General features: G+C 67.9%; 42 protein-coding genes and 2 pseudogenes (1 of these 44 cut by a window edge). 29 read left to right on the plus strand and 15 right to left on the minus strand.

Annotated features, from left to right (window positions below; translation table 11 throughout):
- A protein-coding gene (locus tag ABZS77_RS16385) for a UvrD-helicase domain-containing protein (RefSeq protein ID WP_354823248.1) crosses the window boundary here: on the plus strand, window positions 1-1,180 show its 3' portion. The gene continues 1,052 nt to the left of window position 1, outside the view; only the last 1,180 of its 2,232 coding nucleotides appear in the window; its start codon lies beyond the left edge, outside the window; its stop codon occupies window positions 1,178-1,180.
- Window positions 1,181-1,252: 72 nt separating this feature from the next.
- Here ABZS77_RS16385 and ABZS77_RS16390 read toward each other — a convergent pair whose 3' ends face one another.
- From ABZS77_RS16390 to ABZS77_RS16400, 3 genes are all read right to left on the minus strand, one after another.
- On the minus strand, window positions 1,253-1,585 hold the full coding sequence (locus ABZS77_RS16390; protein ID WP_354823250.1) for a hypothetical protein: 333 nt from the start codon (window positions 1,583-1,585) through the stop codon (window positions 1,253-1,255).
- A complete protein-coding gene (locus tag ABZS77_RS16395) occupies window positions 1,582-2,454 on the minus strand; it encodes an IS5 family transposase (RefSeq protein WP_354823252.1) in 873 nt (290 codons plus the stop codon). Before ABZS77_RS16395 ends, ABZS77_RS16390 begins: the two co-directional genes overlap by 4 nt.
- A 147-nt stretch (window positions 2,455-2,601) precedes the next feature.
- Window positions 2,602-3,654, minus strand: a complete 1,053-nt coding sequence (locus ABZS77_RS16400) for a DUF6615 family protein (RefSeq protein WP_354823254.1) — start codon at window positions 3,652-3,654, stop codon at window positions 2,602-2,604.
- Between the two features lie 428 nt (window positions 3,655-4,082).
- Between ABZS77_RS16400 and ABZS77_RS16405 the strand changes: the two genes are divergently transcribed.
- From ABZS77_RS16405 to ABZS77_RS16425, 5 genes are read left to right on the plus strand one after another with little or no spacing between them, the layout of a single operon-like run.
- Entirely contained in the window at window positions 4,083-6,197 is a 2,115-nt protein-coding gene (locus tag ABZS77_RS16405) for an ATP-binding protein (RefSeq protein ID WP_354823256.1), read from the plus strand.
- Window positions 6,198-6,231: 34 nt separating this feature from the next.
- The gene (locus ABZS77_RS16410) at window positions 6,232-6,996 is read left to right on the plus strand and encodes an alpha/beta fold hydrolase (RefSeq protein WP_354823258.1); all 765 of its coding nucleotides are present in this window, start codon (window positions 6,232-6,234) and stop codon (window positions 6,994-6,996) included.
- On the plus strand, window positions 6,975-8,693 hold the full coding sequence (locus ABZS77_RS16415) for an SUMF1/EgtB/PvdO family nonheme iron enzyme (RefSeq protein WP_354823260.1): 1,719 nt from the start codon (window positions 6,975-6,977) through the stop codon (window positions 8,691-8,693). Before ABZS77_RS16410 ends, ABZS77_RS16415 begins: the two co-directional genes overlap by 22 nt.
- Window positions 8,690-9,961 (plus strand): aspartate aminotransferase family protein, encoded by a 1,272-nt coding sequence (locus ABZS77_RS16420; protein ID WP_354823262.1) that lies wholly within the window; start codon window positions 8,690-8,692, stop codon window positions 9,959-9,961. Before ABZS77_RS16415 ends, ABZS77_RS16420 begins: the two co-directional genes overlap by 4 nt.
- Complete coding sequence (locus ABZS77_RS16425; protein WP_354823264.1) at window positions 9,958-10,968, plus strand: Gfo/Idh/MocA family oxidoreductase; 1,011 nt, start codon at window positions 9,958-9,960, stop codon at window positions 10,966-10,968. Before ABZS77_RS16420 ends, ABZS77_RS16425 begins: the two co-directional genes overlap by 4 nt.
- A gap of 61 nt (window positions 10,969-11,029) precedes the next feature.
- On the opposite strand, the gene ABZS77_RS16430 is transcribed toward ABZS77_RS16425, so the two are convergent.
- Window positions 11,030-11,551, minus strand: a complete 522-nt coding sequence (locus tag ABZS77_RS16430; protein ID WP_354823266.1) for a hypothetical protein — start codon at window positions 11,549-11,551, stop codon at window positions 11,030-11,032.
- Between ABZS77_RS16430 and ABZS77_RS16435 the strand changes: the two are divergent.
- Window positions 11,550-12,502, plus strand: a pseudogene (locus tag ABZS77_RS16435) (IS3 family transposase); the annotation flags it as partial. The gene ABZS77_RS16430 and the pseudogene ABZS77_RS16435 sit on opposite strands and share 2 nt — an antisense overlap.
- Window positions 12,503-12,657: 155 nt before the next feature.
- Here ABZS77_RS16435 and ABZS77_RS16440 read toward each other — a convergent pair.
- The 3 genes from ABZS77_RS16440 to ABZS77_RS16450 form a co-directional block, all read right to left on the minus strand.
- Window positions 12,658-13,434 (minus strand): hypothetical protein, encoded by a 777-nt coding sequence (locus ABZS77_RS16440; protein ID WP_028676824.1) that lies wholly within the window; start codon window positions 13,432-13,434, stop codon window positions 12,658-12,660.
- Window positions 13,427-14,002 (minus strand): NADAR family protein, encoded by a 576-nt coding sequence (locus tag ABZS77_RS16445; protein ID WP_354823268.1) that lies wholly within the window; start codon window positions 14,000-14,002, stop codon window positions 13,427-13,429. Before ABZS77_RS16445 ends, ABZS77_RS16440 begins: the two co-directional genes overlap by 8 nt.
- A 219-nt stretch (window positions 14,003-14,221) precedes the next feature.
- Window positions 14,222-14,623 carry a hypothetical protein gene (locus ABZS77_RS16450; protein WP_354823270.1) on the minus strand — a complete coding sequence of 134 codons (402 nt, stop codon included), beginning with the start codon at window positions 14,621-14,623 and terminating at the stop codon, window positions 14,222-14,224.
- Window positions 14,624-15,045: 422 nt separating this feature from the next.
- Between ABZS77_RS16450 and ABZS77_RS16455 the strand changes: the two genes are divergently transcribed.
- Window positions 15,046-16,614: a CBS domain-containing protein gene (locus ABZS77_RS16455; protein WP_354823272.1), complete on the plus strand. Its 1,569-nt coding sequence runs from the start codon at window positions 15,046-15,048 to the stop codon at window positions 16,612-16,614.
- Here ABZS77_RS16455 and ABZS77_RS16460 read toward each other — a convergent pair.
- Together ABZS77_RS16460 and ABZS77_RS16465 are read right to left on the minus strand one after the other, a co-directional pair.
- Window positions 16,576-17,106 (minus strand): hypothetical protein, encoded by a 531-nt coding sequence (locus ABZS77_RS16460; RefSeq protein ID WP_354823274.1) that lies wholly within the window; start codon window positions 17,104-17,106, stop codon window positions 16,576-16,578. The genes ABZS77_RS16455 and ABZS77_RS16460 overlap by 39 nt on opposite strands.
- 16 nt (window positions 17,107-17,122) lie before the next feature.
- Window positions 17,123-18,919 carry a helicase-associated domain-containing protein gene (locus tag ABZS77_RS16465; RefSeq protein ID WP_354823276.1) on the minus strand — a complete coding sequence of 599 codons (1,797 nt, stop codon included), beginning with the start codon at window positions 18,917-18,919 and terminating at the stop codon, window positions 17,123-17,125.
- A gap of 463 nt (window positions 18,920-19,382) precedes the next feature.
- Between ABZS77_RS16465 and ABZS77_RS16470 the strand changes: the two genes are divergently transcribed.
- The 9 genes from ABZS77_RS16470 (at window position 19,383) to ABZS77_RS16510 (ending at window position 33,416) form a co-directional block, all read left to right on the plus strand.
- Window positions 19,383-21,524 (plus strand): N-6 DNA methylase, encoded by a 2,142-nt coding sequence (locus ABZS77_RS16470; RefSeq protein WP_354823278.1) that lies wholly within the window; start codon window positions 19,383-19,385, stop codon window positions 21,522-21,524.
- Entirely contained in the window at window positions 21,521-21,721 is a 201-nt protein-coding gene (locus tag ABZS77_RS16475; protein ID WP_354823280.1) for a hypothetical protein, read from the plus strand. The genes ABZS77_RS16470 and ABZS77_RS16475 overlap by 4 nt, the downstream gene beginning before the upstream one ends.
- Window positions 21,722-21,824: 103 nt before the next feature.
- Window positions 21,825-23,042 (plus strand): hypothetical protein, encoded by a 1,218-nt coding sequence (locus tag ABZS77_RS16480; RefSeq protein ID WP_354823282.1) that lies wholly within the window; start codon window positions 21,825-21,827, stop codon window positions 23,040-23,042.
- On the plus strand, window positions 23,039-23,578 hold the full coding sequence (locus ABZS77_RS16485) for a hypothetical protein (protein ID WP_354823284.1): 540 nt from the start codon (window positions 23,039-23,041) through the stop codon (window positions 23,576-23,578). Before ABZS77_RS16480 ends, ABZS77_RS16485 begins: the two co-directional genes overlap by 4 nt.
- Window positions 23,575-24,228 carry a hypothetical protein gene (locus ABZS77_RS16490; protein ID WP_354823286.1) on the plus strand — a complete coding sequence of 218 codons (654 nt, stop codon included), beginning with the start codon at window positions 23,575-23,577 and terminating at the stop codon, window positions 24,226-24,228. The genes ABZS77_RS16485 and ABZS77_RS16490 overlap by 4 nt, the downstream gene beginning before the upstream one ends.
- Window positions 24,225-27,314, plus strand: a complete 3,090-nt coding sequence (locus ABZS77_RS16495) for a hypothetical protein (RefSeq protein ID WP_354823288.1) — start codon at window positions 24,225-24,227, stop codon at window positions 27,312-27,314. Before ABZS77_RS16490 ends, ABZS77_RS16495 begins: the two co-directional genes overlap by 4 nt.
- Window positions 27,311-28,603: a DUF2399 domain-containing protein gene (locus ABZS77_RS16500; protein WP_354823290.1), complete on the plus strand. Its 1,293-nt coding sequence runs from the start codon at window positions 27,311-27,313 to the stop codon at window positions 28,601-28,603. The genes ABZS77_RS16495 and ABZS77_RS16500 overlap by 4 nt, the downstream gene beginning before the upstream one ends.
- Before the next feature lie 280 nt (window positions 28,604-28,883).
- Entirely contained in the window at window positions 28,884-29,780 is an 897-nt protein-coding gene (locus tag ABZS77_RS16505; RefSeq protein WP_354823292.1) for an S-4TM family putative pore-forming effector, read from the plus strand.
- 114 nt (window positions 29,781-29,894) lie between these two features.
- A complete protein-coding gene (locus ABZS77_RS16510) occupies window positions 29,895-33,416 on the plus strand; it encodes a tetratricopeptide repeat protein (protein ID WP_354823294.1) in 3,522 nt (1,173 codons plus the stop codon).
- Here the strand turns inward: ABZS77_RS16510 and ABZS77_RS16515 are convergent.
- Window positions 33,382-33,987: a DNA-binding response regulator gene (locus tag ABZS77_RS16515; RefSeq protein WP_354823296.1), complete on the minus strand. Its 606-nt coding sequence runs from the start codon at window positions 33,985-33,987 to the stop codon at window positions 33,382-33,384. The genes ABZS77_RS16510 and ABZS77_RS16515 overlap by 35 nt on opposite strands.
- A 156-nt stretch (window positions 33,988-34,143) precedes the next feature.
- Between ABZS77_RS16515 and ABZS77_RS16520 the strand changes: the two genes are divergently transcribed.
- Window positions 34,144-34,428 (plus strand): hypothetical protein, encoded by a 285-nt coding sequence (locus tag ABZS77_RS16520; RefSeq protein ID WP_354823298.1) that lies wholly within the window; start codon window positions 34,144-34,146, stop codon window positions 34,426-34,428.
- Between the two features lie 912 nt (window positions 34,429-35,340).
- Here the strand turns inward: ABZS77_RS16520 and ABZS77_RS16525 are convergent.
- From ABZS77_RS16525 to ABZS77_RS16535, 3 genes are all read right to left on the minus strand, one after another.
- Window positions 35,341-35,478 (minus strand): hypothetical protein, encoded by a 138-nt coding sequence (locus ABZS77_RS16525; RefSeq protein WP_354823300.1) that lies wholly within the window; start codon window positions 35,476-35,478, stop codon window positions 35,341-35,343.
- 85 nt (window positions 35,479-35,563) lie between these two features.
- Window positions 35,564-36,010, minus strand: coding sequence for a hypothetical protein (locus ABZS77_RS16530; RefSeq protein ID WP_354823302.1), 447 nt, complete (start codon window positions 36,008-36,010; stop codon window positions 35,564-35,566).
- A 54-nt stretch (window positions 36,011-36,064) separates the two neighbouring features.
- Complete coding sequence (locus ABZS77_RS16535) at window positions 36,065-36,238, minus strand: hypothetical protein (RefSeq protein WP_354823304.1); 174 nt, start codon at window positions 36,236-36,238, stop codon at window positions 36,065-36,067.
- A gap of 509 nt (window positions 36,239-36,747) precedes the next feature.
- Here ABZS77_RS16535 and ABZS77_RS16540 point away from each other — a divergent pair.
- The 4 genes and pseudogenes from ABZS77_RS16540 to ABZS77_RS16555 all read left to right on the plus strand — a co-directional run bounded on the left by ABZS77_RS16540 (window position 36,748) and on the right by ABZS77_RS16555 (window position 39,055).
- Window positions 36,748-37,977 (plus strand): cytochrome P450, encoded by a 1,230-nt coding sequence (locus ABZS77_RS16540; protein WP_354823306.1) that lies wholly within the window; start codon window positions 36,748-36,750, stop codon window positions 37,975-37,977.
- The gene (locus ABZS77_RS16545; RefSeq protein ID WP_354823308.1) at window positions 37,974-38,201 is read left to right on the plus strand and encodes a ferredoxin; all 228 of its coding nucleotides are present in this window, start codon (window positions 37,974-37,976) and stop codon (window positions 38,199-38,201) included. The genes ABZS77_RS16540 and ABZS77_RS16545 overlap by 4 nt, the downstream gene beginning before the upstream one ends.
- Window positions 38,202-38,342: 141 nt before the next feature.
- Window positions 38,343-38,501 carry a hypothetical protein gene (locus ABZS77_RS16550; protein WP_354823310.1) on the plus strand — a complete coding sequence of 53 codons (159 nt, stop codon included), beginning with the start codon at window positions 38,343-38,345 and terminating at the stop codon, window positions 38,499-38,501.
- 39 nt (window positions 38,502-38,540) lie between these two features.
- Window positions 38,541-39,055 (plus strand): annotated as a pseudogene (locus tag ABZS77_RS16555) (LysR substrate-binding domain-containing protein).
- A gap of 76 nt (window positions 39,056-39,131) precedes the next feature.
- Here ABZS77_RS16555 and ABZS77_RS16560 read toward each other — a convergent pair.
- Window positions 39,132-40,391, minus strand: coding sequence for a glycoside hydrolase domain-containing protein (locus ABZS77_RS16560; RefSeq protein WP_354823312.1), 1,260 nt, complete (start codon window positions 40,389-40,391; stop codon window positions 39,132-39,134).
- Between the two features lie 728 nt (window positions 40,392-41,119).
- Here ABZS77_RS16560 and ABZS77_RS16565 point away from each other — a divergent pair.
- The 6 genes from ABZS77_RS16565 to ABZS77_RS16590 all read left to right on the plus strand — a co-directional run bounded on the left by ABZS77_RS16565 (window position 41,120) and on the right by ABZS77_RS16590 (window position 53,629).
- Window positions 41,120-44,059 (plus strand): M20/M25/M40 family metallo-hydrolase, encoded by a 2,940-nt coding sequence (locus ABZS77_RS16565; protein ID WP_354823314.1) that lies wholly within the window; start codon window positions 41,120-41,122, stop codon window positions 44,057-44,059.
- A 201-nt stretch (window positions 44,060-44,260) separates the two neighbouring features.
- Window positions 44,261-44,626: a VOC family protein gene (locus ABZS77_RS16570; protein WP_354823316.1), complete on the plus strand. Its 366-nt coding sequence runs from the start codon at window positions 44,261-44,263 to the stop codon at window positions 44,624-44,626.
- A gap of 202 nt (window positions 44,627-44,828) precedes the next feature.
- Window positions 44,829-45,602, plus strand: coding sequence for a hypothetical protein (locus tag ABZS77_RS16575; protein ID WP_354823318.1), 774 nt, complete (start codon window positions 44,829-44,831; stop codon window positions 45,600-45,602).
- On the plus strand, window positions 45,592-48,282 hold the full coding sequence (locus ABZS77_RS16580; protein WP_354823320.1) for a right-handed parallel beta-helix repeat-containing protein: 2,691 nt from the start codon (window positions 45,592-45,594) through the stop codon (window positions 48,280-48,282). The genes ABZS77_RS16575 and ABZS77_RS16580 overlap by 11 nt, the downstream gene beginning before the upstream one ends.
- 8 nt (window positions 48,283-48,290) lie before the next feature.
- Window positions 48,291-52,277: a type VII secretion protein EccCa gene (gene eccCa / locus ABZS77_RS16585; RefSeq protein ID WP_354823322.1), complete on the plus strand. Its 3,987-nt coding sequence runs from the start codon at window positions 48,291-48,293 to the stop codon at window positions 52,275-52,277.
- 11 nt (window positions 52,278-52,288) lie between these two features.
- On the plus strand, window positions 52,289-53,629 hold the full coding sequence (locus ABZS77_RS16590) for an EsaB/YukD family protein (RefSeq protein WP_354823324.1): 1,341 nt from the start codon (window positions 52,289-52,291) through the stop codon (window positions 53,627-53,629).
- Window positions 53,630-53,634: 5 nt separating this feature from the next.
- Here ABZS77_RS16590 and ABZS77_RS16595 read toward each other — a convergent pair whose 3' ends face one another.
- Window positions 53,635-54,240 (minus strand): response regulator transcription factor, encoded by a 606-nt coding sequence (locus tag ABZS77_RS16595; protein WP_354823326.1) that lies wholly within the window; start codon window positions 54,238-54,240, stop codon window positions 53,635-53,637.
- 195 nt (window positions 54,241-54,435) lie between these two features.
- Here ABZS77_RS16595 and ABZS77_RS16600 point away from each other — a divergent pair.
- Window positions 54,436-54,740, plus strand: a 305-nt coding sequence (locus ABZS77_RS16600; RefSeq protein ID WP_354823328.1) for a hypothetical protein, incomplete at its 3' end; no start/stop codon positions are given.

Consider the following 54,740-nt stretch of genomic DNA (forward strand, 5'->3'; position numbering starts at 1 on the left):
CAAACGCCGCGTCATCGACGAGACCGCCGCCCTCAAACGCTGGAACAGCTTCCTGCTCGAACTGGGCGAATGCCGCTTCGACGCCGAGTTCCTCAACGCGGAATGGGCGCACATCATCCTCGGCCAGGCCGCCACCACCCGCGACGAATACTTCCGCGTGCGGCGCGTCGGCCGCGGCAAGCCGATCACCCGCGACGACCGAGACACCATCTGGCAAATCACCGAGCGTTTTACCAAGGAACTCGACCGCGAAGGCGTCTGGACCTGGCGCCAGATCGCCGCCCGCGCGGCCCGACTCGAACTCGACCGCGAAGCCCGCATCCAAGCCGCCGGGGACACGGCAGGCCAAACCCTGCGCTACCGCTACCAGCACATCGTCGTGGACGAAGCCCAGGATCTGAGCCCCACCCACTGGCGCCTCTTGCGCGCCATGACCCCGGTCGGCCCGGACGACATGTTCATCACAGGTGACACCCACCAGCGGCTTTACGATAATCAGGTAGCGCTGTCGACCGTCGGTATCAATATCCGGGGCCGCAGATCCTCCCGGCTTACTATCAGTTACCGCACCACCCGCGAGATCCTGAAGGTCGCAACCCAACTGCTCACTGGGGAAACCTACGACGATCTGGACGGTGGAACCGACACCCTCAACGGCTATCGTTCCCTGTTGCACGGCGTAACCCCGACCTTCCGTGGCGCTCCGACCTGGGCTCAGGAACGCGGGTTGATCATCGGACAGCTTCGGGCCTGGGGCAACGCATCCGACGGCTCGGCCGCTGTCTGCGTACCCACGAGGGATTATGTCAACGACGTGATCCAGTGGCTCATCGACGAAGGCATCCAAGCCGTCGAAATTGGCCCCGATGGCCCGGTCCGCCCGGACGGCGTGCATGTGGGGACCATGCACCGCTTCAAGGGCCTCGAATACCAGCGGGTCATCATCGCCGGTGCCAGCGACGGTCTCGTTCCGCGGCGTGCGATCGACCGTTTCCGTAACGATGATCCCAAGCGTTATCGGCAGGAACGTGCCCGAGATCGATCCCGCCTGTTCGTCGCGGCCACCCGAGCACGCGACGACCTAGCCGTCTTCTGGCATGGGTCAAGAAGCCCATTTATTCCCGCAAGTTTGCTGCAGCAAGACGCTGTGCGGTCTCGAGAGGGTGGTTCGGAGTGTTAGGTCTCCGTATCTGGGCGAGGGTGAATACTCCGGGCTGGTCTTCGGTGAGGACCTGGCGGTTGACCATGCGTTTCAGCTTCGCGCGGGTGCCTTCGACATGTTTCGGCGAGGGCTCGACGCCGAGGGCGAGCCAGATGCCCTTGGCGCGCATGCCGGCGGGCTCGGCACCAAGGACAGCCAGGATCTGTTGGTAGGGGCGCTGGCGATTGTCGGGTCGTCGGCGGTGAACTCGGCGGCGGCGAGAATGCGCAGGGTGGCGCGGGTCGTGGCAGGTCGGCCCAGTTCGCCGTCGAGGCGGGCGAGTTCGCCGGTCAACGTGGTGATCTGCTCGCGTAGCCGGTCGGCGTCCTGGCGTGTGGTGGGTTCGCGGTCGGCGATCAGGTCGAGGACCGTGGGAAGGTTCACCGGTGCCGCCAGGAGGGTGTGCTGGTCCCGGTCAGCCGCCGCACGATGTTCGCCGTCGATGCCCACAGGGTTCGGGACACCGAGGACTCTGGTCGGCTTTCGTACTCGCGCGCGAAACGGCGGTGCAGCATCAACGTGCCGTTGACCTGCTCGACGATCCACCGTTTGCGGATCGGCACGAACCCGGGCTTGGTGTCGGATCGTTTGACGACCTCGACGTCGATGCCCAGGACGGCGCCGTGCAGCGCGAGGTCCTGCTTGAACCCGGCGTCGACCCAGGAGCGGCTCACCGTCGGGGTGTGCGCGACGACCTTGTCGAGCAGTCGGATGCCGATGGCGTTGTCAGTGGTCAAGCGGGTGGCGTTGGTCGCCGAGCGGGCGACGACCGACGCCGCGGTCACCACGACCGCGATGATCAGACCCAACGCGTCCACGGCCAGGCCTCGCTTACGCCCCGACACCTTCTTCGCCGCGTCTTTGCCGGTCGTGGTGGCCGGGATGTGGTTCGCCGCCCTGATCGACTGGGTGTCCAACACAACCGCGCTCGGATCCTCCCGACGGCCGACCTTTTCCCGGGCCTGGCAGCGCAGCAGATCGTGGATCACCAGGTCGGTGCCGTCGTCACGCCACAGGGCGAAGTAGTAGTAGGTGGCTGACTTCGGCGGCAGGTCGTGCGGCAGGTACGCCCACTGACAACCCGTCCGGTTCTGGTAGAAGATCGCGTTCACGATCTCCCGCACGTCGTAGTCGCCTGGCTGGCCCGACACCGAGACCGCAACCCGCTTGGCCTTCCACGCCTGCAGAAACGGTCCGATCAGCTCCCACTGCTCGTCGGTGACATCGCTGGGATACCGCTTTCGATCACCCATGACCGGGCTAACGCCCCATCCGCCCGACAGTCACGACCAAAACTCACATCCCGCAAATCGGCCAGTCACTATCCACAGCGAACCTAACGGAAGGCCTCCAACCGGACGCAACGCATAGATCAGATCAAGTAACTGCGGACCGCCCTCTCAGCGGCTGTCTTGGCGTCCGGCGTACTCCTGGTTGTTCAGACGGCCAGCATCGATGAGTACTACGCCTGCCAGCCGGGGCCGATGTTCGAGAGGCACCTCGTCACCAACCTCAAAGTGCCGCCGCACGTCGTCCGGTGGGGTAGACGCTCCATAGCTGTAGTGTGACTCCAGCGCAGCTTGACCTGCTGTGGCGAAGAACCGTCTCACTGCCGTAGCCACGTTTGCTGTTCCGGATTGGCAGACGAGCCGGTACCAGGGCCAGGCATCGGACAGCACGATATCCGAGCGTAGGGCGTGGCCAGCACGAACGTGCGTGAGCGCGGCGGAAACGGGCAGTAGAGCGCATCCCCACTGAGAATGATCTAGATGTCCGTGTGGGCATGCTCGGTTGTTTCCGATGGCAGGGAAACTTCCCGGCTGGCGGTCGCTGTAGAGGCAGTACAGCCCGGGGATGTTCTCCTTGCGGCAGGAATCTGCGAAGACTTCTATTTGTAGCTGACCTGGATGGCGAGCAGCTGCACGCTGGTCCAGCGCAAACCGATCGGAGTCCGGGCTCAGCCGCTTGGCCTGCATACGGAACCCGAAATAGCTGCCGTGATGGTGCACCCACCACTCCCAATCCGCGCCGGTGTCTGCTTCGCGATGGGATCCGAACCGTTCCACCCGGACCCGTCTGGGATGGGTGAGAGCGAGGTGCAACAGGAGGTTGTCGGTGAAGGTGGTCTCGACCGGTACCAAGCGGACTGTACGACCGCGGTCGTACATTGTGGCGACGTTGTTGGCCAGCGCGCGGAACGTCGGGCAGAGAGTCGTATCTGCTACAGGCCCGGGGGCGGCGTGCGTACGCCGGTAGTCCTCCAAGCCGTCGCTGGTCAGCGACCAAATTCCCCTACCAAACTTGCCCGGTGGATAGAGGACACCGTCGTCGACCAGCGCGCGACGCGCTACGGACATCTGGTTGCGCCATGCCAGCTCGCCGCCCCTGCTGGACAGCTGCGCGAGGTCTTCACTCGTGAAGCATGTGCTGTATAACCTTTCGATCTCCTTCAAGGCGACGGGCCGCGAGGCTTTGCCTCCAAGGTTTCCCAAGGCATGTACGAGCCACCTGCCGAGCTGGCGAGTGCCGGTCGCTGCCACTGAGGTCGCCTCCTTAACGCGCTATCGATCACGCTGCTTCAGCCTGTGTCGGCTGTCAACACCAGCCACGACGGGGGTGTTCTGCCGGCGGGGTAGTACGGCCGAAGTTCAGGCGGCGTGGACATCAAGGAGTTCCTGGTCGTGACGCTCCAGGAGGTCGATGAGCCCTGGATGCAGGGCAAGGTCGAGGCGTGGGCAGCGCCGAATTCACTGGCACTTTGCCGATGCAGTCGAGGCATTGCGTCCGACGTGGACGTCCGTAAGACTGGCGGGGGATGATCGTCATTCTGTGGTCGACAGATGACCGACCGTGATGGTGGCGTGCGAGTGAGGTCTGTTCTGTGGGTGGCTTCACCTCCGGCGTGAGCGAGTGGCTCGGCCTGATCTCCGGGCTGCTGGCGGTGGTCGCCGCTGTCCTGGGGTTGCCGCCCCTGATCGTGCGTCTCCGCGAAGCTGGCAGGAACCGGTCAGGAAAGCCGAAGGTGCTGCTGCCGTCTCGTACCCAACTCGTCGACCGCGGCAATGAGGTTGCCCAGGCTCTGCAGCATCTCGACCGCGGCGAGTACCTGATTTCCATCGAGGGCAGCATTGGTGTCGGCAAGAGCGCGCTGGCCACGGAGGTGGCGCATCGGCTCGCCGAGCGCCGGCCGGCGAGGAAGCCGGTCCATGGGTTCACGTCCCTGGTCTGGTTCGACGCTCATAACAGCGTGCTGAGTCTCGCGGACCTTGCCCGCACGCTTGGACTCGCCACCGGAAGTCCGGCGCTGTCAGCGGCTCCCGCCGAGCACAAGGCCGAGGCGCTACGCGCCCACCTGGCTGACCATCCAGCTGTCCTGGTTGTCGACAACCTGCGGCTGACCGCTGCCGATGCGCAGCACCTGATCGACTTCCTCAGGACCCTGCCGAGCGGCTCGCTGGCCATCGTTAGCGCCAACACTCCCGGTCGGCTGCCGGCACCGCGGGTGCTGCTGCAAGAGCTTCAGTTGCAGTACATGCAGGAGCTGCTACTTCGGGAGGCCCGGCGCCGTAGCGTTCCGGAGATCGTCGGCGCTGACGCAGCCACGTTCGAGCGTATCCATCGGTTGCTGGGCGGCAATCCGAGGGCGATTGAGCTGTTCGTGCTGGCCTGTTCGCGAGACGGCCGGAGTCTTTCGGACCGGCTTGGTCAGCTTGAGAGCGGGTCGACGCAGTTGGCTGACGCGCTATTCAGCGTGGTGTGGCAGGACGTGAACGACATGGGGCGCAGCCTGCTGCGTGTGTGCGCTTACCTGGGCGGCAGCGCCGACGCTGAGCAGCTGCGAGTGGCGCTCGCGGTCCCGGCGGCCGACGTGGGCGCCCTCGTCGAGCGGCTGTGGTCCGATGGGCTGCTCTCGTCGCGCCAGCAGCACGGCGTGACGGTGTACACATGCTCGGCTGCGCTGCGGCTATTCGTGCTCAACCACACAGCGTCCGGCGAGACTGTGTCATTCGCGGGAAGGCTGGCGGAGCACTTCATCGCCCGCTTCAGCCAGGACTGGGAGGACGCCGCCGGCGCCGGCGCGCACATCGAGGCGATTCGGCTGCTCGTCCGCGACCTTCACCGGCGTGAGGCGTACGAGCAGTGCGTGAAGCTGTTCGAGGTCACGCTCGACATCTTCTTCACGTTGGGTCTGTTCGACGACCGTATCGAACTCGGCTGGGTCGCGTACGAGGCAGCGACGGCGCTGGGGAACGATGAACAGCGTTCGCTGGCCTTGTCAGTGATCTCATCTACGCACGCGGTGCGCGGTGAGGCTGAGGAGGCGGCTCGCACGGCCCAGCTGGGGCTCGGTATCGCCCGGGACGCCGGCTCGGCACGGGAGATCGCCCGACAGCTCCGGTGCGTCGGCTTCGCACTGTTCCGAGCCGGCCAAGCGGCCGAAGCCCTCGCCGTGGTCAAGAACCCTCAGGAAGATGCCGAGGAGATCGCCCGGGCAGCTGGCGACCCGAACAACATGATCGACATACAGTCGCTGGTCGGAGCCGCCTACTGGCATCTGGGCGAGCTGGATTCGTGTGAGCAGACGGTGCGCCGGTTCCTGGAAGCCTGTGAGCAGTTGCCCTGGGAGCGGGGCAAGGCATACGCGATCAGGGATCTGGCGGAGGTGAGTCTGATGCGGCGGGCGTTCGCGGACTCGGGTCTGCTGCTTCGTCAGGCGCGGCAGATCGCTGAGGAGTACCGCGACGTCCGTCAGCTGGTCCGCATCGACCTGACCGATGCTCGGCTGAACCTCTTCCGGGGGCGCCTGCTCAGAGCACACGGGCACGCGCGTAAGGCCGCTGTAGACGCACGGCAGCTGTCGTTGTCTGGCGAGCAGTCCGAAGCGGAGGCCACTTCGCGCTACGCGACCCGAGCGCTGTTCATGCCGTGGTTGTGGCTGGCCGCGTACCGGCGTCCGAAAATCAGGTTCACCAGCCAGACGGTCGGCGGCGACTGATTGCGCGCCACCGAGAGATGAGGAGCAGGTTTTCATGATCCAGCAGACACGTCACCGGATCGGTGTGGGCAATGACGAGCTCGCTGCCGTCGTCGCGACACCGACCACCGGGTCGCCGCAACGCATGGTCATGATGCTGCACGGCGGACCGGGTGGGCAGAAGGACGGGCCGGCTGACCTCTACGTCGACCTTGCCGCGCGTCTCGGCGCTGCCGGGATCGCGTCCGTGCGCTTCGACTTCCGCGGCTGCGGCGAAAGCACCGGCAGCTACCGGGACATGACCATCGCCCGACAGGTTGAGGACCTGCGAGCGGTCCGCAGTTTCGTCGATGACCGGTATCAGCCGACTGCCTGGGCGCTGGTAGGGGAGAGCTTCGGCGCCACCGTCGGCCTGGCCGGCTACGACCCGGCATACCGGGCGGTCGTGCTGCTGTGGCCGGCCATCTGGCTGCTCGACGGCGCGTTCGAATCCTACGTGAGTGAGGAGAACCTCAGCGCGGCGCGGCGCGACGGTTATGTGGATCTCGACGGCGAGCAGATCGGCGTGGCTTTCCTCGACGAGCTGCAGGACGTGCAGGACATCAGCGCACCGCTGCGTGGCTTGTCCACGCCGGTGCTCTTCGTTCACGGGGAGGCCGACGGCGAGGTGCCATTCGGGCAGAGCGTGCGCGCGGCCGACCTGGTCTCAGGACCGCACAAGGTGGTCGGGGTGCCCGACGGCGATCACTGCCTCGAAGAACCGCAGGAACGCGAAATCGTGTACCGCGAGACGGTGACATGGCTCCGCGAATACCTGTAAGTATCGGCGCACTATTTCTCGCGCCGACCACCTACCGGCACCTGCCGACGATCGGCTGGGCGGCGCACGGCGAGATGCAGGCCGAGCTGCGCTGGCAGGTCGACCACCACTTCGACAGCAAGATCATCGTGATTGCCGACCGGCGACTCGGCAACCCCGCAGCCGCCCGCCGCGCCATCGACGATGCCAGGAAAGCTCTCGCCAGTCAGGATGTGCTACTGGTCTGCCTGGCGGGCCACGCTGACACGTTCACCCGCCGTGACGGCGACATCACCGCGTTGGCGCTGCCCGGCTCCGTTCCGGGACGCCCCAACAGCATGCTTCGGATCGATGAGCTGTCGGCGGTCGTTCTTCCAGAAGCGGGAAAGCCGGTCATCGTCTGCGCAGACCTCGTCTCCACTCGCGACACGGTGGGCGCCGTCGCCCCCGCGTTCGCGGGCGCCTTCGTGCTCGCATCGCCAACCGCCGCGGATACAAGGCCCGAGAGCACCTGCCACGATGCCCTCGCTGCGGTCCTCGGCGACCTCGCAGCCTCGGGAACCCAGCAGGCAGTGCCGCAACTGCTGGACCTTGCCCGGCAACGCGTCGTCACCGCAGGCGGGAGCCCTCACCTCGCCGTCGGCGCGAGCCAGGCTGCGATCACGTCCCGGTACGTCAGCGAGCAACTGCCCGATTACGTCCGCGAGGATCTCACATCGCCCGACCCGGGTTCCCGCCTCGACGCGGTCACCGAACTCGCCGCGCTGGCCGCATCTACCCCGTTCGCGCGCGCCAGCCTCCTGCGGCTGGCGGCCAGCGACCGCGCCGAGGCCGTCCGCAGCTATGCGGACACGATGTCACGGCAGGACCGGCAGCCGTCGCTGCGTCAGTTGCTGGCCGACGGCGTCATCCCACGCGAGGTCCACGAAGCAGCGCTGAAGGAACCGGCGGTACCCGACCTGCTGCCGCACACCGGCGGCGAGGTAATCCTCGGCGTCGACGCACCGGACGGACAGGACGACTGCCGCCCGCGACACACAGTTCGCCTACAGCCGTACCGGCTGGCCCGCACCGTAGTGACCAACCGCCAATATCTTGCCTTCCTCGCAGCCGAGGGCGGCCCCTGCCCCGACCACTGGCAGGCCGACGACTCGCTGTGGTGGCGGGACGACCTTCCCGTGGTCATGGTGTCCTGGCTCGACGCGTTGCGCTACTGCGCCTGGCTGACCCGCCACCTGCATCACACCAGGGCGCTGGCTCCGGACCAGCGCATCGTCCTGCCCAGCGAAGCGCAGTGGGAGGCAGCCGCAGGCAACGATCGAGGCGGGCGACACCCCTGGGGAGACGTACCCGATCCACGTCGGGCCAACATCCGCGCCACCGGCATCGGCGCGGTCGTCGCCCCCGGCCGGTTCTCCCCTGACGGCGACAACGAGGCCGGCTGCCAGGATCTGATCGGCAACGTCTGGGAATGGACCCGCAGCCTCTGGGGGCACAGCGGACACCAACCGACATTCGGCTATCCCTACCGCCACGACGACGGACGCGAGATAGCCAGCACCCGACCGGGGGAGCGATACGTCATCCGCGGCGGAGCTTTCTACTACGCCACCGAGTGCGCGAACTCGTTCACCCGCAATCGCATGCTCGCCACCGATCGCCACCCCGCCGGCGGGTTCAGGGTGGCGTCCACCAACGCCAGGGAGACGACGTCGTGAGCGGCCAAGCGCATTGGGATGAGGAGATGACCGTCCTCGGACCGGGCATCTCCGAGGCGGTCCGGTGGGCAGGTCTCGCCGTCACCGAAGCGGCAGGAATGCACCTCACAGACACCAGCGGGCGCAGGATCGCCGACCTCATGGGCGCCGCCGGCGTCAACCTCCTCGGCCACTCGCATCCGGCGTATGTCGAAGCCCTGACCCGACAGATGGGCAGCTGGATGATCGGAGCGCACGCCAGCGACGCCCGGCTGGAGATGACCCGCCTGCTGCGGCACCTGCTGCCGGCTCACCTTGACCGCATACAGCTCTACAGCAGCGGCAGCGAGGCCGTCGAATCGGCCATCCGGCTGGCGAAGTCCGCGACCGGCCGCTTCGAGATCCTCTCCTTCTGGCAGTCCTTCCACGGCCGCACACTGGGCAGCCTCGCGCACACCAGCGGGGCACGCACGGGCCTCGGACCCACCGCACCCGGCAGCATCAGCGCCCCGTACGCGAACTGCTCACGTTGCCCCCTGCGCCTGACCTCGCCAGCCTGCGGGTTCGCCTGCGTCGACCTCGCCCGCGACATCCTGCGTGAGCAGTCCACCGGATCCCTCGCAGCGATCCTGGTCGAACCCGTCCAAGGCCGCGCAGGCAACGTGGTGCCGCCTACGGGCTACCTCCGTGCCCTGCGCCGCCTCGCCGACGAACATGGCGCACTGCTCATCGCCGACGAGTCCATGACCGGCATGGGCCGCACGGGCACCATCCTCGCCAGCGACCAACCAGACGTACGCCCCGACGTCGTCGTACTCGGCAAGGGCCTGGGCAACGGTTACCCCGTCTCCGCCGTCTGCGCCCCGGCGGACCTCATGCAGCGAGGACCCTTCGGTGCGCCGAGCGCCAGCTCCTCCAGCTACGGCGGCTTTCCGCTCGCATGCCGTGCTGTCGCCGTCGTGGCCCAGACCGTACACAGGCAGCAGCTGGCAGACAGAGCGGGCGAGGTGGGGGCTCGGACGCTCACCCGGCTGCGCCAGGACCTCGCCGGGCTGGCGCTGGTCAGCAGCGTCCACGGTATCGGCATGGCGATCGGGATCGGCTTGAACGTCACCGGCAAGGAGCAGCTGCGCGAGGTGTTCCAGCAGCTCGTAGCCGCCGGAGTATTGGTCATGACCGGAGGGCACACCCTGCGGCTCTACCCGCCGCTGACCGCCGACGAGACCGAACTCACCGCAGCCGTGGACACCCTCGTGTCAGTGCTACAGCGCTACAAGGCCCCGACATGATCAACGTTGGTGTCATCGGATACGGGCGGGCAGGCGAAGCCCACGCCCGGTGCTACGACACCATGCCTCAGACCCGGATCGTAGCCATCCTCGACCCCACGCCAACCCGGCGCGACGCCGCACGAGCCCGATTCCCGCACGCCGCCGTGGCAGCCACTCTCGACGACATCGACGTGGATATCGACCTGGCGCTGATTTGCACGCCGCCGACCAGCCACGAGGCCTACACCGAGCAGGCGCTCATGCGCGACGCCCACGTGTTCTGTGAGAAGCCCACCTTCCTCGACCCCGGCAACGGAGCGAAGTTGATCGCGCTTGCCCGGCAACGTAGCAGGGTCATCTACCCCGGCCACAACTACGTGCACTCGCCGCTGCTACAGCGTCTCCGCGAACTCGGCGCTCCCGAACGAATCGGACCCCTTCAGCGCCTCGACATGAGAATCGAACGCCCCACGTCGGCAAGCGGATCTCCGGACTGGAACCCGTCGTGGCGCCGCAACCCCGCAGTCTCCGGGGGAGGTGTCCTTGTCGATCACGGTCCGCACTGCGTATACCTTGCCGAATGGCTGACCGGGATGCACGTCCGCCTGGTCGGCTGCAGGATGGGATACAGCACCCTGGGGGTAGAGGACCACGTCGAGTTGGTGCTCGACATGAGCGGCAAGATCGAAGCCCACATCCTGCTTTCATGGCGAGCCCCGCAGCGGAGGAACACCTACAGCCTCACCGGCACACACGGCACGGTCGTCCTGAACGACGACACCCTCGTCGAGGACAGCCCCGCCGGGCGGCGAACCTGGCGACTGACCGAGATGCCAGAGACTCGCCACGCCCACGACGACTGGCTACCCGCCCTCGCCGATGATGTACTCCGCCAGGTGGCCTCGCCTGCTATGGAAGCAGAGCTGGCGCGATCCGCGCTCGTCGTCGCACACGCGATCACAGCCGCCTATGCATCAGCCGCTCAGGGTGGCCTGCCGTACCGCCTGCCGGGCGCAATCAGCTGACTCCCTTGATCCGGACCGGTGAGGTTCCAGCGAAGATGGCGACGGTCTCACAAGCTGCGCACTACATCGGCTCGTGGATGAAGTCGACCCCGAACACCTGCCCTGCCTCGTCATACTCGGCGACGGTCGGGTCCGTTGAGTAGACAGCGAGCACGGAAGCCGGGTCGGCCGCGACGTCCCTACGCGGCCAGATGGAGAACGACGTCCGCCGAGGTGTCGTCAGGTAGCTGAGTTCGCGCCGGACTCCGAGCGCCGCACGCATCATGTGCTTCTGGAATGCGGTGTTCTTGCACTCCACGGCCATCCGAACAAGGTTGTGTGGAGGGAAGCCCGACCTGATGCCAGCCGGGAGGATCACGATGTCGAGTTCATGGCAGTCGCCCCGCTGTGGGGGCAATTCACCTCGGCGGAGGTGGTGGCTCAATGTCAGAATCTCGATGTCGGTCCAGACCTCCAACAGCGACTGGCCCCGTTGACGCAGCGCAAAGTACGCGAACGAACGATCGATGGGTCGGGACTGCTCCCGGTTCGGTTGACTTCTGACCTGTGAGGATGTGTTCCTCGCTGGAAGGATGTCTGTCATGCCGAAAGCGTTCCCCCTGGAGTTCCGCCGTGACGTGGTCGCGGTCGCCCGCAAGGGCGAGGCGCCGATCGCGCAGATCGCGAAGGACTTCGGGATCTCCGAGGCGTGTCTGCACCGCTGGCTGAAGCTCGCCGACGTTGAGGACGGCGTCCGTCCCGGGGCCACCAGCTCCGAGTCGGCCGAGCTGCGGGAGCTGCGAAGGCGCAACAAGGTCCTGGAGCAGGAGAACGAGATCCTGCGCCGGGCGGCGGCGTACTTCGCCAAGGAGATCTCCCCAAAATGATGTACCCGCTGGTCGGTGACCTGGCCGCGGACGGGATCCCCGTCGCGGTGACCTGCCGGGTGTTGGGGTTCAGCAAGCAGGCCTACTACGCATGGCGCACGGCTCCGGTCTCACAGCGGGACTGGGACGACGCCCACCTGATCAACACCGCCCTGGACATCCACGCCGACGATCCGGCGTTCGGATACCGGTTTATCGCCGACGAGCTACCCGCCCACGGCATCACCGCCGGCGCCAACCGGGTCGCCCGGCTGTGCTCACAGCAGCGGATCTGGTCGGTGTTCGCCAAACGCAAGGGCCTGACCAGGCGGGCCGGGCCGCCGGTGCACGACGACCTGGTGCAACGACGGTTCACCGCCGACGCCCCGAACCGGCTGTGGCTGACCGACATCACCGAACACCCCACCGCCGAGGGCAAGCTGTACCTGTGCGCGATCAAGGACGTGTACTCCGGCCGGATCGTCGGCTACTCCATCGACACCCGCATGAATGCCTCCCTGGCCGTCACGGCGCTGTCCAACGCGACCCGGCTCCGGGACCCGGCCGGCACCATCGTGCACTCGGACAGGGGCAGCCAATTCCGGTCCAGGAAATTCGTGAAGGCGTTGGGGCGTAACGGATTGGTCGGCTCGATGGGCCGGGTTGGCGCCTGCGGGGACAACGCCGCGAGACTGCCCCGGGTTCGGTTGACTCGCGGCGTCGAGTGGTTCAGAGGAAGCGTTGACCCATGACGAGACCACCGGAGCGGTGATGTAGGACTTCCCGCAACGCTCGGATCAGTCCGGCTCTCGCAGCGGCCCACCTTGGGTGCTATCCGCAGCGTTCACTGGGCCCTCTGCTCGGTGCCCCACCAGGTCAGTAGACGTCGCGCGAAGGCCCGGGTCTCCGTGTCGCTGACGGTCATCCCGAAGTGGCCACGGATCTCAGCCGACAGGTACTCGCTGAGATCGCCCGCGCCGGCACCTTTGGTCAGTCTCGCCAGCAGCGGTGCGATCAGGCAGTCGTATTCGTCGACGTTGGCCCGCGGGTCGTGGACGCCGATGAAGTCCCACGCGTTGAGCAGCCGGCGAAGCCCGCCCGTTTGCTGCTCTGCGCTGCCGTGGGCGAGGCTCGTGAGGTCAATCCCCGGCGAAGCCGGCACGCGGGAAATGTGATCACGGCATAGCTGACGAACCGTCGTCGCCAGTTCCTGATTGCCGCGCCCCCAGTCCTGATCCCACTCGTCGACCAGCACGTGCAGGTCGGTGAATGGGCTGTGCCAGATCTCGTCGAGATCCAGGTGCCGTGAGACGAAGGCCGAGGCGTGCTCGCTGACGGTTCGTTCGTCGACCTCGCCGTTGATCAGCCGTTGCGCCAGCGTGGCCAGCCAGGTGTCCGCCGCTTGCGCTGCGGACGGAACACGCACGCCCACCTCGCTGAGGGCGTCGGGCAGGAGTTCGCCGATCAGTCGGGTGTCGGTGCCGTCGAGTCCGGCCAGTTCACGCAGGGCCGGCCCGTCGTGTCCGTCGGCGAGCCAGTCCGCCGCGTACCAGGGCATCCGCTCGACATCGACGCTGCACAGCGCGTACTCGGCGGCAACCAGTTCCGGCGGCTTACCCACCGGTCGGTTCCTGTTCCCGCAGGATCGTGCGGGTGTGCATGAGGGCGAAGCCGAGCAGGTTCAGCCCGCGCCAGCGTGCGGGGTCGGTGGCGTGTGGGTGGTCGGCGGCCAGGCCGATGCCCCACACTCGGTCGAGTGGGCTGGCCTCCACGAGCACCCGCTCGCCGGTGCCGAGCAGGTAGGTACGCAGCGTCGGATGCTGGTCGAACTTCGCCGTGTTGCCGGCCACCACGATGTCGTAGCGGTGCTGCTCCCATGTCTGCTGGTCGAAGTCGGTGACCTGCCGGCCGAGGGTCTTTGCCGCGTGCGGGTGCGCCACCGTGAGAATCTTGGTGGCCGTCGCGTGATCGCCGAACAGGGTGGCCTTGCGCCACATCATGTGATGCTCGGTGGTGGCGAAGGGCTGGCCGTTGAGGGTGAACGGCGCCGGCCACCACTGGCTCAAGCATCCGGCCCCGATGCTGCCGTCGCGCTGTGGCTGGTGGCCCCAGAAGAACAGGAACTTCACCCGGGCACCCGCACGCACCGCGCCGCTCAACTCGGCGACGCTGCTCACTGACGTGACCATGCGAGCGAGTGTGCGGCACCAGCAGGCTCCACCGCATCGCCATTACCGCTGCGATAGCGGCCACGTCGCCGTCGGCGCCCCGAGCGGCGGCGGCACTCGGGGCGGAGACCAGCCAGCAGCTCGCCGGTTGGCCGGCGAGTAGCCGCTCCGGACAATGACGGCGCGCCACTGGCTGGAACCTCGCAGCGACCTCCGCGCGGCGGTCGCCCCGTGCGGCCATTAGATGTTGAGGTCGGCCCACTGTGCTGAGGTCAAGAGTTGCCCACGTTCCAGCCGGTGGGCGATCGCGTCTTTGGTGGCCGGGCTCAGGGTGTCGGGTATTTCGTCAAAGGAGGGTGGCCAGGTATCCAGCAGGGAGAAGACCTCTTGACCGTCGCGCATTGTCAGCAGGAGCGTGCACCGCCAGTGCGGAGAGTGCTCGGGTCGATGGGCGGCACGGTGCACGAGCACGGGGCGCAGGTAGTGCGTGGCGTGCGGAGCGGCGTACTCGGTCAGCCAGCCGGCTCCGTGGTTGCGGTTGAACCGATACGCGATCGCTTCGGCGTCCAATCGGATGAGGCCGCTGGTGTCGATCGCCTTGACAGTTCGAGGAAGGCCGCCGGGCGCACGAGGTTCTTGCATGATCTGATGACGGTACCGGCGGCGTGGGAAGCGTGCGACGGCAGCGGACCTGCGGAGACGGTCCCGACCAGCGAGGCGACGGCGATCCGCACGCGCTGACGGCGTCGAGCGGCGGGCAACGATGTGGCCCTGCCACAGCCGAAAAGCCGCGCTCACCCCAGCGTTCCGGCGAGGACCGCCGATCTAGGCCGAGTGAACCGCCCCGGGAACATCGAGTCCATCAAATTCGGGACAGTCTCGTCAGAGGGTTGAAGACCGCTTGGCCCTCTGAAAGGCTGCGTAGGCTGTCCTGGTGCCGCTGGCTCGACGCCACTGCCCGCATGGTCCTGCCGGTGTGACTGTGGCGGTGCGGAACGCGTTGTCCCCTGCCGGGCAGAAAGACGAGTATCTCCCTTACGTCTCGCGCGATATCTGGGGGGCCGATGACGACGGCGTGGATGGTTCGAGCAGGACGCGAGGGCGAGCGCGAGGCGGACGCCCTTGAACAGTCCCTCGTCATTGCCGGCTGGCCGGAGGTGGGCGACCTCAGCCAGGTGGCGACGCGCAGAGAACTACACGCGGTTGTTCGCGCTGCATACCCGAACCGCTCGCGAACCGTGGTGGCGAACTGGACTGGGCAGCTGTGGCGTCTCATCCAGGTCATGGAGGTCGACGATTACGTAGTGCTGCCACTGAAGACCGTGCCGGACCACGTCGCCATCGGCCGGATCGCCGGTGGATACCGTTACCGCCGGGATGCCGCAGCGGATCGGCGCCACGTGCGCCCGGTCATCTGGATTCAACGGGCGCTGCCGCGATCGGCCATCGGGCAGGATCTGCTCTACAGCCTGGGGTCACTGCTGACCATCTGTCAGCTTCGGCGTAACGGAGCCGCGAGACGGATCGCTGCACTCGCCGAGACTGGCGTCGACCCCGGTCCGACCGCTGAGGAGATGTCCAGCAACGAGTGGGTGACCCCGGACGACTTCATCGCCCGCGCCGTCGCAGCTGAGGACGGCCTGGAGTTAACCATCCGGGAGCTCCTTCGACAGTGGGACGCCGGGCGACGGACAAGCTCGGCTGTAGCTGTCATACAACGCGATCTCAGCGAGAACGGTCTCACCACGGTTCCGCCCTTCACTGAGGGCTGGATCGGCAGCAGCATCCGCGTCTTCAAGTCTGGCGCCGAGGCCGACGACTCCACAGACGAGACTGCAGCCGAAAAGCTGATCGACGATGAGGACAGTGCTCAAACCGATTCTAACGAGCCTGCCGACGACGAACTCGTCCCGGACAAGCCGTTTACCCTGCGGTTCGGTAACCTGCTGCGGACGGACACCGCAGTGGTATCGGTGCGCCCCACGGATTCGATCGTGTTGGCCCGGACACTGATGCTGCGGTACAACTACTCGCAACTCGCAGTGATCGACGATGACGGCACGTTCCAGGGGGCCATCAGCTGGGAGTCGATCGCAAAGGCGCAGATGGCGCATCAGGCAGTGCCGACGGTCGATCAGGCGAAGCAGACCGTGCCAGACGCCGCCTACGACGAGCTGGTGTTGCCACGCATCGATGAGATCTCCAGCCGTGGCTTCGTCTTCATCCGGTCGAGAGACGGCAAGACGATCGCGGGGATCGTGACAGCTGCCGACCTGACCAACCGGTTTGGTGAGATCGCCAGGCCCTTCACGATGATCGAGGAATGTGAGCGCCGACTGCACCGTAGGGTGAAGTCCAGGATCGCCCCGGACATCATCGAGACCGCCACGAACAAGAGACACAAGGACGCTGACAGCTTGACCTTCGGAGCCTACGTCCACGTCTTCAAGGACGAGAAGCACTTCCTGCTCCTCGACTGGCCGCTCGACCACGCCCAGTTCGTTCAGCAGGTCAAGGATGTCGCCGGCATCCGTAACAAGATGATGCATTTCTCGCCGGACCCCATCCCGAACGAGTGGGGGGCGATCGACGGTCTACTCGCTATGTTGCACGCCGTCGACCCCCTTCCCTGATCCGGCAGCGCCCACCAGTGCTGCCAGTTCGCGGTCGGGGCTGACGTTCGTGGCGTACAGGGGGCTGCAGGGCGTCGTGGCCAGCCGCAGCGAGAGTGTGACGAGGCTGGGGTGAGCGGAATCGTCGGTGTAGATCTCGGCGAGCTTGGTGAATTCGTTCATGATCCCGACGACGCTGCGGTTGGCCGTCGTGGCGAATCGGCAGTCCTGCATGTGCCGCAGCTCGTCGGCGATGAAGGCCCTGGGCACCTGGTGGGCGTCGAGGACCGTCGCGATCTCGTCGGGGACGCGGGCGGGAAGGCTGCGCGCTGGTGCCAGGGGCAGCAGGACCGGTAGCAGGGTTCGCTCGTTGACCAGCAGCGCCAGCCGGGGCCGCCAGAACAGCGCGGTGGCGTACCACGGGCCCAGCAGGGTCGTGTCGTGGTCTCCTTCGACAGCCCGAGGCGGGTGGGTGTGATCGAGGAGTTTCTTGGTCGCGCGTACGATCAGCATGGTGCTCTCCAGCCCGTCAGGCGCGGTGGCGGCGGGCCTTCTCGATGACGTCGCGGCCGTCGGCGTTCTGCTGGCGTGGCGCGTAGCCAACTTTGCGCAGGGCGGCCATCGTGTCAGCCGTGGTGGCTTGGCTGGCCAGCACGGTCGGGGCGAGCAGACGCAGGTTGAGCTTGTCCAGCCGCTTGTCGGCGCAGATCTGCGCCAGCAGCGCGGTATCGTCGCTGACCAGGGTGCTTGCCAAGGGCGCGACCCGTACCGACCCGTGTTGGCGGGCGACGTCGGCCAGCAGGTAGACCAGTGGTTGCGGCAGTCCGCCTTCGGCGATCTTCGTCAGGGCCTTGGACAAGCGCTGCTCGGTCCAGCCTGCGTCGTAGGCGCCGCGTACCGCCGCGGGGCTGAAGCGCCAGGTCGTGGCCGTGCCGCGGGACTCGACGACGGCGGTCGCACCGAGGAGCTCAGCTAGATCCGGGCTCGGTGTTCCCGCCACGACCGCGGTCAGGTCGGCCTGCAGCCGGGCGGTGCGGGCGACCTCACCCAGGTCGCCGACTGCCTCGGCGATGTCCGTGTCGGCCAGCAGCGCATGCCCGGCAGGGCTGACAGCGCCCGCGCCGATGATTCCCAGGGTTGCGGCCTCGTCCAGCACGCCGCGTACGGTCGTAGTGCCGCCGAAGGTCAGCGGCTGCTGCCACCACATCCACTGGGCGGCCTGCTCGAGGTTCGTCGTCGCCCGGTCGCCCAACGCCCGCAGTGCGGCGATCCGGGCTTGCGCAGACCAGCTTTGGCGGTGCTCCGGAACCCACGGCCCAGTCTGCGACGACGGCAGATATTCCAGCTCGCGCCACGCCTTCAGCATCACCGCGAGCCGCCGGTCCAGACCGAGCTTGAGCCAGCGGTCGTACGCGGCCGTCGGGACCACGCGACCGTCGAGGTCGGCCAGCCTGGCCCCCTGGGCGACCGCTAGCAGCAGCCGCACGGTCGGAACCGTCACTCCCAGCGTCTTCGCCGTCCGGGTCAGCTCGCGCATGCCCACGCCGCCGGCCTTGACCGTGACTAGCGGCTCACGTCCAGCCCCGTCCAGCAGCGCCGACAGCAGCCCGACCACGGCGATGCCCTGGGCCTGGGCGTCGCGGCGCACTGCCGGGGGATTCGGCGTACCCCAGGTGACCGATGGTTCCTGCGGCTGGAACGGCGCCCGGTAGTCCGCTCCTCGCACAGCGAGCGCAACCTGACCCGCCAGCTGATAGTCCTCCCAGGTCACCCGGTAGACCAGCCCGTGCTCCTCGGCCCAGTCCAGCGGATGCACCTGCCGATAGCGGCTCGTGTACCGACTCCGATGTGCGATGCCGCTTCCGCCATGGCAACGGATCCGTCCACCGTCGCGGTCAGCCTCCTCCAACACCGTCCGCGTCGCGGCCGGCATCCGCTTGACCAGAGCGTGCACGCTGTCCGGGTCGAGGAAGAACTCCGCTACTGCCTCCAGTAGGTCCGCTTTGCGGCCTTTCGTGGGCAGCCCGAGGTTGTTCGCCACCACCTTCAGATCATCGACGCTCAACACGGCGGCGAGCTGACCAGCGGCCGGGCCGACACCCAGCGGACGGGCGAAGACCTCCCGCAGTACGCCGTTTACCGTGAGCCGGCCCCGCAGCCGCGAGATAAGCCCTGCATCGGCGGCACGCTGCAGGTACGGCGTCGCGTCGGCACCGACCAACGCCGACACCTCCACCTCGGTGACCAGGCCACCCAACGCCAGAGCCGCCTCCAACACCTGAAGGGTCGGAAGGTCAGGGCCAGCAAGCTGATCATACGGATTCACGGCGGCGCTCCCAGACACACGGCGACGCCCTGAATCCAACCCCACGGAACCGTCTCCGCGTGACGCGACCCGCCAGCCGCCAACCTGAGCCCGGCGACCTGGCTCGCCGCCGGTGGTTCCAAGCCGAGGCCGTACCTCCGACAGCCGGAGGTCGAGCGGCCGGGAACGGTCTCCAGCCGCTCCGCATGGGCGGGGCCGGCCGGCCCCACTGCGACGATGCGGGCTGAATGCGGCGAAGCGTCACCTATCGTTTCAGCAACCCCGTCCCTTGGCGGGTTAACACCTGGAGAGTTAACGAAGTTTTTTTAGCGCCCGTCCTCTGCGGTCCGGGCCCTAGAAAAACCCTGGTCGTGGCTTTCTGTCAACGACAAGGCAGGTGAGCATCTGCGAGTGCTCATGGTTGTCGGTGTCCCCGATGTCCTCTACCTTCGATCGAGTCCACTTGCGACGGCCGGGGAGAGAGATGCAGCAAGTCACACGTTCGGAGATTGCCAGGCTGGCCGGGGTCAGCCGCGCGGCGGTGACCTCATGGGCCAAGCGCCGCGACTTCCCACGTCCCGTCGGGGAGAACCGCTTCGCGCTTCCCGAGGTGCTGGAGTGGCTCGAGCCCCGCCAGGTACACGGCTCGATTCGCGCGGCCGACGACGGGACCGAGTACAGCTACGCCGACCGGATCCGGCGGAGCCTCGCCGCGGCGAAGCCCAGCCACATGCCTGGCATAAACCTGCCCGGCGATCCCACGACCGTCGAGATCGACAACCTCATTCTGCGCCTCACGTTGATCTTTCTGCGCGAGCGCGACCCGCAGGGTTGGGCCGGGCTGAACGATCTGATCACACCGAATGCAGGGGCCGAAGGGGCGCGATGGCTCATCGACCGCATCGCGACAACCGCCGGGAAGGCGGCGCGGCGTCACAGCGTCTCGCCCGAGGTCTTCGCCGCATTGCGGCGGCTGACCCCGGAAAGCGTCTCTGAAGTCCGGGGACTCATGTCCGGCAGCTCGGAACTCGGCGCTGCGAACGTGCACACCCTCGTTGACGCGTACGACGCCGCCCTGCCCCCGGGCGGCTTCCTCACCCCGCGCACGGTTGCGGCCCTCCTTGCCAAGGCGGTGATCGACGATTCTGCCGAGTCCGTTTACGACCCGTACTTGCGAGCTGGCGAGCTGCTCATCGCTGCGGCCGACGTGGCGGCCCGGCCGGGGAGCCTACGGTTACACGGGCTCGGCCCCGATGCCGCTGCTCTAAGCCTCTCTGGACTCACCCTGCTGGCCCTAGGCGAACCAGCCGACCTGCGTCCGGCGGAACAAGCTCGGCGCGCACCGGTCACGCACGTCCTTGCCAATCCGCCGTTTGGGAGCGATTCGTGGCTCGACCGGCGCCCCAACACCGACTGGCAACCATTCCCACCACCGCCAGCCCGATCCGCCTTCCGCTGGCTCCTGCATTGCATCGAACAGTTGAGCGACGATGGCCGGGCCGCAATCATCATGCCACGGATAGCCGCCGTCTCGACCAACGCCCGCGAGCGGGAAATCCGTCGCCGACTGGTCGACGATTCCATGGTGGAAGCAGTCATTGCCCTCCCACCCGGCCTGTACGCCGGCACGTCCATTGCCACCAGCGTCTGGATCGTCCGGCGGGCACCCGGGTCGGACCAGCCGATCCTGTTCGTCGACGCGGTAAACCTCGGTGTGTCAAGCGGTGGCCGCACACTGCTCGATGAGGGAGGCCAGGCCGACATCCTGAGAGCATGGCGATCGTTCCTTGCCGACCGTGCGGCCGGTCGGCCACACCCGGGCATCGAGGGTCTGAGTGCCGCCGTCACCAAGGCCGTCATCCGGCCGGAGTCCTACTCGGTCAACCCTGCGGAGTACTTACCAGGCCCGATAGGGCTCCGTGCCCCCGACGCCGAAGCCGCCCGCGCCGGCCTGGGCGCGACTTACTCGCGGGCCTTCCACTGCCGCAGGGCGGCCGAGGATGCGGCGGTCGTTGCTTCCCAGCCGCTCGGCGCGCAGATCGTCCGTCTTGGCGACGTCTGCGACGTCAAAGCGGGCTATTCATACTCGCGGCTGCGAGCTGAAGAGCGATCCGACGAGCAGGGAGTCCCCATCGTCCTGCCGCGGCACCTGCGTGACGGGAGAATCGTGGCGGACAAACCGCCGCGAGCCCCACGAGCAACCGCTAAGGCATTGAAGGACTACTGGCTACGCACCGACGATGTGCTCTGCGTGCGGACCGGGGCACTTACGGCACCCGCCCTCGTGCGACCGACCGAGTCGGATTGGCTCCTGAGCACAAACCTGCTGCGTCTGCGAGTCTCAGACCCCGACGTCCTCAACCCCTACTACCTGTACGCATACCTGCGCTCCGCAGCGGGCACGGATGGGATGAAGGCGTTCGTACGGGCTACCGTAACCGCATACGTGACCGCAGCGGACGTCGCGGCGATGGAGATCCCGTTGCCGCCGCAGGCTCGGCAGCAGTCGCTGGTCGCAGCGCTACGCGCACTTGACGAGGAGGTCGTGGCGGCGCGCGACCTGGCCGCCCGGGTCGCCGAGACCCGCGATGTGGTAGTCCGCCGGCTGTTTGGCGGTGCCCGATGACGAGACGCAAGCTCTCCCGCGAGCACCGATCCGTCGCGGCCGCCGTAGTGATCTCCGGCGGTGTCGGGGTCGTCGCAGCCGTGCTGTTCCAGCACAGCGGAGCTGACCCCTCCACGGCGGTGATCGCGGGCGGCGCGGCCTTCGGCGCGACCATGACACTCGTCCTGGAAGTCCTCAAATACCTTCGCGGCCTATGAGCTGTCCGATGATCTCGCAGTCGAAGGCCGGGGGAGCATCCGGTAGCTTTGGCATACGCAGGTTCTCCTGCTTGCTGGCCTACCGCGATATTGTCGACCTCCTATGAGCGATGCAGCGGCCTTGACGTTCGATGACTACGCTGCCGAATCGGCTGTTCTCGGGATCTACCGGCAGGTCTTCGCGGTGTTGGCGCGGAACGCCAACGCGATGGTGGACGACGCGGACTCGGTCGGGGTCGACGAGTCGATCTTGCAGGCGTTCGCTGACGCGGGGCCAGCCGGGATGACGATCGAACAGGCCGTGCTTGCATGTCCGGAAGTGCCGGCGGATGTGGTCCGGCGCCGGTTCGAGGTGCTGCGGTCGTACCGTGCGGTGACCCGGGTCAACGAGCGGCCGCACGAGATGTTCTACCAGGCGACGTTCGCGCCGTACGTGATGTTGCTTTTTCTGCGCCGGTTGTCGCAGACCGGGGGTCAGGCGGAGCTGCACCGGATGTTGTCGATGGCCCGGCTGGCGCTGGACGACGATGACACGACCCCTGAGGTGGTGCGCGAGCAGTTGCTGGAGATGACGACGGTTTTCCGGCTGCTGGCGAATCCGATCATGCAGTTGGCGAAGTCGGCGACGGTCGAGTCCTTGCGGACGCAGGCGCAGCCGCTGCTGGGTAACAGCGACCTGGTCGACAAGGCGCGGGTGTATCACAATGCGGCCGCGGACCGGCATCCGCAGTTGTTGCCGGAGTGCACGCAGCTCCGGATGGCGTTGGCGGCCTATCGCGACGCGTTGAACACCGCGGCCGGGCGGCTGCTGGCGCACGCTGGTAAGACGCGTGCGTTGGGGATGCTGCCGACCGAGCGGTGGCGCACGTTCGCGCGGGACAGCAGTACCGAGGGGCTGGCGCAGGCGCTGGACGGTTTGCTGTTCGACGCGCCGGAGCCGCTCTTCACCGCCGACGATCTGCTGGACGCGGTGGAGGAAGGGATGCAGTCCGACAGTGGCCGGGTGCCGCCGCCGCGACCGCGTGTCGACGAGGAGCCTCCGCCGACGGAGGTTGACGTCGACCCAGAGGCGACGCTGTTGGCTCAGCGCGCGGAGGAGTTGCTTGCCGGGCGGGATGTGGTCACGGTGGCGCAGCTTCTCGCCGACGCGGGTGACTGGCCGACCAGTCGGCGTGTGTTATCGGAGGTGACCGCGATTCATCTACGCCCGGAGCTGCCGTACACGGTGACCTGGGGTGACGGGTGGCGTGTCGATGTGACGTCCACGCGGACGTGGGTCTCCGACGGCTGGTTCCGTCGGGACCAGCAGGAGGCGACGTGAACGAGCGGGATGCGGCCCTGTGGTGGGCGCGGATCCGGTCCGGCGGTCCGCAGCAGGTCTCCGCTGGTGGACCGACACCGGCCGGGCTGCTTCGTCTGGTGGAGGCTGACGCCAGGGCGGTGTGGCTGATCCCGAACCTGCCCGACAGCGCGGGACCGGCTGTTCTGATCGAGTACGGGGTGCCGGGCTCTTCGATGATGGACAGCAAGGGAACTCTGCGAGTGCTGGCCGCGACTTTGCGGTGTTGCTGGCCTGATCCCGCGACGGATCCATGGCCCGGGCTGCCGGCTTCGACCGGTCATGTCGGTCAGGTGTTGCAACGGCTGGTGCCGGGCCGCAACAAGGTGAGTCGTCAGCAACTGCTGTCCGCGGGGCTCCGGCGCCTTTCGGTATCCGGTTGGGTTTTGCTGGAGGGAGCGGACACGGTGCGGATTGGTCCGCGGATCGCGTCCTTCGGGTCGCTGGAGCTGAGCACGCTTCGGGAGCTGTGGCGGTTGATCCCCGACACCGCTGAGGACGGGCCGGAGGGGTCGTGAACCGCCCGAATTCGATCTTCGAAGAGGTGCTCGGGACGTTGCCCGATCGGCAGCGGGAGCTGGTCGAAGCCGCGTACGCGCTGCTGGAGCACAGCAGTGGCCCGGTGCACCGGCAGTTCCTGCCCGCGCTGAGCGATGCGACGAGCCGTGAACGGCTGGAAGAGCTACTTCGCCGAACCGGCCGGACACTGGTGACGGTTGATCAGTTGCATTTCACGTCCGGGTTCGACGACGCCGTACGGACTGAGCTCACCGAGACCGGGTGGCAGCCGCTGTCGCTCGCCGACCGGGCCGTTCTGGTCCTGGTGCTGGTCTACTCGGTGGCGATCCCGCGCAGCGTGGAGCAGATTGCCGCGGACTCCTGGGAGAGCCCGCACCCAACCACGTTGCAAGACGTCACCCGTGACAGCAAGGTGCCGGTCGGCGAGGTCAGAGCGGCCCTGGGCCGGATGACCGCGTGTGGGCTGCTCCGAACGGTTCGCGGCGGCGACCACGACAGCGGCTACGTCCCGGGCCCGCAGTTGTCGCGGCTGACGCCGGCCGCCCGCGAGCAGTTGCAGGACCAGTTGATTCTCGCTGCGGCACCCGACCATCCGCTGGCCGCAGCGATCCGGGAACGCCGGCACAACCGCGTGGGAGGGCAGCGTTGACGTCTGTAGCCGTGCCGTCGGACGGAGTCGTCGAGGACATCGTCGGAGCGCGTGTCCTCGCTGGCATCCAGATGGTCAACATCTCGCGGCTGTCGACTCACCCGGTGCCGATCACCGCTCGTGGGCTGATCACCGTGGCAGGACAGGGGCCCTCGGATTCCAACGGTGCCGGCAAGTCGTCGTTCATCGCCGGTCTGAGCCTGCTGCACGCCGACGAGCAATGGCGGTTGCAGTCGGGGGCGCAGGCAGCGGCCGAGTTGCTGTTCACCGCCGAGCTCGCCGGTCAGGAGGCGATGCACGCCAACGCCGACTGCGGCTACCTGATCGGCGTGTTCGTGCCGCCGCAGGCCACCACGGCGGAGGAGCTGGATGCGTCGGCGTTGACGGTGTGGCTGCGGATCAACCGGCAGAGCCCGCACGTGGAGTTGCGGTGGGCCCATCGGCTGCACGTGCCGTTCGGTGACACGGAGGACGAGCGGGCCGGTGGCGCCGATGGCCTGTGGGATGCTCTGCCGCGCAGCAACGGCCGCACCGACATCCGCGCCAACCGGCTCGCCCGTACCCTGTACGGCTCGACGGTCAGGTGTGTGTCCTTCCTGTCGACCTCGGTACGGGCCAGCCCGACCGCGAACCTGCTCGCCCAGCCGCTCAACGAGCTGACCCCGGAGCGGATCTTCGAGGCCATCGGTGCGCTGACCGGCCTGACCGCCGAGATCGAACAGGAACAGAAGTCCCGGGCCGAGGAGTACGAACATGCCGGGCGGGCTGCGCGGGCCGAGGAGGAGTACGAGCTGTGGGACGACCGGATGAAGGTGGTGGAGGACGGCATCGCTTCACGGGAGCGTGCCCGGACGTTGCTGGCCGAGGCGCGTGACAGCTGGCGAAGCCGTTGCGCTCGGTACCTGGTTGACGGCTTCCACGAATCGGAGCGGATCGGCCAAGGCGTCGAGGCGAAGGAGCGTCGGCGCAAGGAACTGGACGCGCAGATCGAGACAGCCGGTGAGAAGGTCCATCGGCTGTCCGACGACAAGGCGTTCGACGAGAGCTGCCGAACCCGGATCAAGACGTACGAGGATCAGAAGGCCGTTGAGAGCGCGCTGAAGGTCGAGCAGAATCAGAACGTCGGCTCGATTGAAACCCTCGGTGGACAGCTGCGCACCCTTCAAGCCGTCGCGGCTGTCGCGGACGGGCGCACCGTTGAACAGGCCGAGGAGGAGATCGCCGAAGCAGGGAGAATGGTCCAGGCAGCGGAGCGGATCAAAGGCCGTACCGAGCACGCGCTGCGGGTTGCCAAGGCGGCGCTGTCGGCGGCGGAGAAGGGCGAGGATGTCGCGGTCGCCCAGGTCCGGTTGCTACGGGCGAACGACATCACCGCTGCGCCGCTGGTCGACACGATCTCCTTGACCGAACAGCAGCGGCCTGTATGGGAAGCTCGGCTGCTGCCCTATCAGCACGCGGTCGCCGTCGCTCACCACCAAGCTCAGGAAGCCGTCCAACTACTGGCCGCGTTACCTGGAAGCTTGCTGGTCGAAGCAGACCCGGCCGACCACCTGCTCGGGCCAGGCCTGCCGGCCGCCGCGGATCCCGACCTGCCGGTGGGTCGATTCCTCGCGGCGTTGGCAGAGCGAGCCGGTGCTGACGGGCATATCGATCCTGTGGCTGGTGTGCACGGGATCGCCGGTCTCCCGGAGGCCCTGACCGGTCGTGCTGGCCGAATCCGAGCCGCTCAGGATCAACTGGAGAAAGCCGCCGGCGAGGACGGCGAGGCTGACGAGGGGATCCGTGAGGCCGAACGGACCAAGAGCCGCGCTGACGCGCACCTGCGTGGCGCGAAAGCCGAGGCCGAGGCTGGTGCGGTTCAAGGCAAGGTGACGAAGCTCCGTAATCGCAACTCCGCCATCGAAGTGGAGCTGAGCAAACTCGACGGACCGTTGCGGCAGGCGAAGATCGGCTACGAGGCCGCTCTCGGTGAGAAAGCCGCCCGCGCCCAGCAGATCGACACGGCGAGCCGCACTCTGGCCACCCTGAAGAAGGAACTCGAAGAGAACCGCAGACAGTGGAGTGCACTGCTCCAGCAGCGTACAGATCTCGATCTTCCCCGCCTAAACGCGCAGTGGACCGGAACGGTGGATACCGCCGAGCAGCATCTGCTCACGCTCGACGAGAGTGAGGCGATGCGGCCGCCGGCGGAGTGGGACGAGGTGTGCGCGCGGCTGGCCAACGAGGTGCGCGCCGCGTGCTTTCCGCCCGGTGACCCGGAGCAGAACCGGCCGGAGGAACTGCGCGTCGTCGACGAGCAACGCGCCGACCGGCGCACCGGAGGTGCATATGTGCGGCTGATCCCCGATGTGTTGCGGATCGTTGGGAACTTCCTGACCGATCATGAGCGTGTCGACCGGGAGAACGCCTCCCAGATCCAGCGGGAGCGGCAGGCGAAGACGATCACCCTGACTGGAGCGAAGGCCGCGCTCGACGAGGCTCGGCAAACGTCGGAGGCGTTGCGGTCGACCACCGCCAAAGCGATCAAGGCGAAGCTGCGGCAGGTGTCCGACGAGTTCGACCGGCTCGACCAGACCTACGGCGGCTACGGCGGCAACCTCGACTTCCCGGAACCGGAAGCCCCCGCCGACCCTGAGAAACCGTGGCAGTGGACGATCATCCCACGTTGGCGGCGCGGCGAGGGCAAGCCGCCGTCGTCGTACCGGCTGCGCGGCAACACCGCCCAGATGGACGACAAAGCAGTGAAGCTCGTCTGCGCGGCGGCCCTCGCCGGCGCCCAGGACCGGCCGCTGTTGCTGGTCCTCGACGAACTCGGCCGCAACCTCGGCGCCGCACACCGCCGCGACGCCGTCGCCCTGTTCGAAAACATCGGCCGCGACCGGGCGATCAGCGTCGTCGGCGCCCTGCAGGACGACATGGAGAGGTACGCGATCGGCGCGTCCAGCCTCTACATCAAGTTGCGCCGCCCGTCCGACGTCATGCCGTACAACCAGGCACCGGTCGTCATCGGCAGCGAAGCCGACACCGCCCGGGTGCAACTGCTCTCCGACTGGATGACCTCGTTCCGGCCGGAGCCGCAGACATGACCGACACCGACGGCACCACTGACGGGGAACTGGATCCCGAGATCACCCTGAGCTGGATCCGCGACTATCCGGGCCTGGTCGCCTACGCACCACTGCCTCCCAGCGGCCGCTACCCCCGCGACAGCCGAGGCCGACCGAGACCGCGCTCTGCACGGCTCCGCACGGCAAATCCGAGCGAGGCCCCCCGCCGACCGGAGGGCCTGCTCAGCGACAGCGACTGGAGCTGGGTCATCCGCAGCGAGCACGGCTGGGCCGGTGTCAGCAGCAGGTTCGGTACCGACGCGCTGCGCATCATGCTGGAGCTCACCGAATTTGGCTGCGTGACTATCGGCTACACCCTCAACGGCAACGCCCTGGCCCAGCCGCCACGCCGGGTGTACCCTCACCCCGACCTCACGGCAGCCGAACAGGAACGTCGAAGCCGCCGTCGGGACGACACCAGCACCCTTCGCACTAGGGCGGAGCAGATCGCGTCGGCGCTCGCCGACGACTGGCCGGATGTCAGCCGGGCACTCCGTGATACCGATCATCCCGACCGGTTGCTGTGGGCGGTGCGCGCGGCCACCGACCTGGCCGAGGGCCGCAGCCACGATTCGCTTCGCGCCTTCGTGCAGAGTCACGCCAAGGACACGAAAGCCCGCGACGACGTGAACCATCTGCTCGCCTCGATGGGCTTCGACCACGAGACACTCATCGCCGTCGGCGTGGCCCGCAACCCGTACATCGGGCTCGGCGGCCCGATCCTGCTGCACACGACCGACGGCTCCATCCTCGACCTGTCGGCGATGCCCGGGCCGCACGACATCCGGCTGAGTCCCCACATGCTGCCGCGACTGACCGTCACCGAGCCGGGCGATGTCCTGCTGGTCGTGGAGAACCGGCAGGCGGCCGAAGCGGTCTGTGACACCCGGGCCGACCTGCCGGTCGTCTGGTGCCACGGGCAGCCGCCCGACGCCGTCGTGTCGATGATCGTCCAGGCGGCGCAGCAGACCTCCGGGGTTGTCATTTGCGCGGACGCCGACCTCGGCGGCGTCCGCATCACCGCCCGCATCCACGACAACCTGCCGTCGGACACCACCATCCACGTCGTAGACGTCGGCACCGTGCCGCACGACGAAGGCCGGCCCTTCAACACTCACAGCCGCAGCCGCCTCCAGCAGCTCGCGCAACGCCCGGATCCGGTTGGCGTCTTCGCGCAACGCTGCCTGCACCGGGGCTACGCGATCGAGCAAGAAGCCACTGCACGGGCCGCCCTTCAGGCTGTGTTGAATGGCAACCTATATGCGTAGAATATTCGACAAGAAATGCTTCTGCGTCGGCCGCAACGTCGAGATGGCTCTACCGGAGTAGAGCTCCAGGACGTTTCGGAGCGCCTCCCGACGGTCGCCGTCTGAAAACAGGGACTCTGAAGCGTGGGCACCTGGCCAGGCTGCACGGCGTGGCCTAGACGCGGGAAGCTGCCGGGAGCGTTGGAGCCGCAGCGGCCCGTGCCCAAGTGCCGGATCGCACTATGCCGAGGGCTGCCTCGTCACTAGGTTCTAGTCATCGGCCCGGCTGCTGGAGGTCTTGATGGCGAATCTGGCGACCCGACAGAACAGCGCCCGGATCCTCGACTTACAGCGCGCCATCGCCGTCACGCATGAGCGTTCACAACGGGTCTACACTGGCGCGCTGGTCCTCTCCATGGCTGTTGCCGCACTCGGCATCGTCGCCAAGATCGCACCAATGACGGCACCCGCCGTCAGTCTGACGGGTGCCTTGTGGACTGGTGTGTACGCGATCGTCTTGAGTCCCTGGGCGGAGCGCTACCAGCACTTGAGTGCAGTCCTGCAGGACATGATGGACTGCAGGCTGTTCGATCTCCCTCCCAACCCTGTCCTCGTTGGGCCAGCTGTCCCCGAGGACCAGTTGAGTGAGCTAAAGAGCCGATTCCAAGGCGAGGAGAGCTGGCTCAAGGACTACTACGTCGTCGCCGAGGTCCCCGGGCCCTATGCTGCTCTGTTTTGTTTCGAGCAGAATTTCGCATGGGGTTCCAAGGTGCGTCAACGCTACGCCCATTTGCTGGCTGGCCTGGCTGTCCTGTGGGTACTGACCGGGGTGATCATCGGCTTGCTCACCGGTATGAGCGTGGCGGCACTCATCGGCGGTTGGTTCGTGCCGTCGTTGGGTCTCCTGATGCTGTGTCTCGACACCTACCGCGGGCAGCTGTCGAGCAATCGCGAGCGGACCCGGGTCCGGGAGATGGTGTACGGACTGAGCGCCCAGCCGTCCACGACTCGGCTGATGCCGGGACCGGAGTGGGATGCCCTCGCCCGCCAGCTTCAGGATGTGCTCTTCATCCTGCGCCGACAGCAAGCTCGCACGCCGGTGTGGTTCTTCCGGCGGTTCCACGATCGCGACCAGCGCGACTTTGAGTATCGGAAGCAGGCGCTCGAGGAGCGCTTCAGCAGGCAGCCCGGGGCCTGAGTTCCTGTCTGTTTTCCGACAGGGCTCCCGTCGCGCCGTGACGGCCGGTATCGGCTCGGTGGCAGATGTGTGACACTCGCGGCACGCCGCTGTCAAAGAGATGGGGAGCCTGCAGTGCCGCAACAAGACCCCCTTGCCGAGGCACTGGGTAAGGTACCGGCGAATGCGGTTCGGGCAGCGTTCGGCGATCGCAATCTAGCGATCAGACCGGACTCGAGTGGCTGGCAGGCACGTGGTTTCACCGGCGCCAAGCTCGTCGCTGTCGTGGTCGAACACGCGCACGCTGACTACAAGGTGCCACAACGATGCATCGCCAAGGTCAGCCCACCGGGCGCCGCTGCGCCCGAGAACGCCCAGCACGATGCCGCGAATAAGCACGGCGTCGTCTCGAGTTTCCCGCTGAACCACATGGTCGGCATCGCGTTCGACCCGGTGAGGTGTCCGACCGATGAACTCGTCAGTTTCCAGGACCTTGCCGGGGACGACCTCGACAGCATGACGGTCCTATCGAGGATTCGAGATCATCAACTCGGTGACGTATGCCATCAGGTACGCCGGGGTTTGCTTGAGGAGTGGACGGGTACGGCCTTCCAGTTGCCCGAGATGACGGTTCCGGAGTTGCTCCGAAGCGAGCTCGGGGACCGAACGAGCGGCTGGGCCGTTCCCGCCGACGTTCGGTGGTTCATGACCGATGACGACGGGGCGCTCCCCAATCCGCTGGCCCTGCTGGATGATCCTGCACTCTCGACGGCGCGGCCAGAGCCCCGCATCACCGGCCATGTGCACGGCGATCTACATCAGGACAATATTTTGGTGCCGGAGAACATCGGGCGCGACCTGAGCGCCGGCCGGTATCGATTGATCGACGTTGCCACGTTTCAATCCAGCGCGCCGCTGACCCGCGACCTGGCCACGCTGCTCGTCTCCCTGCTCGCGCATCGGGTCACGAATCTCGATCAGGTGGCATTCAACGGCCTTCTGCAGTTCGTGCTCGCGCCGGGTAAGCAACCGACCGATGCGCCGACCGACCTTGCCGCCGCGATCCGGGCTCTCTGTGATCCAGGCGAGGCGCCTTTCGCGGCCACATGGCGGGGGCCCTGGAACAAGCAGATGCAGGTCTCCCTCCTCGCCCAGGCCGTTTGGCACAGCACGTACGAATCGGTGGGCCCGGTCGGGCGCTGGTGGTGCCTGCGGCTCGCGGGTCTGCTCGCACGCGGTCTTCTGTCCTATCGACGGCCCGACGTTCAGCCGATGCGCCTCATTCCGGAGATGTTCGCCGTCGCCGGTAGATCCGATGCCCTGCTCATTCGGCCGGTCATCGGACATGAGGAAACAAGGAAGCAGCTCCGTGAGGCACTGGAGTCCCCTGGTCCGGCCGTGACACTGCTACTCGGCCCGGCCGGTGTCGGCAAGTCCATCATCGCCCAGGCGGTGACGGCTGAGTTGCGGCTTCGTGGCGTACGGGTAGTCGAACACCACGCCGCTGCCGTTCGTCGGCCAGATGCCATGACCCTGGTGGAAAGCCTAGAGTACGGGACTACGGACGACCGGCTGCGGCCCGGCGAGACGGTGCACATCCGTCTGAACGCCGCTCTGGACGCCCTCGACCGACCGGTCGTGATCATGATCGATCAGGCCGAAGTATTGCTCGAGAAGGAGACCGGTGCTGTCGTCGACACCGAGTTCGACCAAGCACTCGATGCCATCGCAACCACACCGGGCCGAGCTGCGAAGGTGCTTCTCGTGTCAAGCGCCCGCCCCTCATCGACGCTAGGTTGTACGTGGCCGGGCGCAGCCAAACGGATCGCGGTGGGGGGTCTGCATCAGCCGCACTTCGGCCGGCTTCTCCGTGTACTCAATGAACCGGTGGGGACAGGCCTGACCGGGTTGACCAAATCCCAGGCCGATACGCTGCGCGAACGGCTCGGCGGCAACCCCTCGTACGCCTGGCTCGCCCAGATCATAGTCCAATCGGTCGGAAGCGAGTATGGTGCCGGTGCACTGGTCGACGAGGTTACTGCCCGACCGTCGGAAGAGGTGCCCCGCTTCCTCGCGGACGCCTTCAAAAATCAGCTGCATGAACACTCACGGCGGCTGCTCGCGGCTCTGGCTGCCTTCGGTACGCCGGTGGCGCCCGAGGCGATTGCCGCCCTGGTCCAGCATTGGCTCCCCGTCCAACACGCAACCTCGCTGTTGCAGAAGCTGGCCGATCAACGACTGGTCACGGTAGTTGACGGCCTCTACAGCCTGCCACCCTCAGACCCGTACCAGATGCGCGGCGAGCCTCCGCCAGAACGGGAGGACTGGCGGCGGATGTTGTGGAGCGCCGCACGTGAGCTCGGATCCCGACTGAAGGCTGACGAAGACGTCACTGGCGTCGATGACTTGCATGGGCACTTCGCCCTCATCGACGTGCTGCGGCGCGCCGAACGGTTCGAGGCCGCGCTCTCCAAGATGGAGCAGCTCGACGTCTTGCTCCGAAAATGGGACAGCGAGGCACTCCTTCTCGGGCGCCGCGAGCACATTCGGAACCTGCTCACCGACCCGAGACCGAAGATGTTGAACCTCAACAGTCTCGGCGACCTCTATCGATCAAGGGGCCGTCTCGACGACGCGATCGAAGCGTTTCAGGACGCCTTAAACATTGCGGAATCCGACGGCGATTCGTCCGATCGCCTACCCATTGAAATCAATATAGCTGCGACACACTGGGATCTGGGCGAGACGGAAAAGGCCGCAGACCTGTTCGGGCTCGCGTTTTCCGAGGCGAACCTGCGGGAGACGCCGGACGACCAACTTGCTGCGAGCGAAGGGCTTGCCGACTGCTACCGCCGCTGGGGTAACTACCGCCAGGCGGTGCCGCTGGCGCAACGGGCGCTGGAACTGGCCCGCGAAATCGGCTCGGACGGCGCCGCCGTCGCCATCGCGCTCAAGCTCGCCCGATGGTCGGCCGAGCTTGGCGAGTTCGCCGACGCTGAGCGGTGCATCGCGGAGGCCCGGGACGATGCAGCGAACCAGCCGGACAGCACGCTGCGCACCGCGTGCGACGACGCGAGGGCAGACCTTCTTCTCGATCACGGCCGGCCGGACGAGGCGCTGATCCTGGCGGACGACGTGCTCGCCCGAGCCCGTCGCCAACGTAGCCTGCTCTTGCAAGTTCAGGCGCACACCGTCCGGTGCATGGCGTACCTGCGGATCGAGCCCGTCGACCTAGCCGCCGCGCAGGCTGCGATCGATGCCGCCAACCGCATACGACGCAAGCATCGGTCGCTGATCGTGCCCGCTCTCCGAGCCCTGACAATCGCGCTCGACGGCCGAGTCGAGGAGGCCCATCGGTGCTTCGAGGACCTGCAGAATGAGGCCGAGCGCCGCAGCCGGGACCCCCGAGACATCAGCGCGTTGCAGATGCGGGGGTTCGCGCTTTGTTGGCGTGCACTCAACAGTGATACGGCGTTGCGTGCGTCCGTCGACGCCTTCCGTGCTGCCCGAGACTGCACCGACCCGCCGGCCATGGGAACGGAAGAGCTCCTGAACTTCTTGGTTCGGCAACTCGAGACCTGCGGCCGCCAACCGGGCCGGCTCGGCCCGATGCTAAGTGCAATCAGCGGAGCCAACCCCGGGCCTGGGCACGGATGATGGCCTGCATGCGGCCCTCGACTCCCATCTGCTCGTACAACGCCTGCAGCAACCTGTACATCGCCCGCTCGGAATAGCCGGCTTCGACCGACAACCGTGCCACCGTGGTTCCCTTGGCCAAGCGCAAAAGCCATATCCGCTGTTGTTCCGATGGCATCGCCTCGACAGGTTCGCCGGTCGCTTCGCCGGCAGCGAGTACGGCCGCGGTGTTCGACGGCAGCACCGCCTGTCCGTCAAGGGTCGCCTCGACCGTGCGGCACAGTGCTGCGGCGGTGACCTGCCGGGGCAGCACCGACCGCGCTCCCGCCCGGAGCGCACGTGCCGCGGTCACTGCGTCGACTTCATCGAATAGGGCGACGACAGCCGTCTGCGTCCGCTCGTGAAGCCGTCCTAGCAGCTGCCAGTCCTGCTCGGTGCCGAGTGTCAGCAGAACCACCCCTGTTGACGCCCGACCTGCCCAGGCCACCACATCCTCAGGGTCGTCCGCGTCGTAGCCAGCGGCGGACAAAACCGCCACCACCCCCTGACGGAACATCGGCAAGGGGTCGAAGACGCCGACAGGGACGGCCACGGCCGACAGACCTCCCCAGCGCGACAGAACCTCAGCTTAGACACCGCAGAGCTGCAGGTTTCCGCATGTCGGTGGCAGAAGCATGCCGGCACGCCGTCATAGACCCGCGATCCGCGTGCTCCCTAGCGTCGGTCTCCCGAGACTAGGGAGGTACAGGTGGTCCGTGACGAAGACATCGGCCGACGGCTGTATCGGCCGCTCCACCTATACAGCGCCTACGGCGGACCGGACGAGGTCCCCTGGGCCAAGGTCAAGGCAATCATCGAGATGGTCGATCGAAGTCCGGCCGCGTGGACGCCCCGGCTCATCTACGAGGAGATCCGAGAGGCTGGGCGCCACGACATCCCTGAGGAGTTGGTGAACATCGTGATGAACGACCTCGCCGAGGTAACGGTGGATAAGGCCCTCGGCGACTCCATGAGCCCGGTGGACCTCCGGTAGTGGGGTAAGGCCGGCTGCCGTACTAGCGTCGGCGTCGTTGTGCGCGGGTTGCCGGTTCCAGACCTGCCGACCCGTGTAGCGCGGGTTGGCGAGCGCTTGCCCAGAATCCTATCTGCGGTTGTTCGCCTCGGACATGGAACAGCTGGTGCCGTCGGGGGAGAGGTGCTTCGGGAATCTGCCGTTCCTGTTCAGCGTCAGCGACGTGCGACGGCAGGAGGGGCAGATCTGACGGCCGCGGCCGTCTACCGCAGCTCCGACACCGCAGCCGTCCGGCGACTCATCCGGATCCAGACCCTCGCCCTGGCGGTGCGAGCGCAGATCTCCGCGTTGCGGGACCACCTCGTTGCATCGCGTTGGTCGGCGCTGGATGCTCTGGCGCTGTGCGCGGTTGTGGTGAATTTCAGAGTTCGACGAAGGCGGTGAACCTGGTGCGCTCGCTACCGAAGAACGCGAGCGGCACGGGTTGCCGTCAACGCCGGTCGACTGAAACTCACCAGGACCCCTGCGGTGGGGCTCAAGCTTGATGCCCGCACGTTCATTTCGGTCAGTCAATAAACGAACCAGGCTGGCAAGGTTGGACCATACGCGGCCCGACTTCGATTCATGCTCACGCCCGGTGATTGGCGCGCGAGGTTGAGCCAACCCTGAACGTGCAGTAATCTATGAGCATGTGCACCCGAAATGGAGCACCGATGATACGTACAAGAGTTCGAATCCCCCCTCGGACACCAAATATCTGCTCCACGGTGCGTGCTGAGATCGACTTCAGCGCGCACCGTTCGCGTTTCAGGCTGGTAATTCGGCCGGAGACCGAGTTGCTGGTAGACCTCGGTTATGTCGGCTGGGTCGGCGTCGCGGAGCACGGTGGTGATGTCGCCGAGCGCGGTCACCAGGGCCGTATGTCTGCTCGGCTCATCCGGCGCGTGGTGGTGCGTACATCTGCTTCCGCACGGCACGTTCGGCCTGGGGTTGCGCGATCCAACCGGTGACCACCACCGGGTCGGCGCCGGCGTCTAGGGCGGCGCGGTAGCGCTCGAGCTTGGTGCGCACTCGGTGATGATCGTCTGGGCTGCGGTGCGTGTCGCGGGCGGCCGGTGATGATCGAGCGCACGGCGCCATCCTGGTCGATGAGCGATCAGCGACCGCACCAGGCTCGGGCCGAAGCGGTGCGGAGCCGCAGCCCGCTGACGAGCAGGGCCAGCACCGCCAGCAACCCGCCCAGCATCCCCACGACGACAACGGGCTCGACCGGCGGCGCGATCAGCGACCCGAGGCGCGGCCCGAACAGCAGCATCGTCCCGGCACCACCGAGAAAAGCGAGCCCCACGCCCACGGCGAATCGCTGGGCCACCCGCCACGCGGTCGGGCCCCCGCGCCGGAGGCCACGGAGCAGGACACCGACGGCCACCGTGCAGCCACCCAGGGCGAGCCAGTTCCCGGTGCCGCCGACCTCGGCCAGGAGCGCGATGTCAACGGCAAGCACGTACACCCACCAGAACGCGAACAGCAGCACGCTGGCGCCGATGCTTGGCGGTCGTCGCCCGGTGGCCGCCGGGCCGGGGCGCAACGGCTTGCTGATCATCGCTGGATCGTACGGACCGGTCACCAGGGAAAGCCTCGTGGCACCACATGACCGCTACGGGCCCACCCGCTCCTGGCCGGTGTCCGAGGTGAGCAGGCGGATGACCTGATCGACGTAGCGGTCACGGTCCTCCTCGGTGGTGGCCAGGGTGGCGATCTCGTGGATGGAGCGATCGAGCGGGCTTCCAGCGGCGAGCTCACAGCGGCGAGTGCTGCACCCGCGCGACATGGGGCCTTGGGCGCCGACGAGGAAACGGCCGGGGCCAGCGATGAAAGAACGAGCGGGACAGTGCATGAGCAGTCCGGGGGGCGGCCGTGGCGGCCACTTCGATCTCGGAAATAGGTCGTGCTGAGCCATTGCTGCCCGTCGTGGGCCGCAGCACGCCACCGACGACGGGAAGGCGAGTTCGCTAGCCGCTGCGACCTGCGCTACGTCGTCGCGGCCGAGGCGCATTGCCGACAAGGTTCCAACTGGTCAAAGTCGCGACGACCCGATGCGGGGGATTGGCTGGTTGTCGAGGACGAGGCCCCGTAGGCGGTTCGCTACGAGAACGCTGTCGTGTACGGACGCGGATCAGCCTCCATGGCGATCATCGACGCGTGCCGCTACGATCCGTTCTTGAAAGATTACTGAGTGTCAATGCGTGCTGTCCGTAAGCCCTGGACGCTGGCAATCCGGCCCCGTTACGAACGTGGTGCCGGCCTGAGAATCACGCCGTCTCGACGAAGGGAATCCGCATGACGGAGGGCGCGCAGACCACCGAGAGTCGAACCGTTCCGCCCGCGCGGCCGTACCCGTTCAGTGTGCCCGACCGCCTCGTCGTGGATCCGACCTATGGCGAGCTGCGCGAGAACGAGCCGATGGCCCGGGTAAAGCTCCCCTACGGCGAGGAGGCATGGCTCGCCACCCGGTATGAGGACGTCCGTACGGTCCTCGGCGACGTGCGGTTCGGCCGCTCCCCGGCCGTGCAGCGCGACGAGCCCAGGCTCACCCCGCGCCAGCAGTACAGCGGCTTGCTGACCATGGACCCGCCCGATCACACTCGGCTGCGCCGGCTGGTGGCAAAGGCGTTCACGGCACGTCGGGTAGAGGCGCTGCGACCCCGAGCCCAGGAGATCGCCGACGCGCTGGTCGACAACATGGTCCGGCTCGGTCCTCCGGCCGACCTGGTGGAGCACGTCGCCACGCCGCTGCCAATCCAGGTGATCTGCGAGCTGCTCGGGGTCCCGTACGCCGACCGCGACCGCTTCCACGTCTGGTCCGAGGCGATCGTCTCGACCACCTCCCTACCCATGGAAACGATCCAGGAGTACCTGAACAATCTCTGGGGCTACATCGGTGATTTGGTCGCCGAGCGCCGCCGCGAGCCGGGAATCGACGACCTGCTCGGCGCGTTGGTGCGCGCCCGCGACGAGAATCAGGATCGGCTCAGCGAGACCGAGTTGGTGGAGCTGGCCGGAGGGCTGCTCGCGGCCGGTCACGAGACCACGGTGACCCAAATCCCCAACTTCGTCTACGTCCTGCTGCACAATCCGGACCAGCTCGCTCGGCTGCGGGCCGACCCGTCGCTGGTGCCGGCCGCGGTCGAGGAACTGTTGCGGTACGTGCCGCTCGGCGTCGGCTCCTCCTTCGCCCGGTACGCCAAGGAGGACGTCGAGGTCGGCGGGGTGCTGGTCCGGGCAGGTGAGCCGGTTCTCGGCTCACTCTCGTCGGCGAATCGGGACGGTACCGTCTTCGCCGATCCGGACCGGCTGGATCTCGACCGCGAGCAGAACCCGCACCTGGGCTTCGGGCACGGCGTACACCACTGCGTCGGCGCGCAGCTGGCCCGCATGGAGTTGCAGGTCGCCGTCGCCACCCTCGTGACTCGCCTGCCCGGATTGCGGCTCGCCGTACCGGAAGCCGAGCTGGAGTGGAAGCGGGGCATGTTGGTGCGGGGCCTGCTCGGCATGCCGGTGGCCTGGTGAGTACCGCCTGGCGGATCGGGGTGGACTCGCGCCGTTGTATCGGCACGAGCATCTGCGCCGGTACAGCGCCCGAGCACTTCCGCCTGGTGGACGGCCTTTCCGCGCCGCTGGCCGATGTCGTCGCCCCCGCCGAGGTCGTCCTCGACGCCGCCGACTCGTGCCCGGTGGAGGCGATCACGGTCCGCGACGCCACCGACGACCGGCCGATCGCGCCGCAGGAGTGACCCGAATCGTCCTGCACGTCGACACCCGCGCCCTCGTCGAGCGATACGGCCTGCGGATCGAACTCTGCCGGTGCAACTCTGGGGCGGTGATGCAGAAGAACGCTGCTCGAAAGGGTCGGCCGAGGTGTCCAGCCCACGGCGGTGGGTCGACTGCTCACCAGGCACGCGGCCATCATCAGTCAGCATGTCGCCGAGGCCGAGACCGCGTTGGCCGTCCTGCGCGCGGGGCGTACGGGCCGGCTGACGATCCACTACTTCGCTTCGGTCGGCCCACCCCTGCTGGCACCCGCCCTCGCCTGAGTCCGGCGCGAGCACCCCGGCGTGACGATCGATGCCAAGGTGACCGATCCTGATGATCTGCTGCGAAACGTGGAGCAGGGCAGCGCCGACCTGGCCATTGTCGTCCGCCGGCCAAGCGACGAAAGCCACCAGGGCTACAGGTGGTGCCCCTGCTCGACGACGCGTACCAGGCCGTGCTGCCCACCGGACACCCGCTCGCCGCGCGACGGGTGATCGACCTGGCCGACCTCGCCAGCGAACCCTGGGTCGGTAGTGAACCCCCGGCCCCTGCCTGGAGCCCGTCATCGACGCCTGCGCCGCAGCGGGCTTCAGCCCGGACATCGTGGCGAAGTCGGAGGACTACGCCACGGCTTCAGGGATTCGTCGCGGCTGGCCTCGGCGTCAGCCTCATCCCCCGACTGGGACTGGGCACCCGCCATCCTGGCGTCACCATCCGCCGGGTCCGTCGCCCGAAGCCGATCAGGACGATCTGCGCTGCGGTCCGGGAGATCTCGCCGTCGCAGCCCGCACTGGGCGCGCTGATCGACGCCCTCAAGGACACCACGAAGAAGTGAAATCCCAGGGGGCCAGGTAGCGAGCGCTCGACCTCCGGCGCCGTCCGAAGGCCGAGCCTCGCTCCAGCAAGGGGGTTCAGACCCGGGTGATCCGCACCGCGTCGGCGACCACGAGCCCGGTGCCGCTGGTCCAGCGACTCACGCCGACCTTGTTACCCGTGCCCGCAGCCAGGGTGAACACGCCGATCGAGACCCACCTGCCGCCGTTGACCCGCTGATTGACGGAGACGGACCTGCTGCCTGTGGTGGTCTCCACAAGGTATGGCGTCTGATTGTTGTAGCCCGCGTCGGCCGGGTACCAAACTGAGATCTCATAGCTTCCGGTCGCCGGGATGGTCGACCGGAACCAGGCGACGTCGCTGGACGACACCGGACTGGTAAACCGGTAGTCGGTGCCGAACCGTTGGCCGGAGTAGGCCGACGTGCCCCATGCACTGCTCGCGGTGAACCCGCCCGAGGCGCTGTTGTCGATGGTCGTGGTCCACTGCTGCGGCGGGGTCTGCGTAACCCTCACGTCGAGGTAGTTGCGGTCGATCTTCATCGTGACGCCACCCCACGTCTCGGTGACCTCCCCGGCGTACTGGTGCACGCGCTGCTGGTTCGCGTAGTAGGCATCGGCGCAGTAACTTCCGGCGTCCGTGTCAGCCACCCCGTTCCACCAGGCGATCCAGATCTGGTCGAGTCGCGTGTAGCTCGGGTTGTCGTAGGCGTCGCAGACGTCCTTGATGCCGGACGAACCGCTGGAGTACATGCCGGCGAGGTAGCCCCGTACGTGCAACTGCGCGGTCCAACCGGACAGGAACGACAGCACGGCGGCCCGGCACGACGCGTTCGACGGGTACTGCTCGATGTCGTTGTAAATGGTGCTCTCGGCGCCGATGCCCAGTGCCTGGGCGGCATTCGCGGCGCTGTTGGCCGCGGAGACGCCTTGCGACCGGGCGGTCGTGGGATCGGCGGACATCTTCGGCGTGCGGGTGCCGCACGGTGCCTGGTAACCCAGCTCGATGGGGATCAGCCGCCATCCGTTGCTGGTCTGGTTGGCCACCCAGCTCGCGGTGAGGTTGGGCTGTGAACAGGAGCGGCTCGCCCCGCTGATGTAGATGCCGACCGCACCGTAGGGCGAACTGGCCCGCCACGCGTTCATCGTGGCCTGTGACGGAGCGGCGCAGGTGTCGAAGCCCCGGCCGGTGAAGGTGCCGGGTTGCGGGCCGGTGGCCAGCGGCGTCACCGCGGTTGATGCTTGTGTGGGTGTCGCGGCCACAGCAATCGACTCGGCGGGCGCCACGATCACCGCGGCAACGGTGAGACTCGCCAGCCACCCGGCAGTGACTCTCACGTTGCCTCCTCTGAAGAAATTATTGCTTGAGAACGGGCAGTGCGAAAGATTTCTACCACGAATCGATGAGTGGCAATAGAGGGCTGCCGCCGACCCGCAGACATGCGAATCGGCGGTGACCTCCAGGTGACGGTCACCGCCGATTGCGTGGTCGAACAGGTCAGGCGGCCGAGCAGGCGGTGTCCAGCTCCTTGATGGCGGCTTCCAGGGCCTTCTTGCTGGGCTTGGCGTCGGCGGACTTGTTGTACGCGTCGCTCAGGCCCATCATCTCGTCCTGAATCTTTTTCGGAGGCGGCGGTGACCGCCTCGTTGGCGCCCATCGTGTGCGCCAGGATCGCGACCGAGCCGGCGACCCACTGGGCACTGACCGCGACGTGCCCGGCCGGCGGGCGGATCTTCTCAGCCTTGGTGATCTTGGCCGCGTTGTCCTTGATGTCCTCCTTGATGTCGGCGCGGGCCTTCACTGTGGCTGCGTCGTCGGCTGCGGCACTGGTCGAGGGTGGTGGCCGCACCGCTGGCCGGGGCGGCGCTGTGGGCCGCTGCGGACGGCACCGGCTGCGTCAAGCAAAGGAGCGCCGCACCAGGGACCACGTCGGTTCCGACTGCGGCGGTGCTGACCGCACCGGCCGATTCTCAGATGATCCTCAAGATATCCCACCTCGACGGCCACGGACGGCACGACTGGTGTGTGCTGTCGCTACTGATCATCCCCCTGTGCTGGAGCTTTCATGAGAGATAGACCGACGTTGACCTTATCCGTCCTGCTCGCCGTGACCCTCGTGGCGACCGTGGCACCCCCGGCCAACGCGTCCGCGATCGGCTCCGGCGAGGAGCGCTTCCAGCCGACTGTCACCTACGACCTGTCGGTGACCGACGCTGAGCGCGACGCGATCCACGCGGAAGTCGAGGCGTTGGCCGGACGCGTCAGCAGCGCGCGGGCGGGGGACGGGACGTACAACCCGCTCAGTCTGGTCGGGGCGATGCTGGACGGGTCGAGCTACGACTCCATTTCCCGAGGTGGCACGGCCGCCACGGCGTACCCCTTCCCGGTCAGCAACACCGAAGCCAACCAGAACGAGTACGACCGCAAGGTCGCCAAGCTCGCCTGGGTGGTCAAGCTGGCCACCGACCTGGGTTTCCCGGTGGTCGTTCAGCGCCAGCCCGACAAGTACGTCTACGCCGAGATCGGTGACCCGGACGCCCCGGAAATGATCATGGCGCTGAGCCACCTGGACTCGCCGACGTCATCCGTTTCGCCGGCCCAGCTGGCGCGCTGGCGGGACGCCGATGGCAACCTCGGCACTCCTGATGCCTACCACTCGCCCTACATCAAGGACGGCTGGGTCTACGGGGCGGGCATCCAGGACGACAGTGGCCCGACGCTGGCGACGCTGCTCGCAGCCAAGGCGCTTCTCCAGGCCGGGTTGCCTCTCGACCGTCGCATCCGCATCGTCATGGGAATCTACGAGGACGGCGGTCCCGGCACGCCCTCGGCGGCGAACACCGCCGCCTTCCAGTCCATCCCGTACAACTCGAACCCGAGCTTCTACGACAACTGGGCATACAAGAACCTCAATCGGGAGGAGATCCCGATCGCGGCCTACACCTCCGACTCGCGGTTCCCGGTCATCGTCGGCAACTCCGGCTCGGTGACCCCGGCCGTGTCGATGAGCCTGGCTGCGGACAGCACCAAGGCCTTCCGGCTGACGGCTGCCACGGCCGGCGTCACCCTGCGCGAAGGCGACCCGACGCTCAAGGACATCGCCTACGGCAGCACCACGCAGATCGCCTCGCGGGCCATTTTCACCCTCGACGTGGCGGGCGCCAGCTCCGCTGAGCGCGACCGGTTCGTGTCGACGATCACCGCTGCCGCGACCACGAAGGGTTGGCTCCCGGCTGCTCCCCGCACCACGCCCAAGGTGCAGACCACGATCACCGGCGACTCGCTCACGCTGGAGATCAACACCGATGTGGCGATGGAGATGCCGACCCCGCAGTACGGCAAGAACGCCGTCGTGTGGGGGATGTTCCTCATCTCCCAGGGACTCGGCGCGTTGGGAGACACGGCCGCCGACATGCAGTTGAAGAAGGCCGCCGACGGCATCACCGACCTGTTCTTCCGCGACGGCGTCGAGGGCGACGCCTATATCGGCAAGTACATGGGCATCCCGGCGAACCTGTTGCGCAACCCGAGCAACGGCACGCCGAACCTGACCTTCGCCCTCATGGCGAACATCAACTCGGAGACCCCGACGAGCTTCTACACGGACGCCTCCGGCAGCCTCAGCATGCCGGTGTACGTGCGCAGCATGCACCTCAACGCGGCTGACTCCGGCCAGGCGACGGCGGCGGTCACGGACGCCTTCCAGTCGAAGGGGTTCACCATCGGCAGCCTTGGCTCGCCCATCGGCGCCGGGTTGTACGTCACTCACGACAACCCGCTGACGGCTCTTCAGTTCGGGAGTTACCAAGCCTCGATCGATCACAGCCCGCAGGAGTTCGCGGATCCGTATTCCCTCCGGGACGTGGTGTATCCGCAGGGCACGACCGGTGGCACGCTGGCCAGCAACTTCCGCAACAAGATGACCGCCTTCGGCGCGGTCATCCCGGGTAACGAGCGCTGGTGGCACACGGCCAACGAGCGGATGAAGGTCGACTCGGCAGTGCAGATGACCAAGATCATGGCCGATGGCATGCTGGAGATGGCCCGCTACTCCGGGCCTGCCGGCGCCAAGTTCATGTGGGCGGACATGCCGGGGCTGAACGCCGACCGCGCGGACCTCGACCTGCTCGACGTCACGATCGGGACCTACAAGGACGCGTCGCCGGCTGTCGGCACGAACCAGTTGGGCAACCAGGCACTGCTCGGCGCCACCTCGTTCAACATCCCGATGTGGAACGGGCGCGGCAACACGGCCCCGACGCAGGCGGCCTTCGCACTGGGCCACGAACCGGGAGGGGTCTACCTGCCCCTGAACGACGCCGAGTACCTGAACAACTCGTACGTGGCGCCGATGCGTCTGGAGTTCAAGGTGGAGCGCCCCGACCACATGTCGGACGCGGCGTGGGCGAAGTTCGTCGCCGGCGGCTACGGCGGCTTCCAGTTCAACATTCTCGTCGGTGGCGCGGTTGTGCCGCTGGCCGTTCCTGCGGGGCAGAGCGCGGACAAGTACTTCTCCTCGCGCATCTCGGCCACCAACCCCGACGCCATCTACCTGTCGGTCAACCTCGCGATCACCGATGCGCCGTACGCCGGGGTGAAGCCCGTCCTCGCGGATTCCAAGACGGACCTGTACGCGCTCAACCCGACGTACCTGGCCTCCAACCCGGATCCGTTCCCGGGGCGCGGTGCCGTCGAACAGCGGGGCTTCTTCGTGTTCGGTGATGGGCAGAAGAACGCGGAGTTCTCGTCACCCGACGCGGTCTACGTGACGGTCGCCAACGCGGCCGTCGATGCGAAGCCGTCGGCGGTGGTGAAGAAGCTGAAGGGCAACACCAACGAGTTGACCATCACGGTGAAGCAGACCCGCATCGACGGCAGCGAGTCTTCTGTGACGGGCACGTTCACCATCAACAACAACGCTGCTGGCACCTACACCGTCGGCGACTACAAGGTGTACGTCGACACCAAGGGCAACACCCAGGTGCGGTCGATCTTCATCGTGTGACGCCTGTGACGCGGAAGTTCAGCACGCACAGAGTGCACGCACGACGCCTCGACTGAGGGTCAGCGCCAACGGGTGCGACGCACATTGACAACGAAGTGGAACCATTGCCATTGGTGATGGTTCCACTTTGTTGTGCGCCATTGGGCGTACTGATGCGGCCGAACCAAACTGCCGCTGGCGGCCTGGCTTAGGCTCACCGTCATGACGTTGCACGCCCGAGTGGTGGCCGACGACTTCCCAGCCACCCTGCGCTTCTGGACCGACCTGCTCGGCGAGCCCGCGAAGGTGGTCGCCGACTTCGAGTACGCCAACTTCGACCGGGGCGGCGAGACGGTGCTCGCCGTGCTGGGCCGCAAGGCCGCCGAGGCGGTGCTGCCGGTGGGCCGGGGCGACGGCGGCGTCCTGGTGGTGGTTCCGGTGCCGGACGTCGACGCCACCGTCGCCGGGCTGCCCGCCGGAACGGTAGTGGTGGCGCCCGCCGACCGCCCCGGCTGGGGCATTCGCTCGGCCTACCTGCGTGACCCCGAGGGCAACCTGGTCGAGGTCCAGAGCTGGCCGGCCCGCTGACCGGACCCGCTCACATCCCGCCCCGGCGGCCGGATCCCGAACAGTTCCAGAGGATGTTGTAAACGCCCAACCCCCGTGGTGCTTGCCCCTACCACGCGCGTGGAACGGGCAGATGTCCCCTGTTCGCGGGGCTTGGCCGCGTCCCCGCAGCGTGCGCGATGATCCGGGCAGCTACACACCGGCAAGCCGAGCGCGGAGCAGCATGACTGGGGCAACGAGAACTGAACATCCGGCCGGGCCGGACGTCGATCACCGGGCGTCCGAGGAGCTCAGCCGGCGCAGCCAGTTCGTCCGCGCCTTCGTCGAGCACGCGGCGGAGCGCCCGGCGAGTGAGCGGAGGAGCGTCCGGCTGCCGACGCTGATCACCGTGACCGCGCTGGTAGCGGTGGGTGCCGTCGTCGTCGGAGTGTTCTGGCACCTGGTCAAGCCGATGAGCGCTGCCCAGAAGGCGGCTTTCAAGGGCAAGGCACCGGCCAGCTCGGCCCCGCCGGTCGCGGGCTTCAACGCGGTCGCCGGCTGGGACTGCGAGGCGCGTGCCGACCGCGGGTTCGACGCCCAGGGCCGCACCGCAGAGTGGCGGACCGTCGGCACCGGCGGCTGGAAGCAGGACGGCTGCCGCGGCACGTTCCAGACACTGCCCCTGCCCACCGCGGAGCGGAGCCAGGCGCAGACGTCGACCTGGTCCTTCAGCACCGGCGAGCGCATCACCTCCTGCCAGGTCAGCGTCTATGTGCCGGCGGTGCCCGGAACCACACTCGCCAACGGCGTCAAGTACACGATCACCACCGGGACCTCCGGCACGCCGTACGCCAACTTCACCGTCGACCAGCGCAAGGCCGCCGGCACCTGGGTCGGCGTCGGGACCTTCCCGGTGCACCGCAACGAGATCGCCGTGCGGCTCGACGCCAAGGAAGCCTCCGGAGCCAAGCAGGCGCGGATCGTCCTGGCCCAGGTGCGGGTGAACTGTGCGTCCTGAGGTGGCCGCGGCCAAGATCGAACGGGTCTCCACCCGGGCGTGGAGCCGGCACCGCACGATCGGTGCGGCCGTGCGCGCCGCCAAGTCGGGCACGGTCGTGGCGGTGGCGGCCGGCACCTACCGTGAGTGCCTCGTGCTGGACGGCACGGTCACCGTCGTGGCCGAGAACGAGGACGGTCTGGTCGAGCTGGTCGCGGCCGAAGGGCCCGCCCTGTTGGTACGCGCCGGCACGGTCACCGCGCGCGGCCTGACGATCCGTGGCGATGTCACAGTCATCTCCGGGCACCTGAACCTGGAGGACAGCAGGGTCGTTGCCGGGTCGGTGCAGCTCACCGGCCGTTCCACGGCCCGGCTGACCGGCTGCTCGGTGGACGGCGCCGAGGACGTCGCGGTGGGCGTGGCCGACGGGGCCAGGCTCGACGCCGAACGGCTGCGGGTGACCGGAGCCGCGGTGGCCGCGACCGGGTCGGCCGTGCTCACCCTCACCGACGCCGTGCTCACCGACAGCCCGGGCGTCGCTGTCCGCCTCGCCGGGACCGCCTCGGCCGTACTCACCGGTTGCGACATCGGCGGAGCCGCCGACGCCGGCGTCGAGGTCCGCGACGCCAGCGTACTGCGTCTGTCCGGCAGCCAGGTGCACGATGTCGGCGGCGACGGCGTCCGCGTGCTCGGCAACCTGCCCGGCGACCGCGCCTGGTGGGCGCCCGTGCGGCCCGGCCGAGCCGACGACCACGAGATCGCCGAGCCGCCGGAGGGCGCCGGCGTCGTCGTGCGCAACTGCGAGATCAGTCGCACCGGCGGGGCCGGGCTCGTCACCGGCGGCACCTCCGGCACGCTGCTGGTGGACACGACCGTCAACCGGGCCAGCACCGCCGGGGTGCTGGCCGCCCAGCAGAGCCGACTGGGCGTACGCAATTCCACAGTGACCGACAGCGTGCAGACCGGTCTCGCCCTGCGCGACGACGCCGAGGTTCGCTGGACCGGCGGCGCGCTGAGCACCGCGGCCGCCAACGGCGTCTTCGCGGTCGGCGCCAGCCGGCTGCTGATGCGCGACAGCGCGGTTACCACCTGCGGATTCACCGCGGTGCACCTGACCGGCGCGGCGGCGGTCACCCTGCTCGACGTCACCATCGAGGGCACCTCCGAGCTGGGCGTGCGCGCCTCCGGTACGGCGATCCTGCATGTGCGCGGCGGCCGGGTCGAGCGGGCGGAGCTGGGCGGCATCCAGATCGACGAGACCGCCGACGCCCAGCTGCGCGGGCTGACCGTGGCCAGGTGCCACACCGGCGTACGGGTCGACACCCCGCACCGGCCGCTGCTGGAGGACTGCGTCATCCGCGACATCGCCCAGACCGGGGTGGAGATAGCAGCCGGTGCCGCGCCGGCGATCACGCGGACCGCCGTACGCGGCTGCGGCGCCGCCGGCATCTTCATCGATGTCGACGCCGAGCCGATGCTCGACGACTGCGAGGTCGCCGAGATCGGTGGCAGCGGGATAGCCGTCTGGACCGGCGCCCGCCCGACAGTGCGGCGACTGACGGTCACCGACACGAAGAAGAACGGCATCTATTTCGGAACGGGAGCGCACGGCAGCATCGCCGACTCGACGTTCTCCCGGACCGGGTATCCCGCCATCTACCTCGGCGACGACGCCGACCCGGCGTTCCACCGGTGTGCCGTACGCGAGACGGACGAGGACGTCAGCCAGGGTGAGCGGGCGTCGGCGACCTTCACCGAATGTCACAGCTCGGGGGTCGGCGCGGCGCGCTGGCCCTCGGTCGCCGTTCCGGTGGCGGTCGCTGGCCCGGCGACGGGCGCCACCGCGGCGTCCGGCTTCGCGCTTCAGCCTGACACCGTCGAGCTGCAACCGCTGCTCGACCAACTCGACGAGCTGATCGGGCTCACCCGGGTCAAGCGGGACGTCGGGACGATGGTCAAGCTGATGCACCTGGTGAAACGGCGCCGCGAGGCTGGCCTGGCGCCCCCGCCGATGTCCCGGCACCTGGTGTTCGCCGGCAACCCCGGCACCGGCAAGACGACAGTCGCCCGGCTCTACGGTCAACTGCTCGCCGCGCTGGGCATGCTGGGCAGCGGCCACCTCGTCGAGGTCGACCGCGGCATGCTCGTCGGCGAGTACGTCGGGCACACCGCACCCAAGACCCAGGCGGCGTTCGAGCGTGCGCTCGGCGGGGTGCTGTTCATCGACGAGGCGTACGCGCTGGTGCCCGAGGACCAGGGCGGCGACTTCGGCCGCGAGGCGATCTCCACGCTGGTCAAGCTCATGGAGGACCACCGCGAGGAGGTCGTCGTCATCGTGGCCGGCTACCCCGACCAGATGCGCCACTTCATCGCCGCCAACCCGGGCCTGTCGTCCCGGTTCTCTCGCACCCTGACCTTCGACGACTACTCCGAGGACGACATGGTCCGGATCGTCGCGAAACAGGCCAAGGACCACGACTACCGACTCTCCGACGGAGCCCAGGAGCGACTGGCCGAGTTCTTCGCCACCATCGACCGCGGCGAAGGCTTCGGCAACGGCCGGTACGCGCGCAAGGTCTTCCAGGCGATGACCGAGCAGCACGCCGGGCGCATCAGCGCCCTCGGCGATCCCAGTGACGAACAGCTCAGCACGCTGGAAGCCGCCGATCTGACCGACGTCGACTTCGACGTCCGAGGCTGAGGAGCCTGATGAGCCGCCTGGCCTTCCACCGCCCCGCCCGGATGCTGCTGCCGCAGCTGCCGGAGCAGACGGTGACCCTGCCCAGCCCACCCGAACCGCCCAACGACAACCAGGCGAACTCCGCGTGGACGCTGATTCTGCCGTTGCTGAGCAGCGTCGGCATGGCCGCGTACATGATCACGTTTGGCAAACCGGCGCTGATCATCATCGGTGTGCTGTTCTTCGTGACCTCCGCCGGCGCGGTCATCGCCATGCGGATGCAGCAGCGCAGCTCCACCGGCCGCACCGCGCGCAAGCAGCGCGTCCGCTACCGACGGCACCTCGCGATGGCCCGCGACCAGGCCCGCGAGGTGGCCCAGGCCCAGCGGACCGTCGCCGCGCTCGCCGACCCCGACCCGCAGCGGCTCTGGTCGATCAGCATCAATCGGCACCGCGTGTGGGAACGACGCCAGGACGACGCCGACTTCCTGCGGGTCCGGATCGGGCACGGCGCGGTACGGCTGGCCACCCCGATCGAGCTCGACCCCAAGATGGACCCGCTGGGCGACTACGACTGGGACTCCATGCAGGCGGCACACCGGCTGATCGACCGGATGGGCCACCTCGACAACCAGCCGATGGTCATCGACGTCGGCAACGCCGGAGTCATCAGCGTCGTCGGCGACCCGGCCCGCACCGACCTGCTCACCCGAGCCCTGCTGTGCCAGATCGCCGTCCTGCACGCCCCCGACGACGTCACCCTGGTGGTCGAGACCGCCAGCTCTGAGCACTGGGAATGGACCAAGTGGTTGCCGCACACCTTCGAGCCGGATGCCCGCAGTGACAGCGGATCGGTGTCGCTGGTCGCCGAGGACCCCGACGTCCTGACCACCTTCCTGCATGCCGAACTCACCCGGCGCACCGAACTTCAGACCACGCGGCGCAATGGGTTCAGCGGCGATCGCCCCGCCGGCAAGCAGCGGCGGTTGGTCGTGCTCTTCACCGGATTCGCGCCGTTCTCCGAATGGGGCCGCTCCGACCTGATGGCCGCCCTGCTCGCCGGGGCCGGACCCCAGCTCGGCATCACTCTGATCTTCTCCGGCGACCGGGAGCTGGACGAACCCAGCCGGGTCGACCTGCGGATCCGCTTCGACGACGCCGGGCACGTGGTCACCGAAGGACGCCGGGAACTGGTCGTCACCCCGGCGTTGCGCTGCCGGCCCGACGACGTGTCGCCGTTGCTGGCCGAGCTGATCGCGCGCAACCTCGCACCGCTGCGGCTCAGCGACGAACGCGAACAGGTACTCACCCGCACCCGCTCGCTCAGCGAGATGATCCTCGGCACCGACCCCGCTCGCGGCGACGTCACCAGCCGATGGGTCACCGCCGGTGACCCGCGGATGCTGCGCGCGCCGATCGGGGTCGACGGCGACGGCCAGACCGTCGTGCTCGACATCAAGGAATCCGGGCAGGGCGGTTCCGGGCCGCACGGCCTGATCGTCGGCGCCACCGGCTCCGGCAAGAGCGAACTGCTGCGCACGATGGTCACCGGCCTCGCGCTGACCCACTCACCGGAGCTTCTCAGCTTCGTCCTCATCGACTTCAAGGGCGGCGCGGCGTTCGCGCCGCTGCAGGGCCTGCCCCACGTCTCCGGGCTGATCACCAACCTCGCCGACGACGCCGCCATGATCGACCGGGTGCTCGCCGCCCTCATGGGCGAACAGCAGCGCCGTCAGCGGCTCCTGCGTGACGCCGGCAACATCGATACCGTCCGCGAATACCAGATGCGCCGCGCGGCCGGCGCCGTCGCGACCGACGGCACCCCGCTCGAACCGCTGCCCACCCTCCTCATCGTGGTCGACGAGTTCGGCGAGCTGCTCTCCGGGCGCCCCGAGTTCGCCGAGCTGTTCGTCCAGATCGGCCGGGTCGGCCGAAGCCTCGGCATGCACCTGCTCATGGCCACCCAACGGCTCGAGGAGGGCAAGCTGCGCGGGCTGGACTCGCACCTGTCCTACCGGATCTGCCTGCGCACCTTCAGCGCCGCCGAGAGCCGAACGGTCATCGGCACCACCGACGCGTACAAACTCCCCCCGATCCCCGGCTCGGCGTACCTGAAAGTGGACGAGTCGATCTACCAGCGGTTCCGCGTCGCCCACGTCTCCGCCCCCTACGTCAGCGCGGAGGAACGGTTCAGCATCGGCCGCGGCGACGGCGCGCTGCTGCCGTTCGACCTGCGCACCTACACCGCGATCGCGCAGGAGACCGACGAGCCGCAGCTCACCGCCCGGCCGGGCCCGACCGAGCTGAAGATCGTGGTGGACCGGCTGACCTCGGTCACCAGTCCCGCCCACCAGGTGTGGCTGCCGCCGCTGCCCGCCGCGCTGGCCCTCGACCACCTGATCGGCCGACCCTCCGTCCAAGCGGAACGCGGCTACTCCGCCAACGTCTGGCCGCTGTCCGGGCGGCTCGCCGTGCCGATCGGCCTGCTCGACCTGCCGGTCAAACAGGACCAGGAGACGCTGGTCATGGACTTCGGCGGCGCTCACGGGCACCTTGCCGCCGTCGGCGCGCCACGGACCGGGCGCAGTTCGCTCCTGCGCACGATCATGCTCGCCGGAATGCTCACCCACACCCCCGAGGAGATGCGGTTCTACTGCATCGACTTCGGCGGCGGGACACTTCACCCGTACGCGGCGGCACCGCACGTCGGCACGGTCGCCGGCCGCGCCGAACCCGAACTGGTCAGCCGCACCTTCGCCGAGATGCGGGCACTGATCGTCGAACGAGAACGCACGATGCGCGCCAAGGGCATCGAGACCTTCGCCGACCTCGGCGCCCCGCACGTCTTCCTGATGATCGACAACTGGGGTGCGCTGCGCACCGAGTTCGAGGGCGCCGAGGCCGCGGTCAACGAGATCGCCGCGCGCGGCCTGGGCGCCGGAGTGCACCTGGTGCTCACCTCCGGACGCTGGAACGACATCCGGCCCGCCCTGCGCGAGAGCATCGGCACCCGCATCGAGCTGCGCCTCAACGACCCCACCGAATCCGACGTCAACCGCCGCATCGCCGCCCGCGTGCCCGCCGGGGTTCCTGGCCGCGGCATCAGCGCACCGGGCATCTACTTCCAGCTCGTGCTGCCCCGCCTCGACGGCGTCGACTCCGCGGACGGGCTACGCGAAGCCCAGGAGGCCACCATCGCCCAGATCGCCGAGCACTGGACCGGTCCTGCCGCACCCCCGATCCGGCTGCTACCACAGCGCATCACCGTCGCCGAGCTGCCCGCACTGGCCGCCGCCACCCCCGCGACCGTGCCGATCGGCGTCGCCGAGAACGACCTGCGCACCGTCGGGCTCGACCTCACCACCGGCGACCCGCACTTCCTCATCTACGGCGACGCCGGGTCCGGCAAGAGCACCTTCCTGCGTACGTGGCTGACCGGGCTCACCGAACGCGTCTCCCCGTACGACATGCGGGTTGTCCTCTTCGACTACCGCCACTCGCTCGTGGACGCCGTGGGACCCGAACACCTCGGCGCGTACGCCGGTGACGCCGACAGCGCACGGGTCTACGTCCAGAGCGTCGTCGACAAACTCAAGGAACGGATCCCGCCGCCCGGCATCACCCCCGCCCAGCTCAAAGCCCGCGACTGGTGGGAAGGCACGGAAATCTACGTCGTCGTCGACGACTACGACCTGCTCTCCGGCGGCCCGCAGGCCGTGCTCGCCCCTCTCATACCGTTCATCCCGCAGGCCCGCGAGGTCGGCCTACACCTCGTTCTCGCCCGCCGGGTCGGCGGCATGGTCCGCTCCGGCATGTCCGACCAGCTTGCCAGCCGCATCCGCGACATGGGCTGCGGCGGCCTCGTGCTCTCCGGCGACCACCGCGAAGGCGTCATCCTCGGCGACGAACGCGCCGCCCAGCGCCCGCCCGGCCGAGGTGTTCTGGTCTGGCGCGGCCACCCCGGCCAGCTCATCCAGACCGCCGTTCCCGTGCCGGCGCTCGAACCCGTCAACTGAAAGGCCGTCGCATGGCGAACGAACACACCCGTGTCACAGTGGTGGGCACCTATCGCAGCGTCGACATCGCCCTGCCGTCGCTCAGCCCGGTGGGTGAATACAGCCCCCGTCTCGCCGAGCTCTGCGGCCAGGAAGGCTCCGACCAGCTGCCACCCGTCTGGTCACTGGCCCGCGCCGACACCGGGCCGTTCGCCCTCGACACCGGACTGCTGCAGGCCGGCGTCGTCGACGGCGAGGTGCTCTACCTGTACGACCTCGCAGGGGGCCCGCTCGACGTCCTCGACGTCAAGGACATCGACGAGGCCGTCGCCGAGGAAACCGAACAGCTACGCCGCAACAACGTCCATCCCGGGCCCGTGGTGGTCGCCCTCGGCCTCACCCTGCTGATCGCGGCGGCCGTGCTGCTGTCGCTGAGTTACGGCAGCGATACCGGCGCGGCTGTGGGGCTCACCGTCGCCAGCATGGCTCTGCTCGGCGCCGCTTGGGGGTTGCGCCAACGCCCCACCGCGGTGCCGGTCGGTCTCGTGCTGACCGTCGCGCTGACCGCCGTACCCGGCCTCGCTGCCGCCGGTCTGCTCATCGCCCGTGGCCTCGGCGGCAGCGGCTGGGCCTGGGGCGGCGCCGCCATCGGCGCCAACACCGCGATGCTCATGGCGATCGCGATGCTGCCCGAAACGATCTTCGTCGCGGCCGAGGTCTCCCTGCTCGCGGGCGGTCTGACGGTCGCACTCACCGCCGGCCTGGAAGCCGACGGCGTCGAATCCGCCGCCATCGCCGCCGCGGTCGCCACCGGAATGCTGGCCCTCGGCCGCCGCATCGCCGCCCTCATCACAGCCTGGATGCCCGCGCGGCCCATCCCCGAGCTCGTGCACACCTCGGCCCGGATCCTGCCCATCGTGCTGGCCGGTCCGGTCCTCGCCCTCGCCGTGACCATGCCCGTGCTGGCCCTCTCCGGACGTTCGTTCGCCGTGGCCCTCGCCCTCTTCATCTGCATCGCCATCGCCGTCAGGGCACGCGGAGCGGCGTTCACCACCGAGCTCTACCTGCTCGGCGGGGCGGCAACCATCGGCGTCTTCGGGCTGCTGGTCGCCGCAGCACGCGCGTACACCACCTCCGGCGGTGTGGCAGCGGTCATCCTGCTCGGGGCGGGACTGCTCGTCATAGCGGCCGGAGTCGCGATGAGCGTGTTCATGCCGCCGGCCAAGCCACACGGACCCGGCCCCAAACCGCCGATCCGCCGCAGCCGCGCCGAAGCGCTCGGCGTCCTCGCGGCGATCCTCATCGCGCCGCTGACCATGGGCGTCTTCGGCGTCTTCGGCGACCTGATGATGATGGGACGCACAATCTTCTAGCGCCGCTAGCTCTTCACGGACGTCAAGTGGCCGAGCTCGATCGCGCGGCGGGTCAGCTCGGCCTTGTTGTTGGCGTTCAGCTTCGCGCGGATCCGCTTCGCGTACGTGTTGACCGTCGCCTGGGAAAGGCCCATCCGCGTGGCGATCTGCGAGTGCGTGAAGCCGGACGCAATCCACCGCAACGTCTCCACCTCCCGCGGTGCGAGCCCACCCTGCTCGTCAGTGGGGGAGCCCGGCAACTCCGCCGGGAACCGGTCCGCCAGCCGCGGGCACAGGTAGAAGCCACCCTGCGCGGTCACCCGCATGGCCTCCCGCACCGCCTCCTGCTCCGCGAGTCGACTCACGCAGCCGCGCGCCCCCGCCCGGATCGCCGCCATCAGCCTCGGGCGGCCCGTCCAGTCCGCGCTGATGAGCAGATGCCCGAACGGCGTGGCCCCGCGGACCAGCCCCAGCGTCGACGCATCCGGCTCCGCCGCATCCAGAACCACCAGGTCGTACGTCGCACCGGCCGGCAGATCCGTCAGCGCAGCCACCGCCGCGACCGTCCGCAGATCCGGATCGTCACCGGCCAGCTTTTCCAGGCCGGCTCGCCAGATCGGCTGATCTGCCACGACAGCGACTTCAAACATTGCTACCTCCCAGACCAGGTTCCGCCATAGAACGGTTGAAAGCCCGCGCCGGTTCGAGGACGTCGCAAAGTTCCTCCCGAAACAGCCTCCGACGTCCCCGAACAAGTGTCTTGCCGTCTGCTCTGCCGTCGCTCCTAGTCTCGAAGCGCATGCCCGCCGCCAGTCGAGGAGACCGACGTGCCCACCGAGACCAGCGCCGACGGCACCGTCGTCAACTACGACAGCGACGGACGTCCCGTGCGCCAGCAACTCCCCGACGGAACCGTCTTCGACGGGTTCACCGCTGATGGCAGGCCGACGCACGGGATCCTCCCGGGAAACCAGGAGGTGTCGATCGTTTACGGCCGTGACGGGTCGAGCATCTGGTCCTACGCGGACGGCACGTTGGTGGATCGTGATGCGGCTGGTGATGTGACGCGTCAGGTGACTGCTGATGGTGCGTCGTTCGACGGGTTCACCGCTGATGGCAGGCCGACGCACGG

Origin of the sequence: Micromonospora sp. NPDC005298 (genome assembly GCF_040607375.1) — a bacterium.
Lineage (GTDB): Bacteria > Actinomycetota > Actinomycetes > Mycobacteriales > Micromonosporaceae > Micromonospora.

Bases quoted from the DNA above. Each gene is read 5' to 3' on its own strand.
- ABZS77_RS16450 (WP_354823270.1), bottom strand. From the start codon at position 14,623: ATGCAAGAACCTCGTGCGCCCGGCGGCCTTCCTCGAACTGTCAAGGCG.
- ABZS77_RS16565 (WP_354823314.1), top strand. From the start codon at position 41,120: ATGAGAGATAGACCGACGTTGACCTTATCCGTCCTGCTCGCCGTGACC.
- ABZS77_RS16430 (WP_354823266.1), bottom strand. From the start codon at position 11,551: ATGACAGACATCCTTCCAGCGAGGAACACATCCTCACAGGTCAGAAGT.
- ABZS77_RS16455 (WP_354823272.1), top strand. From the start codon at position 15,046: ATGACGACGGCGTGGATGGTTCGAGCAGGACGCGAGGGCGAGCGCGAG.
- ABZS77_RS16425 (WP_354823264.1), top strand. From the start codon at position 9,958: ATGATCAACGTTGGTGTCATCGGATACGGGCGGGCAGGCGAAGCCCAC.
- ABZS77_RS16470 (WP_354823278.1), top strand. From the start codon at position 19,383: ATGCAGCAAGTCACACGTTCGGAGATTGCCAGGCTGGCCGGGGTCAGC.
- eccCa (WP_354823322.1), top strand. From the start codon at position 48,291: ATGAGCCGCCTGGCCTTCCACCGCCCCGCCCGGATGCTGCTGCCGCAG.
- ABZS77_RS16395 (WP_354823252.1), bottom strand. From the start codon at position 2,454: ATGGGTGATCGAAAGCGGTATCCCAGCGATGTCACCGACGAGCAGTGG.
- ABZS77_RS16415 (WP_354823260.1), top strand. From the start codon at position 6,975: ATGGCTCCGCGAATACCTGTAAGTATCGGCGCACTATTTCTCGCGCCG.
- ABZS77_RS16535 (WP_354823304.1), bottom strand. From the start codon at position 36,238: ATGTCGCGCGGGTGCAGCACTCGCCGCTGTGAGCTCGCCGCTGGAAGC.
- ABZS77_RS16570 (WP_354823316.1), top strand. From the start codon at position 44,261: ATGACGTTGCACGCCCGAGTGGTGGCCGACGACTTCCCAGCCACCCTG.
- ABZS77_RS16500 (WP_354823290.1), top strand. From the start codon at position 27,311: ATGACCGACACCGACGGCACCACTGACGGGGAACTGGATCCCGAGATC.
- ABZS77_RS16460 (WP_354823274.1), bottom strand. From the start codon at position 17,106: ATGCTGATCGTACGCGCGACCAAGAAACTCCTCGATCACACCCACCCG.
- ABZS77_RS16530 (WP_354823302.1), bottom strand. From the start codon at position 36,010: ATGATCAGCAAGCCGTTGCGCCCCGGCCCGGCGGCCACCGGGCGACGA.
- ABZS77_RS16410 (WP_354823258.1), top strand. From the start codon at position 6,232: ATGATCCAGCAGACACGTCACCGGATCGGTGTGGGCAATGACGAGCTC.
- ABZS77_RS16475 (WP_354823280.1), top strand. From the start codon at position 21,521: ATGACGAGACGCAAGCTCTCCCGCGAGCACCGATCCGTCGCGGCCGCC.
- ABZS77_RS16445 (WP_354823268.1), bottom strand. From the start codon at position 14,002: ATGGTCACGTCAGTGAGCAGCGTCGCCGAGTTGAGCGGCGCGGTGCGT.
- ABZS77_RS16575 (WP_354823318.1), top strand. From the start codon at position 44,829: ATGACTGGGGCAACGAGAACTGAACATCCGGCCGGGCCGGACGTCGAT.
- ABZS77_RS16540 (WP_354823306.1), top strand. From the start codon at position 36,748: ATGACGGAGGGCGCGCAGACCACCGAGAGTCGAACCGTTCCGCCCGCG.
- ABZS77_RS16590 (WP_354823324.1), top strand. From the start codon at position 52,289: ATGGCGAACGAACACACCCGTGTCACAGTGGTGGGCACCTATCGCAGC.
- ABZS77_RS16505 (WP_354823292.1), top strand. From the start codon at position 28,884: ATGGCGAATCTGGCGACCCGACAGAACAGCGCCCGGATCCTCGACTTA.
- ABZS77_RS16480 (WP_354823282.1), top strand. From the start codon at position 21,825: ATGAGCGATGCAGCGGCCTTGACGTTCGATGACTACGCTGCCGAATCG.